This window comes from Arthrobacter hankyongi, assembly GCF_022012395.1.
Classification (GTDB): Bacteria; Actinomycetota; Actinomycetes; order Actinomycetales; family Micrococcaceae; genus Crystallibacter; species Crystallibacter hankyongi.
Map to the genome: position 1 here is coordinate 168,880 of NZ_JAKLTQ010000004.1, position 56,217 is coordinate 225,096.

The 56,217-nt window shown below is 67.2% G+C and carries 54 protein-coding genes and 1 tRNA gene (2 of these 55 cut by a window edge); 37 read left to right on the forward strand and 18 right to left on the reverse strand.

Features of this window, described 5'->3' with window-relative positions:
• The 4 genes from LVY72_RS08455 to LVY72_RS08470 all read left to right on the forward strand — a co-directional run.
• Window positions 1-630, forward strand: partial view of an amidohydrolase family protein gene (locus LVY72_RS08455; protein WP_237819893.1) — the 3' portion only. 219 nt of this gene lie to the left of the window's left edge; only the last 630 of its 849 coding nucleotides appear in the window; its start codon lies beyond the left edge, outside the window; it ends in the stop codon at window positions 628-630.
• Window positions 617-1,822, forward strand: a complete 1,206-nt coding sequence (locus tag LVY72_RS08460; protein WP_237819653.1) for an acyl-CoA dehydrogenase family protein — start codon at window positions 617-619, stop codon at window positions 1,820-1,822. Before LVY72_RS08455 ends, LVY72_RS08460 begins: the two co-directional genes overlap by 14 nt.
• 31 nt (window positions 1,823-1,853) lie before the next feature.
• Window positions 1,854-2,309: a MaoC family dehydratase gene (locus LVY72_RS08465; protein ID WP_237819655.1), complete on the forward strand. Its 456-nt coding sequence runs from the start codon at window positions 1,854-1,856 to the stop codon at window positions 2,307-2,309.
• A gap of 64 nt (window positions 2,310-2,373) precedes the next feature.
• The gene (locus tag LVY72_RS08470; RefSeq protein WP_237819657.1) at window positions 2,374-3,366 is read left to right on the forward strand and encodes an ABC transporter substrate-binding protein; all 993 of its coding nucleotides are present in this window, start codon (window positions 2,374-2,376) and stop codon (window positions 3,364-3,366) included.
• An 84-nt stretch (window positions 3,367-3,450) separates the two neighbouring features.
• On the opposite strand, the gene LVY72_RS08475 is transcribed toward LVY72_RS08470, so the two are convergent.
• The 4 genes from LVY72_RS08475 to LVY72_RS08490 all read right to left on the reverse strand — a co-directional run bounded on the left by LVY72_RS08475 (window position 3,451) and on the right by LVY72_RS08490 (window position 7,054).
• Window positions 3,451-4,284, reverse strand: coding sequence for an aldo/keto reductase (locus tag LVY72_RS08475; RefSeq protein WP_237819659.1), 834 nt, complete (start codon window positions 4,282-4,284; stop codon window positions 3,451-3,453).
• A gap of 184 nt (window positions 4,285-4,468) precedes the next feature.
• Window positions 4,469-5,029 (reverse strand): NAD(P)H-dependent oxidoreductase, encoded by a 561-nt coding sequence (locus LVY72_RS08480; RefSeq protein ID WP_237819662.1) that lies wholly within the window; start codon window positions 5,027-5,029, stop codon window positions 4,469-4,471.
• Window positions 5,030-5,129: 100 nt separating this feature from the next.
• Window positions 5,130-5,519, reverse strand: coding sequence for a helix-turn-helix domain-containing protein (locus LVY72_RS08485; protein WP_237819665.1), 390 nt, complete (start codon window positions 5,517-5,519; stop codon window positions 5,130-5,132).
• Between the two features lie 92 nt (window positions 5,520-5,611).
• On the reverse strand, window positions 5,612-7,054 hold the full coding sequence (locus tag LVY72_RS08490) for an LLM class flavin-dependent oxidoreductase (RefSeq protein WP_237819667.1): 1,443 nt from the start codon (window positions 7,052-7,054) through the stop codon (window positions 5,612-5,614).
• Window positions 7,055-7,349: 295 nt separating this feature from the next.
• On the opposite strand from LVY72_RS08490, the gene LVY72_RS08495 reads away from it, so the two are divergent.
• The 8 genes from LVY72_RS08495 (at window position 7,350) to LVY72_RS08530 (ending at window position 19,001) form a co-directional block, all read left to right on the forward strand.
• Entirely contained in the window at window positions 7,350-9,056 is a 1,707-nt protein-coding gene (locus LVY72_RS08495) for an ABC transporter substrate-binding protein (protein ID WP_237819669.1), read from the forward strand.
• Between the two features lie 6 nt (window positions 9,057-9,062).
• A complete protein-coding gene (locus tag LVY72_RS08500; protein WP_237819671.1) occupies window positions 9,063-10,154 on the forward strand; it encodes an ABC transporter permease in 1,092 nt (363 codons plus the stop codon).
• Entirely contained in the window at window positions 10,151-11,035 is an 885-nt protein-coding gene (locus LVY72_RS08505) for an ABC transporter permease (RefSeq protein WP_237819673.1), read from the forward strand. Before LVY72_RS08500 ends, LVY72_RS08505 begins: the two co-directional genes overlap by 4 nt.
• A complete protein-coding gene (locus LVY72_RS08510; protein WP_237819675.1) occupies window positions 11,032-12,768 on the forward strand; it encodes a dipeptide ABC transporter ATP-binding protein in 1,737 nt (578 codons plus the stop codon). The genes LVY72_RS08505 and LVY72_RS08510 overlap by 4 nt, the downstream gene beginning before the upstream one ends.
• Window positions 12,765-14,153 carry an LLM class flavin-dependent oxidoreductase gene (locus LVY72_RS08515; RefSeq protein ID WP_237819677.1) on the forward strand — a complete coding sequence of 463 codons (1,389 nt, stop codon included), beginning with the start codon at window positions 12,765-12,767 and terminating at the stop codon, window positions 14,151-14,153. The genes LVY72_RS08510 and LVY72_RS08515 overlap by 4 nt, the downstream gene beginning before the upstream one ends.
• A gap of 10 nt (window positions 14,154-14,163) precedes the next feature.
• Window positions 14,164-15,411, forward strand: a complete 1,248-nt coding sequence (locus tag LVY72_RS08520; protein ID WP_237819679.1) for an acyl-CoA dehydrogenase family protein — start codon at window positions 14,164-14,166, stop codon at window positions 15,409-15,411.
• A 35-nt stretch (window positions 15,412-15,446) separates the two neighbouring features.
• Window positions 15,447-18,083, forward strand: a complete 2,637-nt coding sequence (hrpB, locus tag LVY72_RS08525) for an ATP-dependent helicase HrpB (RefSeq protein WP_237819681.1) — start codon at window positions 15,447-15,449, stop codon at window positions 18,081-18,083.
• Window positions 18,084-18,155: 72 nt separating this feature from the next.
• Window positions 18,156-19,001, forward strand: coding sequence for an HpcH/HpaI aldolase/citrate lyase family protein (locus LVY72_RS08530; RefSeq protein WP_237819683.1), 846 nt, complete (start codon window positions 18,156-18,158; stop codon window positions 18,999-19,001).
• Window positions 19,002-19,038: 37 nt separating this feature from the next.
• Here the strand turns inward: LVY72_RS08530 and LVY72_RS08535 are convergent, their stop codons facing one another.
• On the reverse strand, window positions 19,039-19,902 hold the full coding sequence (locus tag LVY72_RS08535) for an SDR family oxidoreductase (RefSeq protein WP_237819685.1): 864 nt from the start codon (window positions 19,900-19,902) through the stop codon (window positions 19,039-19,041).
• A 110-nt stretch (window positions 19,903-20,012) separates the two neighbouring features.
• Here LVY72_RS08535 and LVY72_RS08540 point away from each other — a divergent pair, with 110 nt between their 5' ends.
• From LVY72_RS08540 to LVY72_RS08560, 5 genes are all read left to right on the forward strand, one after another.
• A complete protein-coding gene (locus LVY72_RS08540) occupies window positions 20,013-20,825 on the forward strand; it encodes an SGNH/GDSL hydrolase family protein (protein ID WP_237819897.1) in 813 nt (270 codons plus the stop codon).
• A 203-nt stretch (window positions 20,826-21,028) separates the two neighbouring features.
• Entirely contained in the window at window positions 21,029-22,309 is a 1,281-nt protein-coding gene (locus tag LVY72_RS08545) for an MFS transporter (protein WP_237819687.1), read from the forward strand.
• Between the two features lie 78 nt (window positions 22,310-22,387).
• Window positions 22,388-22,900: a YbhB/YbcL family Raf kinase inhibitor-like protein gene (locus LVY72_RS08550; RefSeq protein WP_237819689.1), complete on the forward strand. Its 513-nt coding sequence runs from the start codon at window positions 22,388-22,390 to the stop codon at window positions 22,898-22,900.
• A gap of 63 nt (window positions 22,901-22,963) precedes the next feature.
• Window positions 22,964-23,521, forward strand: a complete 558-nt coding sequence (locus tag LVY72_RS08555) for a DedA family protein (RefSeq protein ID WP_237819692.1) — start codon at window positions 22,964-22,966, stop codon at window positions 23,519-23,521.
• A 62-nt stretch (window positions 23,522-23,583) separates the two neighbouring features.
• Window positions 23,584-24,084, forward strand: coding sequence for a DUF456 domain-containing protein (locus tag LVY72_RS08560; RefSeq protein WP_237819694.1), 501 nt, complete (start codon window positions 23,584-23,586; stop codon window positions 24,082-24,084).
• A gap of 19 nt (window positions 24,085-24,103) precedes the next feature.
• Here LVY72_RS08560 and LVY72_RS08565 read toward each other — a convergent pair whose 3' ends face one another.
• Together LVY72_RS08565 and LVY72_RS08570 are read right to left on the reverse strand one after the other, a co-directional pair.
• Window positions 24,104-24,565 carry an Lrp/AsnC family transcriptional regulator gene (locus LVY72_RS08565; protein ID WP_237819899.1) on the reverse strand — a complete coding sequence of 154 codons (462 nt, stop codon included), beginning with the start codon at window positions 24,563-24,565 and terminating at the stop codon, window positions 24,104-24,106.
• Between the two features lie 285 nt (window positions 24,566-24,850).
• A complete protein-coding gene (locus LVY72_RS08570) occupies window positions 24,851-25,372 on the reverse strand; it encodes a hypothetical protein (protein WP_237819696.1) in 522 nt (173 codons plus the stop codon).
• 218 nt (window positions 25,373-25,590) lie between these two features.
• On the opposite strand from LVY72_RS08570, the gene LVY72_RS08575 reads away from it, so the two are divergent.
• Window positions 25,591-25,663: transfer RNA gene (locus tag LVY72_RS08575), tRNA-Ala, on the forward strand.
• A 409-nt stretch (window positions 25,664-26,072) separates the two neighbouring features.
• On the opposite strand, the gene LVY72_RS08580 is transcribed toward LVY72_RS08575, so the two are convergent.
• The 5 genes from LVY72_RS08580 to LVY72_RS08600 form a co-directional block, all read right to left on the reverse strand.
• The gene (locus LVY72_RS08580) at window positions 26,073-26,303 is read right to left on the reverse strand and encodes a hypothetical protein (protein ID WP_237819698.1); all 231 of its coding nucleotides are present in this window, start codon (window positions 26,301-26,303) and stop codon (window positions 26,073-26,075) included.
• Between the two features lie 2 nt (window positions 26,304-26,305).
• Window positions 26,306-26,548 (reverse strand): hypothetical protein, encoded by a 243-nt coding sequence (locus tag LVY72_RS08585; protein WP_237819700.1) that lies wholly within the window; start codon window positions 26,546-26,548, stop codon window positions 26,306-26,308.
• A 62-nt stretch (window positions 26,549-26,610) separates the two neighbouring features.
• On the reverse strand, window positions 26,611-27,633 hold the full coding sequence (locus LVY72_RS08590) for an ABC transporter permease (RefSeq protein WP_237819703.1): 1,023 nt from the start codon (window positions 27,631-27,633) through the stop codon (window positions 26,611-26,613).
• Entirely contained in the window at window positions 27,630-28,589 is a 960-nt protein-coding gene (locus tag LVY72_RS08595) for an ABC transporter permease (RefSeq protein WP_237819705.1), read from the reverse strand. The genes LVY72_RS08590 and LVY72_RS08595 overlap by 4 nt, the downstream gene beginning before the upstream one ends.
• Complete coding sequence (locus LVY72_RS08600; RefSeq protein ID WP_237819720.1) at window positions 28,586-30,094, reverse strand: sugar ABC transporter ATP-binding protein; 1,509 nt, start codon at window positions 30,092-30,094, stop codon at window positions 28,586-28,588. The genes LVY72_RS08595 and LVY72_RS08600 overlap by 4 nt, the downstream gene beginning before the upstream one ends.
• Window positions 30,095-30,371: 277 nt before the next feature.
• On the opposite strand from LVY72_RS08600, the gene LVY72_RS08605 reads away from it, so the two are divergent.
• Window positions 30,372-31,460, forward strand: a complete 1,089-nt coding sequence (locus tag LVY72_RS08605) for an ABC transporter substrate-binding protein (protein WP_237819723.1) — start codon at window positions 30,372-30,374, stop codon at window positions 31,458-31,460.
• Between the two features lie 176 nt (window positions 31,461-31,636).
• Window positions 31,637-32,611: a helix-turn-helix domain-containing protein gene (locus LVY72_RS08610; RefSeq protein ID WP_237819726.1), complete on the forward strand. Its 975-nt coding sequence runs from the start codon at window positions 31,637-31,639 to the stop codon at window positions 32,609-32,611.
• A 25-nt stretch (window positions 32,612-32,636) separates the two neighbouring features.
• On the opposite strand, the gene LVY72_RS08615 is transcribed toward LVY72_RS08610, so the two are convergent.
• The gene (locus LVY72_RS08615; RefSeq protein ID WP_237819729.1) at window positions 32,637-34,250 is read right to left on the reverse strand and encodes an FAD-binding oxidoreductase; all 1,614 of its coding nucleotides are present in this window, start codon (window positions 34,248-34,250) and stop codon (window positions 32,637-32,639) included.
• Window positions 34,251-34,465: 215 nt separating this feature from the next.
• Between LVY72_RS08615 and LVY72_RS08620 the strand changes: the two genes are divergently transcribed.
• Window positions 34,466-35,242 (forward strand): SDR family NAD(P)-dependent oxidoreductase, encoded by a 777-nt coding sequence (locus LVY72_RS08620; protein WP_237819732.1) that lies wholly within the window; start codon window positions 34,466-34,468, stop codon window positions 35,240-35,242.
• Between the two features lie 81 nt (window positions 35,243-35,323).
• On the opposite strand, the gene LVY72_RS08625 is transcribed toward LVY72_RS08620, so the two are convergent.
• Window positions 35,324-36,643 carry an NADH:flavin oxidoreductase gene (locus tag LVY72_RS08625; protein ID WP_237819736.1) on the reverse strand — a complete coding sequence of 440 codons (1,320 nt, stop codon included), beginning with the start codon at window positions 36,641-36,643 and terminating at the stop codon, window positions 35,324-35,326.
• Window positions 36,644-36,953: 310 nt separating this feature from the next.
• Here LVY72_RS08625 and LVY72_RS08630 point away from each other — a divergent pair, with 310 nt between their 5' ends.
• The 3 genes from LVY72_RS08630 (at window position 36,954) to LVY72_RS08640 (ending at window position 39,479) form a co-directional block, all read left to right on the forward strand.
• The gene (locus LVY72_RS08630) at window positions 36,954-37,532 is read left to right on the forward strand and encodes a TetR/AcrR family transcriptional regulator (protein WP_237819739.1); all 579 of its coding nucleotides are present in this window, start codon (window positions 36,954-36,956) and stop codon (window positions 37,530-37,532) included.
• 313 nt (window positions 37,533-37,845) lie between these two features.
• Window positions 37,846-39,066: an acetyl-CoA C-acyltransferase gene (locus LVY72_RS08635; protein WP_237819741.1), complete on the forward strand. Its 1,221-nt coding sequence runs from the start codon at window positions 37,846-37,848 to the stop codon at window positions 39,064-39,066.
• The gene (locus LVY72_RS08640) at window positions 39,063-39,479 is read left to right on the forward strand and encodes a PaaI family thioesterase (protein ID WP_237819743.1); all 417 of its coding nucleotides are present in this window, start codon (window positions 39,063-39,065) and stop codon (window positions 39,477-39,479) included. The genes LVY72_RS08635 and LVY72_RS08640 overlap by 4 nt, the downstream gene beginning before the upstream one ends.
• A 162-nt stretch (window positions 39,480-39,641) precedes the next feature.
• On the opposite strand, the gene LVY72_RS08645 is transcribed toward LVY72_RS08640, so the two are convergent.
• Both LVY72_RS08645 and LVY72_RS08650 read right to left on the reverse strand, forming a co-directional pair.
• Window positions 39,642-40,661, reverse strand: coding sequence for a dihydrodipicolinate synthase family protein (locus LVY72_RS08645; protein ID WP_237819746.1), 1,020 nt, complete (start codon window positions 40,659-40,661; stop codon window positions 39,642-39,644).
• 21 nt (window positions 40,662-40,682) lie between these two features.
• A complete protein-coding gene (locus LVY72_RS08650; RefSeq protein ID WP_237819749.1) occupies window positions 40,683-41,696 on the reverse strand; it encodes an ornithine cyclodeaminase family protein in 1,014 nt (337 codons plus the stop codon).
• 161 nt (window positions 41,697-41,857) lie between these two features.
• Here LVY72_RS08650 and LVY72_RS08655 point away from each other — a divergent pair, with 161 nt between their 5' ends.
• From LVY72_RS08655 to LVY72_RS08705, 11 genes are all read left to right on the forward strand, one after another.
• On the forward strand, window positions 41,858-43,234 hold the full coding sequence (locus LVY72_RS08655; protein ID WP_237819752.1) for an NADP-dependent succinic semialdehyde dehydrogenase: 1,377 nt from the start codon (window positions 41,858-41,860) through the stop codon (window positions 43,232-43,234).
• 100 nt (window positions 43,235-43,334) lie between these two features.
• Window positions 43,335-44,840: a bifunctional 3-(3-hydroxy-phenyl)propionate/3-hydroxycinnamic acid hydroxylase gene (locus LVY72_RS08660; protein WP_237819755.1), complete on the forward strand. Its 1,506-nt coding sequence runs from the start codon at window positions 43,335-43,337 to the stop codon at window positions 44,838-44,840.
• Between the two features lie 38 nt (window positions 44,841-44,878).
• Window positions 44,879-45,820 (forward strand): VOC family protein, encoded by a 942-nt coding sequence (locus LVY72_RS08665; RefSeq protein WP_237819758.1) that lies wholly within the window; start codon window positions 44,879-44,881, stop codon window positions 45,818-45,820.
• Window positions 45,821-45,848: 28 nt separating this feature from the next.
• A complete protein-coding gene (locus LVY72_RS08670; protein ID WP_237819760.1) occupies window positions 45,849-46,880 on the forward strand; it encodes a fumarylacetoacetate hydrolase family protein in 1,032 nt (343 codons plus the stop codon).
• 20 nt (window positions 46,881-46,900) lie between these two features.
• The gene (locus tag LVY72_RS08675; protein ID WP_237819764.1) at window positions 46,901-47,701 is read left to right on the forward strand and encodes an ABC transporter substrate-binding protein; all 801 of its coding nucleotides are present in this window, start codon (window positions 46,901-46,903) and stop codon (window positions 47,699-47,701) included.
• 122 nt (window positions 47,702-47,823) lie between these two features.
• Window positions 47,824-48,840 (forward strand): fumarylacetoacetate hydrolase family protein, encoded by a 1,017-nt coding sequence (locus LVY72_RS08680; protein ID WP_237819767.1) that lies wholly within the window; start codon window positions 47,824-47,826, stop codon window positions 48,838-48,840.
• Window positions 48,837-49,445, forward strand: coding sequence for a cupin domain-containing protein (locus LVY72_RS08685; RefSeq protein ID WP_237819769.1), 609 nt, complete (start codon window positions 48,837-48,839; stop codon window positions 49,443-49,445). Before LVY72_RS08680 ends, LVY72_RS08685 begins: the two co-directional genes overlap by 4 nt.
• Window positions 49,442-51,412 carry an acetoacetate--CoA ligase gene (locus LVY72_RS08690; protein WP_237819771.1) on the forward strand — a complete coding sequence of 657 codons (1,971 nt, stop codon included), beginning with the start codon at window positions 49,442-49,444 and terminating at the stop codon, window positions 51,410-51,412. The genes LVY72_RS08685 and LVY72_RS08690 overlap by 4 nt, the downstream gene beginning before the upstream one ends.
• A 105-nt stretch (window positions 51,413-51,517) precedes the next feature.
• Window positions 51,518-52,504 (forward strand): VOC family protein, encoded by a 987-nt coding sequence (locus LVY72_RS08695; protein ID WP_237819774.1) that lies wholly within the window; start codon window positions 51,518-51,520, stop codon window positions 52,502-52,504.
• A 127-nt stretch (window positions 52,505-52,631) separates the two neighbouring features.
• A complete protein-coding gene (locus LVY72_RS08700) occupies window positions 52,632-52,928 on the forward strand; it encodes a hypothetical protein (protein WP_237819776.1) in 297 nt (98 codons plus the stop codon).
• Window positions 52,929-53,229: 301 nt separating this feature from the next.
• On the forward strand, window positions 53,230-53,670 hold the full coding sequence (locus tag LVY72_RS08705) for a hypothetical protein (protein ID WP_237819779.1): 441 nt from the start codon (window positions 53,230-53,232) through the stop codon (window positions 53,668-53,670).
• Between the two features lie 232 nt (window positions 53,671-53,902).
• On the opposite strand, the gene LVY72_RS08710 is transcribed toward LVY72_RS08705, so the two are convergent.
• Entirely contained in the window at window positions 53,903-54,280 is a 378-nt protein-coding gene (locus LVY72_RS08710; RefSeq protein ID WP_237819781.1) for a hypothetical protein, read from the reverse strand.
• Between the two features lie 9 nt (window positions 54,281-54,289).
• A complete protein-coding gene (locus LVY72_RS08715; protein WP_237819784.1) occupies window positions 54,290-54,922 on the reverse strand; it encodes a hypothetical protein in 633 nt (210 codons plus the stop codon).
• Window positions 54,923-55,193: 271 nt separating this feature from the next.
• Here LVY72_RS08715 and LVY72_RS08720 point away from each other — a divergent pair, with 271 nt between their 5' ends.
• Together LVY72_RS08720 and LVY72_RS08725 are read left to right on the forward strand one after the other, a co-directional pair.
• Window positions 55,194-55,994: a hypothetical protein gene (locus LVY72_RS08720; protein ID WP_237819786.1), complete on the forward strand. Its 801-nt coding sequence runs from the start codon at window positions 55,194-55,196 to the stop codon at window positions 55,992-55,994.
• 219 nt (window positions 55,995-56,213) lie between these two features.
• Window positions 56,214-56,217: the beginning of an SRPBCC family protein gene (locus LVY72_RS08725; RefSeq protein ID WP_237819789.1), read on the forward strand. Its footprint extends 449 nt past the window's final position; the window shows 4 of its 453 coding nt (coding positions 1-4); it begins with the start codon at window positions 56,214-56,216; its stop codon lies beyond the right edge, outside the window.

Sequence of the window (56,217 nt, forward strand, 5' to 3'; positions counted from 1 at the left end):
GGCGCGGCACGCAACAACGACGTGCTGATCCCGTTCGGCTCGGTGGACCCGCTCACCGGCGCGGACGCGATCGACCGGGCCAGGCGCCTGGCCGGGGACTGGGGGGTGCGCGGGTTTAAGTTCCATCCGAGCCTGCAGGGCTTCAACCCCGCCGACGAACGGTTCTACCCGCTCTGGGAGGCGCTGCAGGAGCTCGGCCTGCCGGCGGTCTTCCACACCGGGCAGAACGGCATGGGCGCCGGCCTGCCCGGCGGCGCCGGGATCAAGCTGGGCTACTCCAACCCGCTGCTGCTGGACGAGGTCGCGGCGGACTTCCCGGACCTGCAGATCATCATGGCCCACCCCTCGGTGCCGTGGCAGGACGAGGCCAACTCGATCGCCACGCACAAGGCGAACGTGTTCATCGACCTCTCCGGCTGGTCCCCGAGGTACTTCCCGCAGTCCCTGGTGAAGCTCGCCGGCTCGGTGCTGCAGGACAAGGTGCTCTTCGGCACCGACTTCCCGCTGATCACCCCGGCCAAATGGCTGGACGCCTTCGCGGAACTGCCGATCAGGGACGAGGTCCGGCCCAAGATCCTCAAGCACAACGCCGTAAAGCTGCTGGGACTGGAGGACCATGGTGAGCGTTGACCTTGAAACCACCGAGCAGACCCGGCTGTACGACGATTGCGACTATTACGACGCCGAGTCCCTGCTCACCCCGGACGAGCGCCGGGTGCTGGGCCGGCTGCGCCGCTTCCTCGACGAGGAAGCCCGGCCGCTGCTGGCGGACTACTGGGAGCGCGGCGAATTTCCGCACCAGCTCGCCGAGCCGCTGGTGCGCCTGGACCTGATGGAACCTGCCGAGCTGGCCGCCAACGGTCCTGCCCGCGGCATCTACCACGGCTTCCGGAACTTCGAACTGGCCCGCACGGACGCGTCCCTGGCCACCTTCTACAACGCCCAGTCCGGGCTCTTCCGCACTGCGGTCCGGCTGGGTGCGTCCCAGGAGCAGGCGAAGGAATGGCTGCCCAAGGTCGTCGACTTCTCCCTCAAGGGTGTCTTTGCGCTCACCGAGCCGGCGTCCGGCTCGGATATCGCCGGCGGCCTGTCGACGACGGCGCGGCGCGAGGGCGCCGGATGGGTGCTCGACGGCGAAAAGCGCTGGATCGGCGGCGCCGGGTCCGCCGACGTGCTGGCCGTGTTCGCCCGCGACGTCGCCGACGGTCAGGTCAAATGCTTCCTGGTGGAGCGCGAGGCCCCGGGCGTCACACTGGAGAAAATCCACGGCAAGACCGCGCTGCGCATGATGCAGAACGCCCACATCACGCTCGAGGGCGTGCGGGTGGCCGAATCCATGCGGCTGCACAAGGTCAACTCCTTCAAGGACGTGGCAGCCATGCTGCGGGCGATGCGCTCGGACGTGGCCTGGATCGCCGCCGGCATGCAGGCCGGCGCCTTCGAGGCCGCCCTGCGTTATGTCGCCGGCCGGGAGCAGTTCGGCCGTCCGCTCGCCGCGTTCCAGCTGGTCCAGGAAAAGCTGGCCCGGATGCTCGGCAACGTGACCTCCTCCCTCTCGCTGGTGGTCCGGCTCACCGAGCAGCAGTCCAAGGGGATCTACCGGGACCAGGACTCCGCCCTGGCCAAGATGCAGGTCTGCCTGCAGCTGCGCGAGACCGTGGCGCTGGCCCGCGAAGTGGTCGGCGGCAACGGGATCACGCTGGACACCGACGTCGCGCGGTTCCACGCCGACGCCGAGGCCGTCTACTCCTACGAAGGCACCCACGAAATCAATGCGCTGGTGGTCGGCCGGGCCATCACCGGCCTGGGCGCCTTCCGCTGACCACAAATCCACCAACCCAAAGGGGAAAACCATGAGCAAGACAGTTGTGAGCTTTGAGGAACTGGCCGGCCTGGCCGGCAAGGACCTGGGTTACACCGACTACATCGAGATCACCCAGGACCAGATCAACACCTTCGCCGACGCCACGGATGACCACCAGTGGATCCACACGGACCCTCAGAAGGCCAAGGACGGACCCTTCGGCGCCCCCATCGCGCACGGCTTCCTGACCCTGTCCCTGATCATCCCGCTGTGGAGCGAACTGTTCGACGTCGACGGTGTCAAGACCAAGGTCAACTACGGCCTGGACCGGGTGCGCTTCACCAATCCGGTCAAGGTCGGCGCCAAGGTCCGGCTGCACTCGGTCATCGCCGAGGTCGCCGAGGTCAAGGGCGGCGTGCAGATCAAGACCGCGAACACCATCGAGATCGAAGGCGAGGAACGCCCCGCCGTCGTCGCCGAGTTCCTGGCCCGCTTCTACGCCTAGGACCCTGCGGGCCGCAGCGCCCGCGCAGCCTATCCACCACCTGCCATCAAGGAAGATGAACGCAATGAAAAAGCACCTTGCCAAGTTGCTCGCCGGCGGCGCGATCGCCGCGCTGGCCCTGACCGGCTGCGCCTCCGGCTCGCCGTCGGGCTCCTCTGCCGCCACCGAGGGCGCTTCCGGCAGCGCCGGCGGCGGCCTGAAGGACGTCACCGTCGGCGTGCTCTCCATCGCCCCCTCGGCCGCCATGCAGTACGGCATCGACGAAGGCATCTTCAAGGCCCACGGCCTCAATGTCACGCTTCAGCCCGGCACCGGCGGTGCGGCCATGCTGCCGGCGGTGTCCACCGGGACCCTGAACTTCGCCGTCGGCAACCCGCTCTCCGTGATGACCGCGGCGACCAAGGGTCTGGACATGAAGATCGTCACCGGCTACTCGGATTCGAAGGCCGAGAGTGATGACATCAACGGCGTGGTGGTCAAGAAGGATTCCGGCATTACCAGCTGGAAGGACCTGGAAGGCAAGACCACCTCCGTCAACGCCCTCAAGACCCAGGGCGACCTGACGATCATGCAGAGCGCGAAGCTCGACGGCGCGGACCCGGCCAAGCTCAAGTTCAACGAGATGCCCTTCCAGGACATGGAGGCCCAGCTGGAGCGCGGCAACACCGACGCCATCTGGCTGCCCGAACCGTTCCTGAGCCGGGCACTGGCCGCCGGCAACACGCTGGTCGGCTACCCGAACCAGACCGCGGTGCCCGGACTGCCGACCATGGTGACCTTCTCGTCCGGCGCCTACGTCAAGGACAATCCGGAGGTTGTCGCCGACTTCAAGGCGGCGATGGAGGAGACGCTCGCCAAGGCGGAGGCCAACGGCGACGCCGTGCGTGCGCTGCTGCCGAAGTTCATGGGCATGGACGCCGCCGTTGCCGAAAAGCTCAAGATGGAAACCTTCGACGCCGAGGTCAAGACCTCGCAGCTTCAGGAGCTGGGCAAGCTCATGGTCGAGTACAAGTTCGTCGACCAGGAGCCGGATGTGGCGGCCATGACGGTGCAGTAGCCGCCGGCACGCAGCAGTAGCAGCGCAGGGGTCGTCCGTCTCGGACGGCCCCTGCCTCGTGCCGGCGCGGCGCGGGTCGGCGGCTCAGTGGCCGAAGACGTCCGCGTCCAGCAGGCCGGTTTCCCCGCTGTTCAGCGCACTGAGCGAATCGAGCTCCTCGCCGGTGAGCACAAAGTCGAAGATCCCCAGGTTCTCCGCCAGCCGGTCCGGATGTGACGACTTGGGGATGGCCACGTTCCCCACCAAGGTGTGCCAGCGCAGCACGATCTGGGCCGGGGTCCGCCCGTACCGTTCGGCCAGGGCCGTGACGGCAGGCTCCTGTAGCAGGGCTCCGCCGCGGCCCAGCGGGCTCCAGGCCTCGGTCACGATCCCGTGCTGGCGGTGCAGCTCCACGATGTCCGGCCGGGTATGCAGCGGATCGAGCTGGACCTGGTTGACGTCCGGCACCAGCCCCGAATCGAAAAGGCGCCGCAGGTGGGCGGTCTTGAAATTGGACACGCCGAGGGCGCGGATGCGTCCGTCGGCCAGCAGCTTGGTCATCCCGGCCACGGCGTCCACGTAGCGGTCCTGCTCCGGCACCGGCCAGTGCACCATCAGCAGATCGATGTAGTCGACCCCCAGCCGCCGGGCGCTGGCCTCGAAAGCCTCCTCCACGCCGTCGTAGCTGTGCCACTGCTTGTTGAACTTGGTGGTGATGAAGATGTCCTCGCGCGGCACCGAACTGTGTTTGACCGCGACGCCGACGCCGGGCTCGTTGGCGTAGTTTTCGGCCGTGTCGATCAGCCGGTAGCCCAGCTCCAGGGCCGCCTCCACCACCTCGGCCGCCTCGGCATTTTCCATCGGCCAGGTACCCAGGCCGAGCAACGGCATTTTGGCGCCATTACGCAGGGTTACAACGGGGGCCAGCTCAACATTCACGGCGCAATCCTCCGGTCGGTGGGGGCAGCGGCGCAGCTGCCACCACCCAGCGTAGAGCGTGGGCGGCGGCAGTTGAAGCCCGGCGGTCCGCACCGGGCCCAAAGGAAAGCCGCTGCCCGTGGCCGCGTCCCGGGACGGAACAGGCGGCCACGGGCAGCGGCTTGAGGCTGGGCCTGCAGGCAGGTCAGGCGTTGACCGGCTCCAGTGCGCCAATCAGGGCGGCGAGGACGCCGGCCAGTTCTGCCGCGGTCTCCTCGTGGTCCTTCGGGTGGGTCTCGGCGAAGTCCTGGAAGCGGCCGCCCACGGTCACCGAGGCATCCTCGAGCACCTTCGCGCCGGCCACGCCGAGGACCTTGCGGGCGTCGTCGTTGGCCCACTTGGCGCCGTACGGCGAGGGGGAGGCGCTGATGACGGCAGCGGGCAGATCCTTCACGGCGCCTGCGCCGTACGGGCGGGACAGCCAGTCGACGGCGTTGCTCAGCACGGCCGGGGTGGAGCCGTTGTACTCCGGAGTCACCAGGAGCAGGGCGCCGGCGGCCTTGGCGGCATCGCGCAGCGCCTGGGCGGCTGCCGGGACGGAGCCTTCCGCATCCAGGTCTTCGTTGTAGAACGGAACCTCGGCCAGGCCTTCGTAAATGGTGACCTCGGTGCCTTCCGGGGCGAGGGCCGCAGCTGCCTCGGCCAGCTTGCGGTTGACCGACGCGCTGCGGAGGCTGCCGACGAGGGCGAGAATCTGGATGCTCATGTTTCTCCTAGGGTGGTGCATGTTGCTACATTCACCGTCTATAACGAACCGGTGACACGTCATCATTCCCGGTGGGCTGCCAGGATCGCTGTGGGCTTGGTCACTCGGCGGGTTCCGCCGGTGTGGTGGTACCGCGCTGCTCAAGCCAGGCCTGCACGTCGGCGAGCCGGATCCGCCGGTGTGTGCCGCGGTACTGGACCGGGATGCTGCCGTTGTCCGTCAGCCGGCGCATATAGGTCAGCGACACCCCTGCGGCCTCGGCCGCCTGTGAGGTGTTCAGCAGCTTCTCGGCGGAGGTGACCACCACCGCCTCGCCGCGGGCGAAGCGTTCCAGCAGGTCGACGACGGCGCCGGCGGCCTGCCCGGGCAGTCTTACCGTGGTGCCGTTGACGAAGACCGTCACATCCGCGCTGTCCTCGAGGGCACGGCGCAGCCTCAGCACCTCCTGCTCCGGCAGGGCGTCGGTGGTGCGGGGTTTGATCTGGGCCATGGCCCCAGCCTAGACGCCGAGGGCCCCGCTCCGAGCGAAGCGAGGTAAGCGAGCGGGCAGGGGTCCCCGGACGCTCGGCCGGCGGGGCGGGATCAGGCCGTGGAGGTGACCCCGGCCCGCAGCGCGTCGGCCTCGACCCAGGACTGCGGGCCGGCGGCGAAGGCACCCCGGTAGGCGGCAGCCGGATGGCGCTCATTGAGGTGGTCGGAGCCGAACAGCTTCCTGCGCAGGGTGCCCTCGGCATACTCGGTCTGGGCCAGGCCGCGCTCACGCAGTACCGGCAGGACCTTGTCCGCGAATTCCTCGAAGGAACCGGGGATGACCCAGTTGATGACATTGATGCCATCGACGCCGGCGTCCTGCCATTCCTCCAGCTTGTCGGCGATCTGCTCGGGGGTGCCGACCACCCGCGAGTTCTGCGCCTGCAGGTAGGCGAGGTCCGCCACTACCGGCTCACGGTCGGTAATGTGTTTGGACACCCACTCGGTGAAGCCCTTCATGGTGTTGGTGTCCACGGCCGCGAGCGGGGTGTCCGGCGGGTAGACGCGTCCGGTCTTGTCCACGATCGCGGCGTGGGCGAGGTAGCCGTCCACGCTGACGTACTCGTCGTAGTACTTGGCCTTGGCCCGGGCCTCCTCCTCGGTGTCACCGATGATGAAGGACAGCCCGGGGAAGAACTTGATATCTTCGGGCCGGCGTCCGGCCTCAACCGCGAGCCGGCGGGTGTCCGCGATCAGTTCACGGGCGACGGCGGGGCTTGGGGCGATGATGAAGACCGCCTCGGCGTTGCGTGCGGCAAAGGCGCGGCCGGAGGCGGAGGAGCCGGCCTGGAACAACAGTGGAGTCCGCTGCGGGCTCGGGGAAGGCAGGTGCGGGCCCTCGACGCGGTAGCGCGGGCCCTCGTGGTAGATCTTGTGGATCCTGGACGGGTCGGAGAAGCGGCCGTTCTCCTTATCCTTCAGCAGTGCGCCCTCGTCCCAGGACCCTTCCCAGAGCTTGAAAGTGACGTCCACGTACTCGTCCGCCCAGCGGTACCGTTCGGCGTGGTCCGTCAGCGCGTCCAGACCGTAATTGCGTGCCCCGTTGTCCTGCACGCCGGTGACGATGTTCCAGGCGATGCGTCCGCCGGAGATGTGGTCCAGGGTGGACAGCTGCCGGGCGAAGTTGAACGGATGGTTCTGCACCACGTTCGAGGTGGTGGCCAACCCGATGTGCTTGGTCTTCACCGCGAGGGCTCCAAGCAACACGGTTGGATCATTCGACGGGATCTGCAGGCCTTCGTTGACGTACACGTCGAAGTCGGCGTCCGCATCCCCGTACAGGCCGGAGACGTCCGCGAAGAACATGGCGTCGAACTTCGCCGCCTCGAGCTTCTGCGCCAGGTCGATCCAGGTGTTCACGTCATTGAATTCGGTCTGCCCGGCATCCGGCCGCCGCCACTGGCCGTGGTGGATGTGGCTGGAGGTGTTCATGACGAAGGCGTTGAAATGAAGAGGCTTGCGCCGGCCGGCGTCGTTGGACGGGTTCTGGGACATTGCTGCTCCTACCTTGTTCGGTGCTGGTTGCCCTGATCGTGGCACCGTGCCGGAAGCCCCGGCCAGCGGAGTTGAGCCGCGCGACTGCGTGTTGCCCTGTGTTGCCAATTACGTCTCCGGCAGCCGCCTTGGGTCCTTGGTTTACGTCCGGCGACCGGTCCGGTCCTTGTGTGACAGGTTTCTGGCATCGGCGCCGGCCGGCGGACAACACTGTGTTCGAGCCGCAATGTGCCGGCTATGGAGGCAACTGCCCCAGGACTTATCCCAGCCGCAATACTTCACCAAGGAGCACCCCGTGGAAAACCGCCAGCCGGCGTACCAGCCGCCCGCCGATTCAACGTTCCGCCGTCGAGGACGGCACCGGACCGCCGCCGTGCGGACCGCCTTGGCTGGTTCGGCCTCCGTGCTGGCCCTGCTACTGGCCGGCTGCGGCGCGGGAGCGGGTGTTGCCGGAGCCGGCGAAGGCAGCGGGGAGAAGGTGGAAGGCGGTACCCTCCGGTACGCCCACCTGCAGGAACCGCCTTGCATCTACGGCGGCTGGGTCCAGCAGGCCTTCCTGTCCCGGCAGGTGCTTGACTCGCTGGTTTCGCAGACCGACGACGGCAAGATCGTTCCGTGGCTGGCCAAGTCCTGGAGCGTCAGCGATGACCAGAAGACCTGGACCTTCAAGCTCAAGGACGGCGTGAAGTTCACCGATGGCACGCCGGTGGACGCCAAGGCCATCGCGGACAACTTCGACTACTGGGCCGCCGGCGGCAACGGCACGGTGCAGGCGCACATCGGCGAATACTACAAGTCCGCGAAGGCAGTCGATGCCGGGACGGTCGAGATCGCGCTGAAGGCGCCATTTACCCCGCTGCTTTCGGCGCTGAGCCAGGGCTACTTCGGCATCCAGTCCCCGACGGCGCTGAAGGAGCGCACGGACCAGCAGAACTGCGAGGCACCGATCGGTTCCGGCCCGTTCACCGTCGGGGCGTGGAAGCGCGGCGAATCCGTGACGTTCGAGAAGAACCCGGCTTACAACTCCGCCCCGGAAAACGCCAGGCACCAGGGCCCGGCCTACGTGGACAACATCGTCTGGTCCTTCGTCCAGGACAACACCTCCCGCTTCGGCTCGCTGGCCAGCGGGGAGTCCGACGCGATCGGCGAGGTGCCGACCGTGGACTTCGAGGCGGCCAAGTCCCAGTACCAGGTGCAGCAGTACATCACGCCCGGCCGTCCGGTGACGCTGTCCCTGAATACGGTCAAGGGCCCCTTCACCGACAAGCTGGTCCGCCAGGCGTTCGCCTACAGTGCCGACCGCAAGGCGGCAGTGGATTCGGCCTTCCTCGGTGTGGTGCCCTTCGAAGGCAACGGCACGGTCAGCCAGAGCACGCCGGGCTACAACAAGGACGTGGTGGACGACTACCCGTTCGACCAGGCCAAGGCGAACGAACTGCTGGACAAGGCCGGCTGGACCGAGCGCAATGCCGACGGCGTCCGGGTCAAGGACGGCAAGGAGCTGACGATCGACCTGGTCTTCGGGCTGAACTCGATCGTCACCACCGAAGGCGCCACCGCGCTGCAGAACCTCCAGGAACAGGTCAAGCCCGTCGGCTTCAAGGTGAATCTGGTGCCCGTCACGCAGGCGGACCTCTTCTCCGGCGCCTATTCGACCCCGGACAAGTACGATGCGACGCTGGGCTACTGGACCAGCCCGCACGCGGGCATCCTCTACATCAACTTCCGGCAGAACACCAAGGCAAAGCCCAACTACGCGAACACCACGTTCTACAACAACGCGGCGATCGAGAAGACCATCCTGAAGGCGAATTCGGCCAAGACCACCGAGGAAGCCAATAAGTACTACGCCCAGGCGCAGCAGGCGCTCAGCGACGAGGCGGTGGCTGTGGGCCTGTACACGCAGACCTCCTCGCTGGCCGTCCAGCCCAAGCTCAAGGACGTCTGGCTCGAGGCCTCGCAGGGCGAGCCGGTCTTCCACGACGCCTACTTCACGAAGTGATGACCCATGGGCACCGTGGACACCAGCCCCGGGACGGGGCAAGAAACCAAGCAAGAAACTGAGAACGACGGCGGTTCCTCCGCCAGTGCCCGCGGCACCGGCCCAGATGCCCGGCAACGCCGGGGCGCCTCGCGCCGGGCGGACAAGCTGCCGGCCTCGCCCGGATTGCGCCGGGCCGGCGGCCGCCTGCTGACCGCCCTCGGGGTGGTCTGGGCCGCGGCCACCTTCACCTTCCTGATCCAGGCCCTGCTGCCCGGGGACCGGGCGACCCTGCTGCTGAACCAGCTCACCGGCCAGGTCCAGGAACGCACCGCCGAGGAACTGGCACCGATCAATGCGCAGTACGGGTTCGACGACCCGCTGATCGTGCAGTACCTGCGCTTCCTCGGGGATCTGGCCACCGGGAACCTGGGCGAGTCCTACCAGCTGCACAAGCCGGTTGCCTCGGTGATTGCGGACCAGATCGGACCGACCATCCTGCTGACCGTCGCCTCCCTGATCGTGGCCTGGCTGATCTCGGTGGTGGTGATCGTGGGCACGGCGAAGCGGAGCCGGCCGGTTTCCGCACTGGCCTCGGGATTGGAAGCGGTGGCGGCGGGACTGCCGCAGTACTGGCTCGGGGTCATCCTGCTGGTGGTCTTCGCCCTGAACCTCGGACTCTTCCCGGTGGTCGGCGGCACGGGCTTTGCCGGTCTGGTCCTGCCGGCGCTGACCCTGGGTATTCCGCTTGCGGGCTTCCTGGGCCAGGTGACCCGCACCGAGTTCGAGAAGGCCATGGACCAGCCGTTCGCGCTCTCCGCCCGGATGCGCGGCATGGGGGATACGGGCGTACGGGTGCGCCACGTGCTGCGCCATTCCGTCCTGCCGGGAGTGACGCTCTCCGGCTGGGCCCTGGGCTCGCTCTTCTCCGGTGCGGTGATCGCCGAGAGCATCTTCAGTAGGCCGGGCCTGGGCAAGATCCTGGTCACCGCCGTCAATTCCCGCGATCTGCCGGTGGTCTGCGGCATCGTCATCCTGGTCGCGGCCATCTATGTCGTTGCGAACCTGCTGGTTGACCTCGCCTACACGCTGATCGATCCGAGGCTGAAGAACTCATGACCACTACTACGCTGACTCCGAAGACAAATCCGGCATCCGGGCCGCAGGCCCGCACCTCGCCGGCCGCCTGGCTGCGCGCGGTGCCGCTGGCACCGGCCGTCTCCGCCGCCGTCGTCCTGTTCTTTGTGATCGCGGCCATCGCGCCGCAGTTGCTGACCCATCGGGATCCTTTTGCCATCGACTTGGCGAATGCGCTGCAGCCGCCCGGCCTCGCGCACCCGTTCGGCACCGACCAGTCCGGCCGGGACCTCTACACCCGTGTCGTCTACGGCGCTCGCGAATCCCTGCTGATCGGCCTGGGCGCCACCGGCCTGGCCATTGGCATCGCCGTTATCCTCGGGGTGGCCTCCGGCCTGGGCGGACGCCTGCTGGACGGGGTGGTCAGCCGCGGCCTGGAGGTGCTCTTCGCCTTCCCGGTGCTGCTGCTGGCCATGCTGTTCGTGACCATCTACGGACCCAGCGTCACCACCCAGATTGTCGCCGTCGGCCTGGGCACCGCCCCCGGCTACGCCCGGATGATCCGCGGCCAGGTGCTGGCCGTGCGCCATTCCGGCTATGTCGAAGCGGCGCATGCGCTCGGCCATAGCCGCTGGACGGTACTGCGCCAGCATGTGTTCCCGAATGCGATGCGGCCGCTGGTCGCCGTCGTCACGCTCGGCATCGGCCAGTCCATTGTCTGGGCCTCGGGACTGGCATTCCTCGGTCTGGGCGTCGCACCGCCGTCGCCGGAATGGGGTGCCCTGCTGGACGCCGGCCGCATGTTCATTACCCGGGCCTGGTGGCTCGAGGTGATGCCCGGCCTGGCCATCGTCGCCATTGCCCTGGCGGCGACCTCGCTGGGCCATTTCATCCAGAAGAAGCTCGAAGGAGCGCAGTCATGACCGCCACCCTCGAACACCCGTCCGCCGCAGCGACAGCCACCCGGCAGTTGCTCAATGTACGGAACCTGAATGTCTCCTTCACCGCCGGCCGCGGCCGGCCTGGCGCGCCGAACACCCAGCGGTACCATGTCGTCAAGGACGTATCGCTCAGCCTGGCCGCCGGCGAGTGCCTGGCCATCGTGGGCGAATCCGGTTCGGGCAAGTCGGTGACCGCGCGCACCCTGGTGGGCCTGCCGGGCGGCACCGCCCGGGTGCAGGCGGACGCCCTGGAACTGGCCGGGCACCAGGTGGCCGAGCTGGGGGAACGGCAGTGGCGGCAGCTGCGCGGCAGGGAAATCGGCTTCGTCCTGCAGGACGCCCTGGTCTCGCTGGACCCGCTGCGGCCGGTAGGCAGGGAAATCGAGGAGGCGCTGCGGCTGCATGGCTGGGGCAACCGGCGCAGCCGCGCGGCAAAGGCCGTGGAGCTGCTGGCCAGCGTGGGGGTGCCGAACCCGGAAATCCGGGCCCGGCAGCGTCCGGATGAACTGTCCGGCGGCCTGCGCCAGCGTGCCCTGATCGCCTCGGCGATCGCGCTCGATCCGAAGCTGGTCATCGCGGACGAGCCGACGACGGCACTGGACGTGACCGTACAGGCGCAGATCCTTCAGCTGCTGGCCGGCATGAAGGACCGCGGTACCGGCATCGTCCTGATCAGCCACGACCTGTCCGTCGTGGCCACCCTGGCGGACCAGGTGGCGGTCATGCAGGGTGGGGCGATCGTCGAGCAGGGACCGGCACGCCGGGTGCTGCAGGACCCGCAGCACGAATACACCCAGGCGCTGCTGGACGCGGTCCCGTCCGCGCACACGAAGGGCACCCCGCTGTCCAAGGACGGACGGGCCCGGATCACCGCGACCAGCCGCCGCATCCGCACCGAACGTCCGGCCGAGGCCCCGCCGGTGCTGCAGGCCGAGGGGCTCACCAAGAGCTATAAGGGACCCGACGGCGTGCAACGCACCGTGGTCCGGGACGTCTCCTTCGAACTTGGCGTGGGCGAAACGCTGGGCATCGTGGGCGAATCCGGATCGGGCAAGAGCACCACCGCCAGGATGGCCCTGGCCATGCTCGAGCCGGACGCCGGACGGGTGCTGCTCGACGGCGGGGCCTGGACCGGGATTTCGACGGCGGCAAGGCGTTCCCGGCGGCGCCTGGTGACCGTGGTCTACCAGGACCCGCTGAGCTCCTTCGATCCGCGCTGGAACGCCGAGCGGATCCTGCTCGATGCCATCTCCCGCACCGACTTTCCGACCGAGGCCGAGCGGACCGCCCGCGCGGCGGAACTGGCCGGGCAGGTGGGGCTGCAGACCGAACATTTGGCCAAGCATCCGCTGCAGCTTTCCGGCGGACAGCGGCAGCGGCTCGCGATTGCCCGCGCGCTGGCTCCGGAGCCGGAGGTGATCGTGCTGGACGAGGCCGTCTCCGCCCTGGACGTGTCCGTCCAGGCCCAGGTCCTGGACCTGCTCTCGGACCTGCAGCAGGAACTGGGGCTGAGCTACCTTTTCATCTCCCACGACCTGGGCGTCATCCACCACATGAGCGACCGGGTACTGGTGATGAAGGACGGCCTGGCCGTGGAGCAGGGCAGCGCAGACCAGATCTTCAACAGCCCGCGGCAGCCCTATACCCGCGAGCTGCTCGCGTCCCTGCCGCAGCTGCCGTCCGGCGCCGCTGCCACCGAAGGAGGCCTGGCATGAGCAAGCCCCTGTTCTTCAACGCCTTCCTGATGAACACCGGATCGCACATCCAGCACGGGCAGTGGCGGCATCCCGATGCCCGGCAGGCCGAGTTCAACGATGTCCGGCTCTGGATCGACGTCGCGAAAACGCTCGAAGAGGGCCTGTTCGACGCGATGTTCTTCGCGGACGTCTCCGGGCTGTACGGGCCGGCCGGCGGACAGTACGTGGACAACGTGCATGAGGGCCTGCAGATCCCCAGCAGCGACCCGACCGTGCTGCTGGCCGCGCTCGCCGTCGTGACCAGGCACATCGGGCTGGCGACGACGTCGAACATGATGCAGAACCATCCGTTCAACTTCGCCCGGCAGCTGAGCACCCTGGACCACATCTCCAACGGCCGCATTGCCTGGAACATCGTCACTTCCACGCAGGAGAACGCGGCCCGGAACTTCGGCTACCGGGCCCTGACCGAACACGATGCCCGTTATGACTGGGCGGACGAGTACCTGGAGGTGGTCTACAAGCTCTGGGAAGGTTCCTGGGACGACGGCGCGCTGCTCAAGGACAAGGCGGGCGGCCGGTTTTCCGATCCGGCCAGGATCCACAAGATCCACCATGACGGAGCGCGCTACAAGGTCGAAGGTCCGCACCTGCCCTCGCCCAGCCCCCAGCGCACCCCGCTGCTGTTCCAGGCCGGCGGGTCCGAGCGGGGGATCCGGTTCGCCGCCCGGCATGCCGAATGCCAGTTCATCGTGACGCCGAACCCGGAGGTGGCGCAGGACCACATCTCCCGCACCCGCGCCCTGGCGGCCGCCACCGGGCGCGATCCGCAGGACGTGAAGTTCTTCCAGGGGCTCTCGCTGGTGATCGGCCGCGACGAGGCCGAGGTCCGGGCGAAGGAGGAGGACTACCTCAGGTACGCCTCGGTGACCGGCTTCCTGACCCACGCCTCGCTCGGCATCCTTCCGGACGGCTCCCGGCTGCCGGACGACACGCGCCTGATCGACATCCCGAACAACGGCGGGCAGGCCCACGTGGAATGGCTGCGCCGGGCCACCCCGGACCGCGAGCCGACGCTGGCGGACCTGGCCAACGGGCGGATCCGCCGCGGCTACATCGCCGGCACCCCGGAGCAGATCGCCGACCGGCTCGGCCAGTGGCAGGCCGCCGGCGTGGACGGGATCAACGTGATCAACTGGCGGCTGCCCGGCAGCTACGAGGAATTCAACGAACTGCTGTTGCCCACCTTGCAGCGGCGCGGCCTGGCCAAGACCGAATACGCCGAGGGCACCCTGCGGCACAAGCTCTTCGGCCGGGACCGGCTCCCGGACCGCCATCCGGGCGCCCGTTACCGCGGCGCCTTCGCCCCCGCGCTGGCCGCGACCGCCGGCCCGTCCGCCTAGGAGCCCTGCCATGACCATTGTTGAAACCTCTGCCGCCCCCGTGACCGACGCGGAACTGCTCGGGATCTTCCAGCCCGTTTTTGAGCGGATCCGGACCGGTGCCGTGGCCCGGGAACAGGACCGCCGGTTGCCGTTCGAGGAGATCGGCTGGCTGCGCGCAGCCGGCTTCGGCCGGCTCCGGGTGTCCCGGGAGCACGGTGGCTTCGGCGCCACCGTGGAGCAGCTGGTGCTGCTGCTGATCGGCCTCGGTGCGGCCGATTCCAACATTCCGCAGGCGCTTCGCGGCCATATCGGCTTCACCGAATACGTACTGGCCCACCCTGACCAGGAGTACCGCGACTTCTGGTTCGCCGAACTGGCCGGCGGGGCGCTGGTCGGCAATGCCGAGAGCGAGCGGACCGGCACATTCACCGAGCAGGCCACCCGCGTCGCCGAGGAAAACGGCCGCCTGCTGCTCAACGGCACCAAGTACTACACCACCGGTTCCATCTTCGCGGACTGGATCCTGGTCAGCGCAGCGGCCCCGGGCACCGGCTCCGGCGGACCGGGCCTGGTCACCGTCCAGGTCCGCGCCGACGCCGCCGGGGTGGACATCGTGGACGATTGGGACGGCTTCGGACAGCGGCTCACGGGTTCCGGCACCACCGGGTTCAGCAACGTGGAAGTCGACCGGCGCTTCCTGCAGGCACGGTCCCTGGACTCGTTCACCCGGACCATCCAGCACGCGGTGTACCAACTGGTCCATCTGGCCGCCTTGTCAGGCATCGCCGAGGCGGCCCTGGCGGAGATTACCGGCTTTGTCCGCGGCCGGTCCCGCAACCTGTTCAATCCCACCGTGGCCCCGGCCCAGGATCCGGTTGTCCTCCAGGTGGTCGGCGAGACCTTCGGGACGGTCGAAACGGTCAAGGCCGCGGTCCTCGCCGCGGCCCGCACGGTCCAGCAGGCGAGTACGGCGCAGCTGGCCGGCACTGCGGACGGCGGCGACTTCGCGGCGGCCGAAGCCCATGTTTACGGTGTCCAGGCCACCGTGATTGACCTGGTGCTGCGGACGGTTTCCCGCATCTTCGAAGTGGGCGGGGCCTCCGCCACTTCCACGGGCCGCCAGTTGGACCGGCTGTGGCGCAACGCCCGCACCATTTCCTCGCACAATCCGGCCATCTACCGGCAGCAGGCCGTGGGCGACTACGTGCTCAACGGCGTCGCGCCGGCAGCACGGACCCTGGAACTGCTGGGCACCGGCCCGGTGCCGCGCGGCTGACGCCCGCACCGGACCGGCGTGATGCGCCGGGCACAATGGAACACGTGACCCGTGATCGTGCCCGTACCGCTCCCTTCGACCTGGGCGCCATCGGCGCCGGCCTGACCTTCGCACGGTCGCTGGACGACCTTGCCGCGGCGCTGCGTGCGGGCGGGCCTGCCGGTACCGCCGTGGTCCAGGCGCCGCCCGGTACCGGCAAGACCACACTGGTCCCGCCGCTGGTCGCCAACCTCATCGCGGACCGCCCGGGCAGCGGCGGGCGCGTCGTCGTGACCCAGCCCCGCCGCGTCGCCGCCCGCGCGGCAGCCCGCCGGCTGGCCAGCCTCGATGCCAGCAGGCTGGGCGAGCGCAGCGGCTATACGGTCCGCGGGGAGAGCCGCACGGAGCGGGGGGCCGCGGTCGAGTTCGTCACGCCGGGCATCCTGCTGCGCCGCCTGCTCGCGGACCCGGGGCTGGACGGTGTTGCCGCCGTCGTGCTCGACGAGGTCCACGAGCGCGGGCTGGAGACTGACCTGCTGCTCGGCATGCTCGGCGAGGTCCGCCAGCTGCGCGGGGATCTGCTGCTGGTGGCGATGTCGGCCACGCTGGACGCGCCGCGTTTCGCGGCCCTGATCGGATCCGCTGACGGCGTCGGCCCGGCGCCGGTGGTCGACTGTCCGTCCGCGTTGTATCCGCTGACCGTCGAATGGGCTCCCACCGCGTGTCCGCGGCTGGACGAACGCGGTGTGACCCGCGGCTTCCTGGACCAGCTGGCGGACACGGCCGCTGCCGCGCACGCCGCCGCCGTCGCGGGTGACCCCGGGGTTGATGCGCTGGTCTTCGTTCCCGGTGCCCGCGAGGTAGCGCATGTCGCGGCCCGGCTGCGCGGCCGGACCGGCGGGACCGAGGTGCTCCAGCTGCACGGCCAGGTGGATCCGGCCGCCCAGGACCGTGCGGTCTCCGGCCGGGGCCCGGCGGATCCGCCGCGCATTATCGTCTCCACCGCGCTGGCCGAATCCTCCCTGACCGTCCCCGGCGTCCGGCTGGTGGTCGACTCCGGGCTGGCGCGCGAACCGCGGCGGGACTCGACCCGCGGCATGTCCGGCTTGGTGACCGTCTCCTGCTCGCAGGCCTCGGCGGAGCAGCGCGCCGGCCGGGCCGCCCGGCAGGGACCGGGAACCGTCATCCGCTGCTACGACCACCGGACATTCGCCGCCGCCCCGGCCCATGCCACCCCCGAGATCGCGGTGGCGGATCTGGCCGGAGCCGCCCTCGCCCTGAGCTGCTGGGGCGCACCGCGCGGCGCCGGGTTGTCGCTGCCGGACGCTCCGCCCCAGGCCGCGCTGGACGAGGCCGTCCGGGTCCTGCACGACCTCGGCGCCGTCGACCAGGCCGGCCGGGCCACCGAGCTGGGCCGGACCCTGGCCCGGATCCCCGCCGATCCGCGCCTGGCCCGGGCCCTGCTGGACGGTGCCGGCGTGGTCGGGCTGCGCCGGGCCGCCGAGGCGGTCGCGGTCGTATCGGGTGACCTGCGGGTGCCCGGCGCGGACCTCATTCGGTTGCTGTCCGCGCTGCGCTCCGGTACGGACCCGTCGGCGCGGCGCTGGACCGAGGAAGCCCGGCGGCTGGAGAACCTGGCCCGGCAGCAGGAGCCCGGGCCCGGCGCCGTCGGGGAAGTCGAGGAATTTGCGCCGGTGCCGGATGCCGAGTCCGTCGGTTTCGTCGTCGCGCTCGCCTACCCGGACCGGGTGGCGCGCCGCATGACGGGCGCGGCGGGGGAGAACTACCTGCTGGCATCGGGGACCCGGGCCGGGCTGCCGGCCGGCAGCCCGCTTACCGGCCACGAGTGGCTGGCCGTGGCCGAGGTGTCCCGGGCGCAGGGCCGCGATGCGGCCGGCACCGGCGCGGTCATCCGCGCCGCGGCGCCGCTGGAGGAGCAGACGGCGCTGTCCGCGGCCCGGCACCTGTCCTCCGATTCGGTCGAGGCGAGGTTCGACGGCGGAGCGGTCACCGCCCGCCGCGAACGCAGGCTCGGCGCCATCACCCTTGGCTCCACCCCGGTCCGACCGTCCGCCGGCGACGCGCGGGACGCGGTGGCCCGTGCCCTGGCGGCCGGTGGTCTCGGCGTCATCGGCTGGTCTGAAGCAGCGGACCGGCTGCGGCGCAGGCTGGCCCTGCTGCACCGCGAGCTGGGCGACCCCTGGCCGGATGTCTCCGAGCCGGCGCTGCTGGCCCGGCTCGACGAGTGGCTGGGCCCGGAACTGGAGGCCCTGGCCGGCGGGGCCTCCCGGACGGACCTGGCCGACCCGCTGCGGCGCCTGCTGCCGTGGCCGGAGGCGGCCGGGCTGGACAGGCTGGTCCCGGAACGGCTCGAGGTGCCCAGCGGTTCGCGGGTGCGCATCGACTACCCGGACCCGGCGGACGGCACCGGCCGCCCGGTCGTCGCCGTCAAGCTGCAGGAGTGCTTCGGCTGGGCCGGGACGCCGCGGCTGGTGGACGGGCGGGTGCCGGTGCTGTTCCACCTGCTCTCCCCGGCAGGCCGTCCGCTGGCCGTGACGGACGATCTGGCGTCCTTCTGGTCCGGGGCCTACGCCCAGGTCCGCGCCGAGATGCGCGGCCGCTACCCGAAACATCCCTGGCCGGAAGACCCGTGGACGGCCCCGGCCACGGGCCGGACCAAACGCCGGATGTGACGGCGGTGATCTTGGCCGCACGGACCGGCCCGGGGTTGGAAGCCCGTGCGGGGGAAACACTAGTGTAGAGGTATGCCCGCCTTCAGAAACGTCCGCGCTGCGGCCCTTCCCGCAAAGCTTTCCCGCTCCTGGCTTCTGGCCTCCGCCGCCGATGAAGCCAACTTCGCACCGGCCCTCGCCTCCGAGGCGGATTCGGTGGTCTTCGACATGGAGGATGCTGTTCCCGCCGCGGGCAAAATCGAGGCGCGCAAGCGCGTGGTGGAGGCGCTGTCCACCGGTATGACCGCCTGGGTGCGCGTCAACGGCATGGAGACCGAGTACTGGGCCGAGGACCTGGCCGCACTGTCCAAGGCCCCCGGCCTGCGCGGCGTGATGCTCGCCATGACCGAGCGTCCCGAACAGGTCACCCATACCGCCATGCGCCTGCACGCCGGCACCCCCGTGGTGGCGCTGATCGAGTCGGCGGTCGGCATCGAAAATGCGACGGCGATCGCCAGCGCCCCGGGCACCTTCCGGCTGGCCTTCGGCGTCGGGGATTTCCGCCGCGACACCGGTGCCAGCGACGACCCGATGGCGCTGGCCTACGCCCGCTCCAAGCTGGTGGTGGCTTCGCGCGTGGGCCAGCTGCCCGGACCGATCGACGGGCCCACCGTGGGTGCCCTCGGCGACGAGCTGCTGGCAGCCTGCAAGGTGACCGCGTCCATGGGCATGACCGGCAAGCTTTGCCTGCTCCCGGAAGCCGCGGACACCATCAACAAGGGCCTGTCGCCGAGCGAGTCCGAGATCAAGTGGGCCCACGAACTGCTGGACGCCCACGCTGCCGGTGCCGTGGTGGGGGACGGGTCCTATCTGCCGCGTCTGGCCCGCGCCGAAAAGATCTCCGCGCTCGCGGACTCCTACGGCCTCTGGAACGCCTGAGCCCTCGACACCGGTGGTGGGCCGGCCGTGTGCCGGCCTACCCCTCCGCCGGCTGGGCCAGCAGCTCGCGCAGGTCCAGCGGCCGCCGTCCGGTGAGCAGCTCGACGTCGTTGGTTACCTTGTCCAGTTCACCGGCGGCGATGGCCGTGTAGGTGCTGACCCACGCCTCCAGCTGCCAGTCCGGGGCCTGGTAGCGGGCCCGTGAGGCGTAGGCCTCTTCCACGGTCTCGTCCAGGTAGGACGTCGGTTTGCCGGTCACCTCGGTGATGATCGCCGCTGCCTCGGCCAGCGTGATCGATTCCGGTCCGGTCAGGTCATAGGTGAAGCCGGCATGGGGGATCGGCTCGGCCAGGATCTTCGCCGCCACGCGTGCCACATCGTCCCGGGCCACGAAGCCGGCCCGTCCGTCCCCGGCCGGGCCGCGGATGACGCCCTCCGGGCCGGCGAAGTCGGTGAGCACGTCCAGATAGAAGTTGTCCCGCAGCAGGGTGTACTTCAGCCCGGTGGCGCACAGCTTCTCTTCGGTCGCGTAATGGTCCCGTGCCAGCGTGAAGGTCGCATCCGGCGCCGCGCCGAAAAAGGACGTGTACACGATATGTTCCACGCCGGCCTCAACCGCCGTGTCGATGAACGCAACGTGCTGCTCCAGCCGGTCCGGCGTCTCGGCCGCGGAGACCATAAAAAGCGTCTGGATGCCTTGCAGCGCCGCGCGCGAGGCTTGCCGGTCGCCGAAATCGGCCCGCGCCGTCGTCGTCCCCGGCAGCCGTGGTGCGCGGGCCGGATCCCGTACGATCAGCCGCGCCGGAATCCCCTCCCCGGACAACAGCCGGGCCACACGCCGGCCCAGGTGTCCGGTTGCTCCGGTGACGGCGATGGCGGGTGTGGTCTGTGCGGTGGTCATGGGCACCAGCTTAGGCCGTCGCCGGGGCCGGACGGCCAAGAGTTCGTTCGGAGTTTGCCCGCCCGTATCCGCCGCGTGTCCTGCGGGCTTAATATGACGCTGTGGCCGGCCTGTATGTTGCATTGGGGGACAGTTTCACCGAGGGGGTGGGGGACCGGAACTCGCGGCTGCCCAACGGGGTGCGCGGCTGGGCGGATCGGGTGGCCAAGCAGCTGGCCAAGCAGGACCCGGGGCTGCGCTATGCGAACCTGGCCATCCGCAGCAAGCGGCTGCAGCAGATTGTGGAGGACCAGATCGGGCCGGCCCTCGCCATGCGGCCCACGCTGATCTCCTTCTATGCCGGCGGCAACGACATTCTCGAGCTGCGCCAGGACATGTCCTCGCTGGTCCGGCGCTACGAGGAGGCGGTGCAGCGCCTGGCCGGCTCCGGGGCACGCCTGGTGCTGTTCACCGGTTTCGACGTGATGCTGCCGTCGGTGCTGGGACCGATGAAACGCCGGAACTGGCTGTACAACGAGGCGGTGCGCGACATCGCGGGCCGCTACGGGGCGCTGCTGGTGGACCATTGGGCGTTCGAGGTCTACCAGGATCCGCGGCTGTGGGACACGGACCGGCTGCACATGTCCCCGGTGGGACACCGGCTGATGGCCGCCAAGGTGCTGGACGTCCTGGGTGTGCGGCATACGCTCAAGCCGGTGGCGCTGGATCCGTTCCAGCGCAGCGGCTGGGCCGAACGGATCCAGCGCGACTGGCAGTGGCTGGACGAGTGGGTCCTGCCCCTGTTCGCCCGCAAGATCCGGCGCGTCACGCTGGGGGACAGCCTCTCGCCCCGCTGGCCCGAGCCGGTGCTGGTCTCGCACGGGCTGCGGAAGCTGGCGCGGGAACGCGTGCGGCAGACCGCCCCGGAAACCACAGCACGCTGAGCCGCTCGGCGGCCGCGCCCTCCGGCCTGCCGTCCGGCGTGCGCCTCCCGTCCCGTCGTGTCCGGGTCTGGACGGGCACGACGGCGTGTTCCCGCCGTTGCGGGACGGGCCGGCGGCGCTACGCTGGGGGAAGCCCATCCAGCAATGCCGCAGCCCAGCAATGCCACAACCCAGCAATGCCACAGCGAGGAGTCCCGACGCAGATGACCTTCCCGGAAGCCGGCGGACACGACAGCCGCACTCCGTCCGCGTCGTTGCCGGCAGCCCTGCGCGAGCCCGTGGGGCGGGTGCGCCCCGGCTGGGTCGCCGCGGTGGCGCTGACCAACCTGGGCATCAACGCCGCGTTCTTTGGACCGCTGCAGGTGCTGCTGGCGCAGCAGTCCCAGGCCTTTGATCCGGCCCACAAGGAAGCGGTGCTGGCACTGGCCACGGGATTCGGGGCGGCGGTGTCGCTGGTGGCCAATCCGGTGGCCGGGGCGCTGAGCGACCGGACCACCTCCCGGTTCGGCCGGCGCGTGCCGTGGGTCCTGGGCGGCACCGTGCTGGCCTTCGCCGCCCTGATGCTGCTGGCCGGGGCGCCCGGAGTGGCTGTCATGGTGCTGGGCTGGTGCCTGGTCCAGGCCGGCTGCAACGCTGCCTACGCAGCGGTCACGGCCGCGGTGCCGGACCAGGTTCCTGCGGCACAGCGCGGGCAGATCGGCGGGATCGCCGCCATGGGCCAGACAGTAGGCATCGTGCTCGGCGCCGTCCTGGCCACATTGGCCGGCGGCTTTGTTCTCGGCTACCTCTACTGCGCCGTCTTCCTGCTCGCCTGTGCGCTGCCGTTCGTGTTCCGGGGGCGCAGCGCTCCGCTGGACCGGGCGGACCGGCCGCCGTTCCGCTGGGCCGCGTTCCTGAGGGGCTTCTACGTCTCGCCGCGGCACTACCCGGACTTCGGCTGGGCCTGGCTGACCCGCTTCCTGGTGAACCTGGGCAACAGCCTCTTCACGCTGTACCTGTTCTACTTCCTGCAGGACGAGGTCCGGTACCCGCAGCCGGCCATGGGCGTGCTGGTCCTGACCGGTATTTACGCTGCCATGGTGGTGGTCACAGCGGTGCTGGGCGGACCGTGGAGCGACAGGGTCGGCCGGCGCAAGCCGTTCGTGGTCGCCTCCGCAGCCACCATCGCCACTGCCTCGGTGATTGTGGCCGCGGTGCCGACCTGGCCCGCGGCCCTGGTCGCGGCGGCGGTGCTCGGCGCCGGCTTCGGCATCTTCCTGGCGGTTGACTTCGCGTTGCTGACCCAGGTGCTGCCCAACGCGCTGGACCGAGGCAAGGATCTGGGCGTGATCAATGTGGCCAATTCGCTGCCGCAGGTGCTGGCGCCGCTGCTGGCCGCGCCGATTGTGCTGTACCTGGGCGGCTACCGCGCACTGTTCGCCGCGGCCGCCGTCGTCGGCCTGTCGGGCGCCGTGTTCGTGCGCCGGATCAAGGGCGTACGGTGAGGCCCGGTGCGGCCGGCGCCCGAACAGCGGTAGCCTGTCCGTGGCCATCAAATCCATACGCCCAAGGAGGAATCCCTCATGTTTGAAGGTGCGCTTGAGATCCGGGATCCGCTGGCGGAGAAGCCACGGAGCATCACCCTGACCAGCCGGGCAATCCCGGACGGCTCGGTCATCGATTCGGCCTACGCCGCCAGAAGCGCCGGCGGCCGCAACCACATACCGGACCTGCACTGGGAAGGTGCCCCGGGCGGCACCAGGAGCTTCGCCGTCACCTGCTTCGATCCTGACGCCCCCACCGGCAGCGGCTTTTGGCACTGGATCGAATTCGACATTCCCGCTGGCACCACTGATTTCGGTGCGGATACTTCCGCCCACGGCACCGTGGCGGTATCCAACGACTACGGCCACCCCGGCTACGGCGGCCCGAACCCGCCGGCCGGAGAAACCCACCGTTATGTGTTCACGGTGTATGCCTTGGACGTGGAGAAGCTTGGGCTGCCTGCCAGCACCAGCCACACCGTGGCACGGTTCAACATCATGGCGCACACCCTCGCGTCGGGCTCGTTCACGGCCACCTTCGCCGCCCGCTGACCACCCGGCCTTTCTACGGAAAGTAGAATAGATGGGTCCGGACAGTTGCGGAGGGGGTTGGGCATGGAAATCTTCCTGAACCTCCCGCTGGGCTGGGCCATTTTTGCACTTTTCTGCGGGGCGATGATGCGCTCCAACGGCACCTACTGGCTGGCCCGCGGACTCGTCGCCGGTGCCCGCAGGACGCGGCTGGAAAGGCATCTGAACGGCGACGTGATACAGCGGGCCCGCCGCTTGATCAACAGGTTCGGCCCGTTCGCGGTGACACTCTGCTTCCTCACCGTGGGCCTGCAGAGCGCTGTCATCGGCAGCGCCGGCCTGGCCCGGATGCCGCAGCGCCACTTCCTGCCCGCCGTCGTATTGGGCAGCCTGATCTGGGCGGTTGTCTATGCGACGGTGGGCCTGGCTGCGGCGGCCGCCTGGATCGCCCTGCTGCTGGAGTCCCCGGCGGCCGCAGCAGTGCTGGCCGGCGCCGCCGTCCTGGCCGCTGCTTATGTCGTTTGGCGCAGGCGCCGGGCAGCCGGCCGCTCGGGCGACGACGGCGGCAGCCCGGACGCGGGCGGCGTGTCTGGCGACAGCAGCGCCGCGGCAGCGGAGCGGTCCAGCCACGGAGGCAGGTAGATCCGGGCGCAGCCGACCGGCCCTGGCCCTAGTGGGAGCGCCCCAGTCTCTAAGCTGGGACCATGGACTCCCAGCTCATTGCCACCATTGTGTCCGGTCTGCTCATCGCGGTCGGCCTGGCCGGCGTCGTCGTACCCGTCCTGCCCGGTTCGGTCAGCATTGCGATTGCGCTGCTCGTCTGGGCCCTGGCGCTGCAGAACACCGTGGGCTGGGTGGTCTTCGCCGTCGGAATGGTATTCGTGGCCGCGGGCATGCTGGCCAGTGCGGTCCTGACCGGCAGGAAGCTGAAGGAACGCCAGGTCCCCAACCATTCGATCCTGGTCGGGGTCGTCGTCGGGATTGCCGGCATGTTCGTGATTCCCGTGGTGGGTCTGTTCGTCGGTTTCGCGGTGGGACTGCTGCTCAGCGAATTCGTTCGGCGGCGGGATTTCCGGGACGCGGCGGGCGCCAGTGTCGCGGCGCTGAAGGCCATGGGGCTGGGCGTGCTGGCCGAACTCGGCTGTGCGTTCGCGGCTGGAACCGTCTGGAGCATCGGCGTGGTTACGTACTACTTCGTCCTCTGAAGGCCGCTTCCTTGGCCGCTCAGTCCCCGGCCAGCAGCCCGGTGGTGCGGTACGGGATGACCTCGCGCAGGAACATCTGGGTGGAGGTGCGTGTGATGCCGGGACAAAGCCGGATTTCCTCGCTCACCCGGTACAGATCATCGGGGCTGCGCGCCACCACGCGCAGCAGCAGGTCGGTATCTCCGGCCGGTGCATGACACTCAAGGACTTCCGGAATCCCGCGCAGGGCGTCGACGGCGTCGTTGAGTTTGCTCTGGTCCAATTCGGCGCTGACCATGGCCATGACACCCCGGCCCAGGGACGCGGGCAGGAGCCGGGCGGAATTCGGCCGCAGCGCATCGGATGCTGCCATCCGCTCGAGCCGTGCATGCACCGTTCCGCGCGCCAGGCCCAGCTTCTGCGCCAACAGCATGACCGGGATCCGGGGATCCTCGTCCAGTGCCAGCAGGATGCGGCGGTCCGTCTGGTCCAGTTCCTGCAAAATGACCACTTCCTGTCACGTCTCGCTGGTAATGCTGATCAGATTGACCAATCCTATTATCTGCGCTTGCACGGATTGCGGGAAAACTGTTCTGATGGCTACCAATGCGGGTCCGGCCACAAGCCGTGAGGCCCGCGGCTGGCAGGCACACGGCATACCCCGTCGCGGACCTGTAACGGACCTGGCCAAGGTCCTGCCATGTTGTTCACACCCTGCCAGACCCCTGACTCCTCCGCAGCCGGAGGGCCAGGGGCCTTGCTGGTTAAGGGCGGCTCGAAGCCCGGTTCAGGTTGTGCCCGTGCCGGATGCCGGAGGATTCACCGCGGATGCCGCCGTCGGCTTTTCGAAGAACCTGCGGTAGCCCAGGAACAGCGCCACGGCCAGGCCGACGGTCACGGCAATGAACGTCATCAGGGTGTCCTGCGAGGCGAAGCCCCGGCCAATGCTGTAGAGCAGGGTGAAGAGCCCGCCCAGCAGGACCCCGTTGGCCAGCACACGGTTCCGCTTCTCCAGCAGCAGGCTCAGGCCGAGCAGCACCACCGAGGCCACCAGCGAGATAGTGCTGACGTTGCGGTTGTAGATGCTGTTCTGCTCGTCGTAGGCCCGGTAGGCCCGGTCGTATTCCTCCTGCTGCTTCTGCTGCTCGGCCAGTTCCTGGTCCGTCGGGTTCGCCTTGGTGACCTGCGTGACCGGGAACTGCGGCGCTTCGGGCGGGGCGTAGAAGGTGCGGATGCCCAGGCCCACGAAGAGGGCAATGATGATACCGAGGAAGAAGGTGTAGACGATCTTCAGGACTTGGTTTTCCATGGTGCCTCAGGCCTCCGGGGGCATGGATAGTTGGTTGGACAACGGCAGCGGTGCGGCCATGGAGGGCCAATGGCCGTCCATGACTCGATCCTAGGTCCGGCCGGCGCAGAGAACGCCGCGGCCGCGCAGGAGGTGCAGATTCGTTACACGCCGAATGGCGAAATTCCGGTTCGGGACATATGATCGAACGCAGTGGATCGGCCCTGGGGCCGGACTACGGGGCTTTAGCTCAGTTGGTAGAGCGTTTCGTTCGCAATGAAAAGGTCAGGGGTTCGATTCCCCTAAGCTCCACTTCAAAAGCTCTCTGACCAGCGCAAATGCTGGGTCGGGGAGCTTTTTCCTTGCCCGGCACAGGCCTGGCGACACGTTTTCGACACGCTTTGGGGAAATTCTCAGAGGCCGGCACCCGGCCGGCGGAATTCTTGGACCCGTACGCCCTGCCGAGGAAGATATCCACGGCATCCAGCAGGTCCGATGCCCAGGGCCGCCAACTTCAGTTGGGTGAGCTCGGCAAACACGGCAACGGGCACCTGATGATGCTGGAACGGGACTATGATCAGATGCCCGACGCCGTCGCCGCCTGGCTGGACCGCCTGCTTGGGAACAGCTGACAGCGCGATGCCGCCGCCTGCATAAGACCGTCACACATCTAGGCAGGCCTGCGCTTGTTTTCGGGGGTCGCGGCTGGACCGCCTCTCCATTAATTTGCAGAGGCGGTGCAGCCGTGGGCGGGTTCAGCGAGTGCTTCGATGGTGAGTCCGTAGGGCACAGTTTGGCTTAGTTCCACCGTGAACTGTCCTGGTCCGGTCTTGGTGACCAGGATGCCAGGGCCGTTTTGCTGGCGGGCCAGATGCTGGAGCTCTTCGACGGCGGCATTGAGGAGCCGGTCGGCCTCTTCGACGCTGAAAGCGATGACGTCTTGCCGGGCCATGGCTAGTGCCGGACGATGCAGTGCTCGTCGGTGGCAAGCATTTTGCGTTCCCCGGTGCGCAGATCCCGGATCCACACGATCCGGAGTTGCGGCATCAGGTCCTCCACGTACCCGCTGCAGCGAAAGTTTCCGTTGCTGTGGATGTCAACATGGTCGCCCTGTCGAAGCGCATCGGATTTGGAAGCGCTGTCGGTGTGGTTTGTCATTGCGGTATTGCCTTTTCTGGATTGCCGCTCGATCTGCATTCATCGAACGTCTCGGGCGTTGGGAGACTGTCAGGGCGCCGGGCAGGCGCCGGGCCGTGCAGTCAGAAGCGGTCTCGGACGTGCCGTTCCCGACCGTAGAGCGCCACAACGATGAGGATGATGACCCCGTAAATGATCCGGCTCTGTGCCTCGGCCAAGCCGTTGCTGACGATGATTGTCGATAGTCCCGTGAGGATGAGGGCGCCCAGCAGCGTTCTTGTGAAGCTGCCGCGGATGGATCCGAAGGTGGTCCCGCCCACGAGTACGGCGGCCAGCCCGGAGAACAGGTATGGTTCGCCGATCGACTGTGCCCAGCCGGAACTGAAACTCGCGATGAACATCCCTGCGATCCCGGCGAGTGCACCTGAGGCGGCGAACACAAGTGTCCACACCGCGGTGGTGTTGATGCGGGTCAGCCTCGCGGCGCGGGCGTTGATGCCGGTTGCGTACAGGCTGCGGCCGGCGGGTGTACGGGTCAGCCCCAGCCACAACAGCACTGCAGCGGCTGCCACGATCAGGATGATGGGCGGAATCGGTATGCCGAACGTCGTGCTGGTGACTCCGGCAAGACCGCGCAGGAACCCGGCCGGGGCGGAGGCGTAGTTTCCATTGGCCAGGAACAAGGTACCTCCGGTGAGGACGGCTCCCATGCCGAGCGTCATCATCAACGGCTCCACCTTCAGCCGATGGCAGAGAAAGCCGATGGTCGCGCCGAGCCCGCCGCATACGGCGATCGTCAGGAGAAAAGCCGCGGGGACGGGCCAGCCTTGTCCGCCGGCCAGGTTTGCTGCGGCGAAGGCGCCGAAAATCACGTAACCGGGAATCGCAAGATCGAGCCCGCCCAGGATCACCACCAAAGTCTGGCCCATCGCGGCGAGCGAGAGCAGTGAGGCAATGATGAGGAGCGCTGTGGCCGAGCGAAGGTTTGCGATGCCGGGAACCGTCACCAGGAGCCAGACAACGACGACGCCGAGCACGAGCACTTGGAGGATCGGCTGCTGCAGCACCAGCCTGCGCGTGCGGGGCCAGATTCCGTATCGGGGTTCGGCAGGTGTGGGGGTGGCGACTGAAAGCTGTGTGGTCATGCGGTTCTCCGTGAAATTCGAGGGCTTAGCAGCGTTGCTCCGAGTACGACGCCGGCGATCAGCAGCAGGCCGTAGGTGAATTCGATGAGGTTTGGTTGGACCCCGGCGGAAGTGAGCAGCTGCTGGAGGAGATAGATGGCGAGCGCTCCGAAAAACGTCCCCAGCAGGCTGCCCCGTCCACCGCCGAGGCTCGTTCCCCCGAGGACCGCAGCGGCCAGGCCGAGAAGCGCATACGTCGTGGCGAGGGTGGAGCCGGATGCCTGCAGCAGGGCAGTCAGGGCGATCCCGGCGATGCCGGCGAAGAGTCCGCCCAGCGTGTAGGCGAGCACTCGGATCGCGGTCACGTTCACGCCGGATCCGTAAGCTGACGAGTCACTTTCGCCAGTCGCAAGGAGGTTGCTGACGAAGACGGTCCGCTTCAGGACGAACCAGACGAGCGCCGCGGCACCCAGCGTGATGATCGCACCGGGTACGACGCCGATGGAACCGGCCAGCGGCCGGGTCCAGTTGTCCGGCGCGATAACGGGGTTCTTGGCGATCGTCAACGAGGCGCCGATGAGCAGGAAGAGCACGCCGGTCGTTGCCACGACCGGATGCAGGCGCACAATTGCCACGAGCACGCCGTTGATGGCGCCGACCGCCATCGCGATGCCCAGCAGGAGAGGGACCGCTAAGGGCCAGTCACCCAGCCCGGCGGGGATCAGGATGGCGACGAAAACGCAGTTGATCAGCGTTGCCAGGGGGCCCACGGAGATGTCTATCCCACCGGAGAGGATGGCCGGTGTGGACGCGAAGCCGACGAGCACGAACGGTGCCAGTGTTGCGAGTGTCATGCCGAGGCGCGACGGGGAGACAAAGCTCGGAGAAACGACGAGGTTCACCACCAGCAGGACCGCGCAGAGCAGCATCGCGAACGCGAAGGGCCATCGCTGAAACAAGCCCAGCACCCGGTTCATACGACACCTGCGACTTTCTGCCCGAAGTAGGCTGCGACGATAGCTTGATTGCCGATTTCGGCCCGCCCGATCTCGGCGGACACGCTCTGGTTTCGGAAAACGAGCACCCGGTCGACGAGCTCGACGTGCTCTTCGACTTCGCTGGAGAGCACGACCACGCTCATTCCCTCTGCGCAGAGCTGTTGGAGGGCCGCGTAGATCTCACGTTTGGTCATGATGTCTACGCCCCGCGTGGGATCGTTCAGCAAGAGCACTCCGGGGTCGGTGGCGAGCCAACGGGCCAACAGTACCTTCTGCTGGTTCCCGCCCGACAGCGTCGAGATGGCGTCGTCGGCATTGCCAAGTTTGATGCTGAGGCCCTTCGCGGCGCCGGCAAACCGTTCGGCCATGCGCTGTCCGCTCAACAGTGGACCCCGGCGGTCTTTGGACATGGTTGGCAACGCAAAGTTCTCCCGAATCGACATCGGTTCAAACAGGGATTCGCCCCGGCGTTCCCGCGGCAAATAGGCGTTGCTGTTCCGGACGGCGGCGGAGTTGTGGCTGTTGCCGCCGCCGGCTGCGATCTGGGTGACAACTCCTTCACCGGTGGCGAGCCCGGCCAACCGGCGAAGGAACTGGTCCTGGCCGTGTCCCTCCAGTCCGGCGAGCCCGACAAGCTCACCACGGCGCAGCTCGAAGTTGATGGGCTCGGCCCCGGGGGAGAGCCGGACGTCTTGTGCCCGGAGGACTATGGGTCCAAGTTCGCGTTCCCGGATTTGATGTTCGACGACGCTCGATGCCCCGGTCATGTCGGAAATCAGCTGGCCAATGGAGAGGGTGCTGCGGTCCACGGTGGAGATGGTCCGGCCGGAGCGGAGGACCGTAACACGGTCCGAGATCTCCTCGACCTCGTCCATGCGATGGGAGATGAACAGGATGGCGCAGCCCGCAGACTTGAGCCGTCGCATTTCCGCGAACAGCCGGTCACGGGTTTGCACATCGAGTGCTGCTGTCGATTCATCGAGGACGAGGACGCGAGGGTCGCGGACCAGTGCGCGGGCAATGCAAACGGCCTGCCGGCCTGAGAGGGACAGCTCGCCGGCAGGGGAATCCAGCCGGATGCCGTCGACCAGGCGGCCCAGCACTTCGGCGGCGTTCGCGCGCTGTACGACGCTGCTGTGACGGCGCCGGAACACGCCGTCCGTGCCGAGCCAGATGTTCTCGAGAACCGATTGACTGCCGGCGGTGAGCACCTCCTGGAAAACCGTCGCGATCCCCGCGGCATTGGCTTTCTGGGGTGAGCGGAAGGTGAGCGCTTCGCCGTCGAGCCTCAGGGTGCCGCTGTCCGGCCGGTGCACGCCGCCAATGATCTTGACGAGGGTGCTCTTACCCGAACCGTTCTCCCCGAGGAGGGTGTGTACCTCGCCGGGTTTGACGTGCAAGTGGCCGTCAGTGAGAGCGCTGGTTGCTCCAAAACGTTTGCTCAGCGCTGACAGGTGAAGACCTGCCGACTCATCTTCCATCATCACTCCTCCCTGGAGCTCGTCTGTGACATATGCCACGAATGATACTAGACGAAACGTATCGCATCGGTCTAGTGTTCTCTGACGTGCGCACAAACGCGCTGACTCAAGGAGGAGCGAACAAAGAATGAAGAAGCTTACGAATCTGGGGCACCCTGGCCTCATCGGTGCAGCAGTCGTCACCATGACTGCACTTGGGCTGGCAGGGTGCTCTGCGAGTCCAGGCGCCGGGTCGGCGGCTCAGCCGGTTGGCTCAGCCGCCGCGGGTCAGTGCGGCTCTGTGCCTGACATCGGTGCGAACGACCCTGACGGGCTGCTCGCCCAGTTCAGTCCGGCGACGGCGGCTGCCTACAACGCCTACCCGCTGCCGGTCAGGAAGTCCGCCTGGGCTGACTGGAAGTCCAAGAAGGACGGGGGATACACGGCCGCCATCGTTGGCATGCCGCCGGCCAGCGCATTCGTGAAGGTCATGCTCGACACGGTCCGCAAGGAGCTTGCTGCCGCCAACGTCGAGATCGTCGCAGACCTTGCTCCGGACGACCCGACCAATGTGCCCCTCCAGCTGCAGCAGTTCAGCCAGGCTGTCGCGCTCAAACCGGATGTCATCTTCTTCATTCCCCTGGCCGGCGAGCCGTCGGTCGACGCGGTGAAATCCGCTGGCGAGGCGGGCATCCCCGTCATCTCCCTGCAGTCGATCGTCGACTCGGAATATGCGGTATCGGTGACCGGCAATAGCGTGTTGCAGGCGATGAATGTCGGCGCGGGCACCTTGAAGGCGATCGGCGGTAAGGGCAACGTCCTGCGTGTTACGGGTATCCCGGGCATCTCGAACGAACTCTATGCGGAGGAGGGGTTCCGGAATGTGCTCGAGCTGTGCCCCGAGGTGTCGGTAGCCGGCGAGGTGACAGGCTTCTTCGAAGCGACCACCGCGCAGACGGCGACACTGCAGTATCTTGCAACGAATCCGGCCGGAGTGGATGGCGTGCTGCAATCCGGCACTATGGGCCTCGGCGTGCTCAACGCCTTCCAAGAGTCGGGACTCGAAGCGCCACCCATTGCGGACATCGGGGCAACAGAGGGCTTCGCGAGCTGGGCTGCGCAGAACGGTGACTACCCGTACGTTGGTTCCACGACTCCCACGGTGAGACAGTCGCAGGTGTCTGTCGACATCGCCCTTCGCATCCTCAAGGGCGAGGGGCCGAAGATCAACCAATTCGTCAACAACCCCTTCGTTGTGGACCGGACGAATCTTGAGGAGCTGGTGGATCCGGCGTGGAAGACCACGGATTCCACGGATCTCGCCGGCAACCCGGAGATGTTCTTCCCTGACAATGTTCTCAAGGAGTTCTTCAACAACCCGAGTAGCTAACAGCTCCGGGTCGGGCCTAGCTAATATGGCACCGGCGGAGAGGGCCGCTCATCGTGATCGGCGTGCACCATCGTGTGCACGCCGATCAACAGTCAAAGGAGACGGATGGAAAAGTGTCGAGCCTGCTTGCATAGCGATGCGTGCGCTCAACCGGGAGTTCCAGTCAGGCTGGACCGATGACTCCCGTGCTCGACACCCGGTCGGTGCCCCCGGCCGATCGCCGGGACTACTGGTCGGCGGGAATCGCCCAGCACTTCTTCCCGATGCGCGTTGAGGCAGTCGGAGCGTCTTCGTTCCAGGCTCGATTGGCCGGCGGCGAGATGGGGCCGGTCGCGGTCCGGTCCATCCAGGGCCTTCCGCACCGGGTTGCACGCACGCCGCAGATGATTGCCGCCGCCGATCCGGAGTGCATCCTGCTTTACCTGCTGACCAGGGGAGTTATTGGCATCGAGCAGGATGACCGCAGTTGCGTGCTTCAACCCGGTGACATCGCATGCCAGGACACGTCGCGGCCGTCGACGTTCGAAGGCCGCGACGGTTTCGAGGTGTTCGTGTTCAGCGTTCCCAAATGGTTCATCGGGTCGCGGGCCGACAACATCACCCGGCGTACCGCCACACGGATGGACGCAGGGGAGAGGCGGCTTACGCCACTTGCTACGCCGTTTCTCGCGAGTCTCGCTCGGACGGTCGCCGGCGGAGAAGGGTTGTCGAGCAGCGACGCGGAGGGTGCGGCAGAGATGATTCTGCCCATATTCCGCAGCCTTTACGGCGAGGAAGCGATGCCCGATGCACGGTCCCGCCCGGAATTGCTCCTCACCAGGATGCAACGGTATGCGATGGAGCATTTGCAGGACCCGGAGCTTGGTCCGGAGCAGATCGCGCAGGCCCACTACGTCTCCACGCGCTACGTGCACAAGCTCTTCGCGTCCTCCGGTACCGGTGTGTCGGCCTGGATCCGGGAACGCCGGCTCGAGGGTGCTGCCGGTGAGCTGCGTAAGTCACCGGGAACGACGATTGCGACGGTCGCGGCGAGGTGGGGATACCGCAACCCGGCGAGCTTCAGCAGGGCGTTCCGCGAGGTGCACGGTTGCGCCCCGAGGGACGCCAGGGGCTTCCCCGATCCTGCGGGGAAGCCCTCGCCCGTCTGGTAGGGCGAGGGCTTCCCGATGCGCGCGATCAGGCCTGCGGGAAGCCCGCCTGCCGCAGGCGGGTGCCCCAGATCCCGGACTTGCCGGGAGCGATGATCCCGTTCGGGTCGAGCGTGTCCTTGAGCGTCTCGTTGAAGCGCCGCTGTGCGTGGTCGTTGAAGCCGAACTGATCAGCCGCCAGATCCATGAACGACAGGTGCGCGCGGTATTCGCCGTACCCGCGCTTGCCCGCCTCGGCCACCATCCGCTTCGCCACCGCGTACGCCTTGTCGACCTGCTCCGGGTTCTTCGTGTCGAACGGAATCACGTTGATGAACGTGGTGGCCCGCGCGTTGATCGGGAGCATGCCGCCCAGGAAGTCCAACCCCGCCTCGGCGCACATTTCGGACATCAGCTTCTGGGCGGCCTGCGCGTGCTGGGAGGTCAGCGGGATCACCGGCGAGAAGTCGACATGGCCGCCTTCCTCGCCGCCGGACCAGCCGGCCATCTTGTACAGATCCTGGCTCGGCACGCCAATCTGCACCCGCTCGTGCGGATTGGGCAGCGTCTCCCACGCATCGGCGCCGTGCTTCTCGCCCGAGATGTCGACGCCCGGGATCTGCAGGAAGCGCGCCTTGAGCTTCGCGAAGTTGTGGTCGACGATGGCCTCGTCGCCGTATAGCGCGAACCGCATCATCCAGCGGCCGACGCCGAGCTCCTTGGCGATCCTCTCAATGACTTCCTCAGGCATCGGACCGTTCCCGTCGTACCACTCGGCGCGGGTCGTGAGCATCGAGGCAATGCACAGCGTGTTGGACAGCTGCGGGCGCATGTCGATGGTGCCGGCAAGCATGAGCTCACGCAGCGCGTCGACGACGGCGGGAAGCTGCGAGTCATCCCAGAGACGCAGCCAGAGCGGCATGTACACCTCGGGCTTCGGCATGAGCCAGTAGCCCATCTTCGTAACGATGCCGTAGTTCGACTGCATGAACAGCTCGGTAGAGGTCGGGCCAAGGCCGCGCTTGTACAGCGGCCACGTCGGGTTGTTGTCCATCGCGCCCGACCCGGTGCGCAGCAGGTCGCCGTCCGGGAGGACGACCTCGAAACCGCAGTGCGAAGCCTGGTCGATCGAGTAGGGCATGTAGGTGAGGCCGTGCTCGAGCGTGTTCGAGACGACGCCTCCCCAGCCGATGTCGACGATGGAGGCGACGAGGTTGTGCCCGCCGGCCTTGATCGCGTCATGCAGGTCGTACCAGCTCACGCCGGGCTCGACCATGGCGTAGCCGAGCTCCTCGTTGATCTCCACGCGGTTCATATCCCGGAAAGACACCATCACCGAGCCACGCACCTGGGGCGCGGCGCCGCCATAGCCGTTGTTCTTGCCACGGCCGATGGGCCACAACGGAACTTTGTACTCGTTGGCGATCCGCACGACTGCCTGGACATCCTCGACGCTCGTCGGGCTGACGACGGCGGACGGGACGTTCGTAGCGGTGCCCGGAACCTGGAAGGGATCCTGGAAATCCGCCAGGGATTCGGCATCGGTTGCCACTTTGTCTGCGCCGATCGCCGCCGTGAACGCAGCCAGCGCGCTGTCGAGGTCGGCCTCGGTGACGCCGGGTGGGAGCGGGCGGGTCGACGTCGTGGAAGTGGTGCTGGTCATCTTCTTCATCTCCTTTGATGCGGTGAATGTGAGGTGTGGCCTGTGCTGTTCATGGTGCGGCACCGTGCATCGGCGTGGGTGGCTCCGCGACTTCACGGTGCAGTTCGTGCACAGAAGTGTGCGCGAACTGCACCATGCATCCGATCCGGCACCTGCCCCTGCGCGCGTGTGGTTGCGTGGAATGCATTACTACGACGAGGCAAGGAGAAGGATCCATGGCTGGTGGCCGTCTGGAAGGAAAAGTCGTCCTGCTGACAGGGATCGGCGGCGGAATGGGCCGCGTGACCGCGCAACTGTTCGCACGTGAGGGAGCCACGGTCGTTGGCTGCGACCTCAACCCCGGCAGCGCTGCGGAGACCGTCCGCCTGGTCCAGGCCGACGGCGGATCGATCGAGTCAAGCGCGCCGGTGGACCTGAGCGACCGGGGCGACATCGACCGCTGGATCACCGACACCGTCGCACGTCACGACCGGATCGACGTGCTCTACAACAACGCCAGCCTGCCGCGATTCGCGCCGTTTGCCCAGACGAGCGATGACGACTATCAATTCACCATCCAGAACGAACTGCATCTGGTGTGGCACGCCTGCCAGGCAGCTTGGCCGCACCTGGCAGCAGCCGGCGGCGCCATCGTGAACATCGGCTCGGGAGCCGGAGTCCAAGGGGCGCGGGCTCTGCCGCAGGCCGCCCATGCCGCCGCCAAGGGCGCGGTCATCGCTCTCACCCGACAGTTGGCGGCAGAGGGAATCGCTGCCGGCATTCGCGTCAATTGCCTAAGCCCGGGTGTTATGGCGACGCCGCCGGTGCTCGCGATGTTCGACGAGTTCGGCGAGGATGCACCCGTCGCACCGATCTTTGAGCGCACCATCGACGGCAAGCCGGGAGACCCGCTCGCGGTCGCCTATGCCGGCCTCTACCTCGCCTCCGACGAGGCAAAGTGGGTCACCGGCGCCCACCTCGTCGTCGACGGCGGAGCCAGCGCCATCATGTAGGCCGGCGCAGACGCCCACAGATGCTGCGACGACGGCGCCCGCTCAGGTGGGCGCCGTCGTCGCAGCGGTTTTGCGGATTCGTCAGTTCCTGGATGCCTTCGATTTGGAGCTCGCCAACCGGTCCGCAATGCCCATGAGGGTCGGTGATCCGGTGGCGGCAATCAGCAGGGCTTCCGCCGGGCGCTTGAGTTTGACCGAGACGGGTTCCCTGGCACCTTCCAGAGCAGCCTCACGTCCCATGGCAGGATTCTTGTGGCAGCGGACGGGCACGTTGAATATCAACCGGCGCAGGCACGAGTTGTCGTGGTCGCACCAGACGATCTCATCGAGCCTGCCCTGGAGCACCTTGTTGGGGAACTCCGGATCGGCCAACAACTGCCGGGCAAGCATGATGCCGTCCCCGTGGCCGTTGGCGATCGCGTCGGCACTCTGCTGCGGATCGTAGGTGCTGCTCAGCAGCAACGGGACGTTCGGCAGCGCGGCACGGAACGCCTGAGGCTCAGCGTGCGCCAGCATCGACCCCGACGACGAGGGAAGATTGTCGTCCATCGACTCGTAGTTCCCGTCGGTCAGCGCGATATACCCCACGCCCTCTTTCGCAATGATCGCCGCGGTCTCCGCAAACCCCTCGGGACCCTGCCCGTCCGGCAGATGGTCATTCACGCTCATCCGAAGACCCACCGGGTAGTCGGCGCCGACCTCGGCCCGGATCGCGCGGACGGTGTCCGTCAGGATGCGGGCACGGTTCTCGGCGCTGCCGCCGTATTCGTCGGTTCGCCAGTTGGTCCGCGGCGACAGGAAGGAGGAGTAGAGGTACCGCATGTGGGCGCCGAGTTCGATGCCGTCGAAGCCGGCGGCCTTCGCACGCAGGGTAGCGGCGACGGTTTGGTCCTGAACCTCCAGGATTTCTTCCTTGGTGATCTCCACCGGGGTCGGGTTCGTGAGTCCGCCCGGAATGTAGAAGCCGTGCGGCAGCCGCGGCGCCGCCATACGGACGGGCTTCGGGCTGGCTGCCCGCGTGGGCCGCCTTTCACCGGGCACGCCCATAGCCCCGAAGCTTGGGAAGATCTGGGCGAAGATCGGCACGCCGTGCTCGTGGACGGCATCGACCATGCGCTTGAGGCCGGGGATGAACTCGTCCCGGTCGAAGCGCATCAGCGGTTGGAACGGCGCCTCCTGGTTCCCTCGCTCGGTGGCGACACCGCCGCCGATAATCAGCAGCCCCGCGCCGCCGCGGGCACGTGCAGTGAGGAATGCGATCGTCTGGTCACTCGGGTGGCCGTCCTTCGTCGGCTGGAGCACGGCCATCGGGCTGAGCACAAAGCGGTTCTTGATCGTGAGACCGTAGATTTTCCAGGGGCTCGAGAGAACCTCGGCGACGGTGGTAGCTTCTTGGGGCATTCATTTCTCCTTAGTCATGCTTGATCGAGGCCTGCGTGAGGGCCTCTCAAGTAGCAATTGCGGCGCCTCGATATCCACTCACGACTCCGAATGCCGCACGGGTTCTGTGGCGATTGGATGATCTAACTGTTCAAAACGTATCGTATTGAATACGATACTGGGACGGCCCTTTGTGAACAAGGGCGCGCACCGGATGGTCGCTTATTGGATGGGGCGCCTGATGGATCCTGCCAGCAAGATTCGCTGCCCCGGCATGCGGACCTAATGGTGTACGTTCCGTATTGGAACTCTCAACTCATAAGGTGGACGCATGGCGGTACGAAGCGAACAAAGTCACAAGGCGATTCTCGAGGCGACTATGGCGTTGCTCGATGAGTCGGGACCTGCGCTCACCGTCCAGAAGCTCTCGATCGAGCGCATCGCCCGCGAGGCAGGCGTCAGCAAGACGACAATCTATCGTTGGTGGCCGAGCAAGGCTGCTGTTGTTATCGATACCTTCCTGGAAAATCACGTCGCGCGCACCCCGGTCCGCGAAGACGTGCCGGCTATTGATGCTCTGCGTGAGCATCTCGCTTCGCTCGCTGCGATTTATGCAGGACCGGAAGGGCGGCTTATTTCCCAGCTTGTCGCCGAAGCGCAGTATGACGAGGCGACGATGACGGAATTTAAGGAGCGGTTCTGGATTCCCCGCTCACGCGCCGTGACAGTGCTGATTCGGAGAGCCATGGAAGAAGGCACGATACGCTCCGACCTGGATCCCATGCTTGCGACCGAGCTGCTCTACTCCCCGGTGTACTTCCGGCTTCTCTTTCAGTCCGGCCCCCTCGATGCGGACGCTGCGAATGCCATCATGCAATTGGCCCTGGAGGGGCTCGCCGGCCAGCGATAAGCGGGTCCGAACCAGTTTCCAGTGGGTATGCCGGGTCCGTATGGCAGCCGGTAGGGGCCCCCTGGGCAACACGCTTTGGGCTGGCCCGATCGCCCGCGATGCGCGCTCCTTCAGTCGTTGTCTATACGGTACGGTTCGTATAGTATTAAAAGGGTACCTAAGGTGCTCATCGGCCCCGTCGTTGCATTAGGACACCGGTCGACGACGACACGGTTGCCTCCCTTGATCCTGCGGCGCTCCTGTCTGGCCGGATTCCCCCTCACACTTGGGCGGATCGCCGTAGCATACGAATCTGCCGAAAGGACCCATTGACGTGAATACCGCCATTGCACCGAACGACGCGGTCGTCGTCGCCTACCGCAGAACGCCGATCGGCCGCGCCCGTAAGGGAGCGTTCGCGGGCGAGCGGCCCGAAGACCTTGCCCTCGCGGCCATCAGGGGAGCCCTCGCAGGAACACCGCAGCTGGACCCAACCGAGTTGGCCGATGCCTACGTGGGTTGTGCAGTTCCCCAAGGTGCGCAGGGAGACAACATCGGCCGCCGGGTGATGGTCCTGGCAGGAATGGACCATCTGCCGGCGGTGACGGTCAACCGCTTCTGCGCCTCGTCCCTCCAAGCGACCGCGATGGCAGCACAAGCTGTGCGGGCCGGGGACGGCGAGGCTTTCCTCGTCGCCGGAGTTGAGTCGACGTCCTCGACGCCGCCGGTGACTACCTCGCCCTACCCGGGATTCGCGGCTGCGGGCCGGCGCGCTGGCGACCTCTTCGAATCCGGCGCGCCATGGTCCGACCCGCGGAACCGCGGCGAGCAACCGGACATCTACATCGACATGGGAAAGACCGCAGAGTTTGTCGCCCGCGCCACCGGCACGACGCGGCGGGACCAGGACGAATGGGCGCTGGAGTCCCAGCTCAGGGCGGCGCGCGCCATCGGCGCCGGATACTTTGCCCGGGAAATCGTGCCGGTGGCCACCGCGGAGGGAAGGGTGGTGAATGCCGACGACGGCCCTCGCCCATCGACAACAATGGAGGGATTGTCCGGGCTCCAGCCGGCTTTCCTCGCCTCGGGCACAGTCACTGCAGGCAATGCCAGCCCGCTCAATGACGGGGCGTCCGCCCTTATCGTCATGAGCGCACGGCGGGCCAAGGAACTGGGGATTACGCCGCTCGCCCGCATTCTGGGGACCGCTGCAAGTGGACTTTCACCGGAGATTATGGGCCTGGGCCCGGTGGATGCTTCGCTGCGCCTGCTGGCACGATTCCGTTTGTCGATCGACGACATCGACCTTGTCGAACTGAACGAGGCGTTTGCCGCCCAGGTCGTCCCCGTTGTCCGCCGGCTCAAGGCAGACCCGGAGAACGTGAACCCGTTCGGTGGAGCGATCGCGCTGGGCCACCCGTTCGGCGCCACCGGGGCCCGGCTTGTCGGCACGCTCATCAACGGGCTGCAGACCACAGACGCCACGCTCGGCCTGGCAACCCTCTGCGTGGGCGGGGGACAGGGCATGGCCATGATCGTTGAGCGCCTCTCGTGAACGTGACGACCACCATCGACGAGCCGGCACGCTCCATGCTGGCAGCGGATCAAAGCCTCGAGCGCTTGGGAGTGACCGTGGAAGGAGCCAGCGGCGGGCGGGCTGTCGCTGTGCTCGACGTTGCGCCGGAGATGGCCAATGGGCACGGCATCGCCCATGGCGGCTTCGTTTTCAGCGTTGCCGATACTGCATTCGCCATGGCGGCGAACACGCTGGGTGCCAGCATCGCGACGGCAGATGCGTCCATCAGCTACTTGTCTCCCGCGCACGTCGGCGAGCGGCTGATCGCCGAGGCCAAAGTTGCCTTCAACGAAGCACGGCGCGTCATCGTGGATGTCATCGTGCGTGCAGGTGACCGCACGGTCGCAGTCTACCGCGGAACCGGCCGCGCACTCCGGACGCCTGCCGGTTAGGACTCGGACGACTCCGCAGGCGGAACCCATCGCTCACCGCATCGAGCGATGGGTTCCGCGTCTCTGCCATCAACACCACGCAAAACCGCTCCCTTGGAAGGACCAATTTCTTAGTCCCATCCAGGGGAGCGGTTCACCATCAAGTTCCTCGCCCGGCGAGCGTCAGGCCGAGACGCGGCCCCGCACGAACTCTTCGTCCGGCGAGTCCGTGACCGGGAGGCCCGAGGCCACCAGTGAGGCCCGGAGCTGCTTCATGAAGCGGTCGGGCAGCTTCGGGGCGGGCGCGCGGAGGGCCCCTCCGTTGAAGCCGGCGAGCCACTCCTGGTATTTCCACTGCGTGCGGTTGATCATGTTCGTCCCGGGCGTGGAGGTTGACGACACGGCACCATTGGCCTGACGGGCCGGATGAACCTGCCAGTACAGTTTCATCGCTTCCTCCCACTGACCGGTCCGTGCCAGTTCGAAGGCACGGGGGTAGTAGTCGCTCATCCAGTTCGTGTTGCTCGTGCCTGAGAATTGGAAGTCGAGCACGGACATCAGCGGGATGGTCTCGGCCTCGATCGGGCAAGAGATCAGCACCTCGTCGCGGAAATGGTGGTACATTTCCATGACGCCCGGGATGCCGGGGTAGGCCTGCTCCGCCTTGATTGCGACAATATTCGGGATGGCATCCAGCACGCGCCGAACGAAAGAGACATCCATGCCTGCAGGGTGGATCCGCTCGAATCCCCAAGCCGGAAGCGGGAACAGCATGGTGGCCAACCCGGTCTCGTCGCAGAAGGCCTTGGTGTAGTCGAACACCTGGTCGTGGGACGTCGGCCAGAAGGACGCGGGGTAGGCCAGCAGCGCGCGGTCGACGCCGGCGGCTTCGGCGAGCTTGGCGGCCCGGATGTTCTCTTCCAACGTGTTGAAGATGGCGTGGAAGAACAGGCCAAAGTCAGGCCCGGCGGCTTCGCGCGCCACAGCGGCAATCCGGGCGTACTCCTCCACCGTGACATTCACTTCGGCAACCAGAAGCGTGCCGGCAAAGCCGAGTTCCTTCAGCTTGAGCACGTCGTGGCGGATCGCGTTCTCGTTGATCCCCGAAAAGTCGGGTGTGTACGACGGATGGGTGACGGCGATCGTGCCGCCGAACTTCTCTTTCGCCCAAGCGCGGGCCTCGGACCGTGTGTAGTCCACCATCGGGTTCTCCTTAATCCTTGTTCATTTTCTAGTGGTGACAATGCCGACGGGCAGTACGGTGCCGATGCCCTCGGCTCGAGCGCGGTTGAGGAGCATCTCGGCGACGACGATGTCCTGCAGGCCGGAGCCGGTCGATTTGTAGATCCGAATGCCCTGCTCCGGATCGATCGGGGATTTGCCACCGAGCACGTCGTTCAGTGTGACGACGATCGAATCGACATCGACACTGTCTGCGCGTGCGGCGATCATGTCGCCGCTGCCATTGACTACCTCGTCATAAGTATCGACAACGACGACGGCGGCCCGGCCAATGAGATCAGCGGGCAGCTCGCGCTGTGCCGGCGTCGTCGAACCGATGGAGACGACGGCTGCATGGGGCCCTACCCATTCGCTCAGCAGGGTCGGCGATTCGTCCCTCGACCGTGCCGCGCAGAGGAGGAGGTCTGCGCCCTCCGCTGCCTCTTGGGCGGAGGCGACGGCGAGGGCCGCCGCACCAGAAACTCCGTCGAACTCGCGGGCGAACGACTCACGATTGGACGGTGTGGGACTGAACACGCGGATGCCGGCGAACTCGACCAGATGCGACAGCGCAGTGAGGTGTGACCGCGCTTCGAAGCCCGAACCGATCACTCCGACCTGCAAGGGCCGTTGCGGTACAAGCGTCGAGGCCCCGACGGCGGAAGTCGCCGCCGTGCGGAGCCCGGTGACCCGGTTACCGTCCACCAGCGCGACCAAGTCCGCGGTGTCCTTGTCGAAGAGGGAGATGAGGTAACTGACCCGGAGGCCATCGGCAAATGAGCCGGCGATCGACTTGGCGCCGAACAAGCGGCCGCTGCCCGGTACCGACGGCATGATTCGCAGCCATTCGCGTTCGGACTGGGCGAAGATCCGGCCCGGCGTCCGGGCCTCGTCATCGGTGGCGCTGTACGCCGCGCGGACGGCCTCGATCGCCTGGGGCCAGTCGGAAAGCTTGGCTACATCGGAATCGGTGAGGAACAGCGGAAGGCTTGGTGGCAGGTCACCATCGGTGCTCACGGGCTTTCGCTCCTTATGCGTTGTGCGACGGCCGCGCACTTGCGGGCCGGGGCCGGGAAATCAAGCGGAACAGATAAATTGTGTCCGATACGAATCGTATCCCATATACTCATCAGCACAACCCCGCCTCAAAGGAAATTCAAGGAAAGAGGGCCCAGCCCATGGCAATCGCCACTGTGAACCCGACCACCGGCTTGACCGAAAAGGAATTTGAGCCTGATACGTCCGAAGCGGTCCAGATCCGGGTCGCCGAGGCCGCCGAGGCCGCCGGACAGCTCCGGGGAACAAGGTACGAACAGCGCGCAGCATGGATGATCGCCGCTGCCGGGATCCTCACCGAGGAGGCAGGCAGTCTTGCGGAGCTCATCACCATCGAGATGGGAAAGCCGATCGCGCAGTCGGTGGCCGAGGTGCTCAAGTCCGCGAAGGCGATGCGCTATTACGCCGAGCACGCGGAGGCATTCCTTGCCGACGCTCCCTTGGAGGACCCTGCGGCGGTCGGTGCTTCGCGGGCGTGGACCCGGTACGAGCCGCTCGGGACGGTCCTGGCGGTCATGCCGTGGAACTACCCGCTCTGGCAGGTCATCCGGTTTGCGGCTCCCGCGCTCATGGCGGGCAACTCCGGACTGCTCAAGCATGCGTCCAACGTTCCCCAGTCTGCCATGTTCCTCGACACGCTCTTCGAACGGGGAGGATTCCCGAAGGGTTCCTTCCGCACGCTGCTGATCGGCGGGGCTGAGGTCGCCGGTGTGCTGGCAGACCCAAGGGTCAAGGCCGTCACCCTAACGGGATCCGAACCTGCGGGGCGCTCCGTCGCATCAATCGCCGGCGACCACGTGAAGAAGGCCGTCCTGGAACTCGGCGGGTCGGATCCGTTCATCGTCATGCCGTCCGCCGATATCCACGAGGCGGCGGCAACCGCAGTGCGGGCGCGGATCAACAACAACGGCCAGTCCTGCATCGCCGGCAAGCGGTTCATTGTCCACGCCGACGTCTATGAGGCCTTCGCCACCGAATTCGCCAAGCGGATGGCGGACCTGGTGGTCGGCGATCCGCTCGATCCTGCCACCGAGGTCGGCCCACTGGCCACGCGCTCGGGCCGGGACGAACTCGCCGAGCTTGTGGACGATGCGCGGGACCGGGGGGCGCAGATCCTGGCCGGTGGCACAATCCCTGACAGGCCGGGTTTTTTCTATGCGCCGACCGTGGTTGCGGGCCTGACCGACGACATGCGGCTCGTCCAGGAGGAGGCTTTCGGACCGGTCGCCTCGCTGTACCGGGCGAACAGTCGCGAAGAGGCGCTGCGGATTGCAAACCAGACCTCCTTCGGGCTCTCCAGCGCCGTGTGGACCCGCGACGCGGAAGAGGAGGCGTGGTTCCTGGCGAATCTCGAAGCGGGAGCGGTATTTATCAACGGCATGACTGTTTCCTACCAGGAGCTGCCGTTCGGCGGGATTAAGCGCTCGGGGTTCGGGCGCGAACTCGCGGCGGTCGGCATCCGCGAGTTCTGCAACCTCAAGACCGTTTGGAAGGCCTGACCCGCCGGCATACGCAGGCGGCCGTCAGGCCCTTGCGGGAGCGGAGTGACCGGTGTTACATTCTATTCGAAACGAAACGTACTGAACACTAAGGAGTGGGATGAGCAACATCGCCGAGGTTGACGTGGTCGTGATCGGGGGAGGCCCGGTCGGGGTCACCGCGCTGGCGCTGCTCGGCCGGGCGGGCCTGACCGCGGTCGGCCTCGAACGCGATACCGAGATGTGGCCGACGGCCCGCGCGGTGCACTTCGACGGCGAGACCTTCCGTACGCTCCAGTCGCTGGGGGTGGCGGAACGGTTCGCGGAGGCCACCTTGCCGATGGCCTCGATGCACATCGAGAATGAAGCCCGCGAGGTGCTCATCTCGGTGCCCACGGGCAGGTTCGGCAGCCAGGGGTGGCATGACGATCTCACCTTCCACCAGCCCGACATCGAACGCCTGGTCCGGGAGGTCGTCGAGGAACTCCCCGGCGTCGAGCTCCGGTGCGGAAGCACCGCTGCCGCGGTTCGAAATGTTGACGAGGGCGTCGAAGTCACTGTGTGCGATGCTGATGGCAGCGAATCGATCATCCGTGCACGGTGGGCCATTGCCGCCGACGGCGCCCGCTCCCAGATTCGGCAATCGCTCGGCATCGACACCGAAAAACTGGGTGAGGATGCGCAGTGGCTTGTCGTCGACGGGATCCTTGAAGACAGTCCCGGCTTGTCGTCCGACATGATCTTCCTGGGCCATCACACCCGGCCTGCCCTGTGGATCCGTCTGCCAGGCACCCGGGTGCGGATGGAGTTCATGCTGATGCCCGACGACGACCCCGAGGAAATCGTGACCGCGGCGGCGGTCGAACGGATCAGCCACGGTGTGCTGCCGGCGGATAAGTTTACGGCTGACCGGCAGGCGCTCTACACCTTCCGGGGGCGGATCGCCCGGCAGTGGCGCGCCGGCAACATCTTCCTCGCCGGAGACGCCGCACATCAGGCTCCGCCGCTGTTCGGGCAGGGCCTGTGTGCCGGAGTGCGCGACGTGGCGAACCTCGTCTGGAAGCTTGACCTGGTCAAGCGCGGCGCGGCCGATGACAGCATTCTCGATACCTACGAGAGCGAGCGGAAGCCGCATGCGCGGTTCTGGGTCGAGCAGGCGACCAATGCCGCTGGCTTCCTCCAGACCACCGACGCCGAGGTCGCGAAACAGCGCGACGAATTCATCCGTGCCAACCCTGCCGCATCGGCCCCGGTGTCCCCGGCCCTGGGCCCGGGCCTGCACGAGGGCGGAACCGACAAGCGGGCCGGCCACCTGAGTATGCAGCCGATCCTTGCCGACGGCGTCCGCCTGGACGACATGGTGGGCACCCGTTTCCTGGTGGCAACGACCCCGGAGCTCTACGCCGCCGTCCCCGCCGGGCTGCGGGAGCAGCTCGAGGAGGACGACGACGTCGTGGTCCTGTTCGATCCGGCGAAGGTCGGCCAGATCCTGGAAGCCACGGGCGCCCAGGCCGTCGTCGTGCGGCCGGACCGCTACATCCTGGGCGCCGGCGACACCGCCGAGGCCTTGGGGCACCTCATCCGTAGCATCCCGACAGTCGGCCGCACGGTGCCGTCACACACCTAATCCCACATCCGCACGAACCGGACAAAACGCAGGAGACCATGATGGCATTCAGCCCGATCACCCACCTGAGGCACTTCGACATCGCGGTGCCCGACTATCAAAAGCAGGTCGAGTTCTACAAGAACCACTGGGGACTCACCGTCATGGAGGACGACGGCGACGTGACCTACTTTGCCGCCGAAGGCTCCCCCGAGCAGTATTCGGTCCGCGTGCGCAAATCCGACGAGAAGCGCCTCGATCTCGTCGCGTTCGGGGTCGCGGACCGGACCGCGGTCGATGAGCTCGCGTCCGACCTCATCGCCAAAGGCGTGCAGCTGATCGGCGAACCTGATGACGTGAAGACGCTCGGCGGGGGGTACGGCTTCCGGTTTTTCGATCTGGAAGGGCGCACGATTGAGGTCTCGACCGACGTCGAAGTGCGAAAGCACCGCAAGATCGAGGAACGCGAGGCGATCCCGGTGCGCCTGTCCCACGTGGTGCTGAACTCCCCGGCGCCGGAAAAGATGCGTGCCTGGTACGAACAGCACCTGGGATTCCGGCTTTCCGACACCCTGAACCACCCTCATATGGGAGACCTGTTCTACTTCATGCGCTGCAACGCCCAGCACCACAGCATGGCCATCGCCCGCGGTCCGCACGCCTCCTTGCAGCACGCCTCCTTCGAGCTGCGCGGGATCGACGAGTACATGCGGGGCAGCGGCCGCCTAATCCGTTCCGGGTTCCGAAAGATCTGGGGTCCGGGCCGGCACCGCGCCGGTGACAACACCTTCACTTACTTCATCGATCCCAACGGCAACACGATGGAATACACCACCGAACTCGACATGGTCGACGAGGACACCTGGCATCCCAGCATCTTCGACACCAGCGAGCCGGAAACCTCCGACCAGTGGGGCACCGGCGGCGAGATGGACGAGTTCATCGCACGGGAGATGTTCAACGACCCGGACAAGGGCCTGTACGTCGCCCCGCCGGTATAACGGCGCTGCAATGACTGATGGAGACTTCATGGAAAAAGCACTCGTGAACGGATTCGTGCTGGGCACCTTCGAGCACGAGGGGGAAGAATTCCCCGGACTTGCCCTCGATGACGCCGTCGTCGACCTGCGCGCGGTGTTGCCAGACGTCCGCCGGATCGGGGACCTGTTCGCCGACTGGGAGGCGCACCTCGACGCGCTTGAGGCTATCGAGCCGGCTGCCGTGGGTGCGCGCCCGCTCGGTGAACTGCGGGTGCTGCCGCCGGTGCAGCCCGTCGGCACGATCATCGCGGCAGGGGCGAACTACCGCGAGCACATCCTGCAGATCAGCGTCGCGCATCGGCTCGGCACGGAGGGTGCCGATGAGGCGCAACCGCGCGCCGACGCGGCCGCAGAGACGGATGAGCGCGGCCGATCGGGCGACCCGTACGTGTGGACCGGGATACCGTCGGCGGTCTGCGGCGCCTACGACGATGTGCAGCTGCCCGACGTCGGCGCAGACGTCGACTGGGAACTTGAGCTGGGCGTGGTGATTGGGAGGACAGCGCACCGGGTCGGTGTATACGACGCTATGGACTATGTGGCCGGGTACACGATCGTCAACGACATCACGGCGCGGACGCTCGTCCCCCGCGGCGACATCGCCATGATGGGCACGGACTGGTTCCGGGCGAAGAACCAGCCGACCTTTTTCCCCACCGGCCCCTACCTGGTGCCGGCGCGGTTCGTCCCCGACCCGGCGAAGCTTCGGATCCAGTTGCGCCTGAACGGCGCGCTCATGCAGGATGCCGACACCGATGACCTGCTGTTCGATATCCCGAGCCTGATCGCCTACGCATCGTCGGTCGCCGTGCTGCGGCCCGGTGACATTCTCATCACCGGTTCACCGGCGGGCAACGGCTCGCACTGGGGCCGTTTCCTCCGGCACGGCGACGTGATGGAGGCGACGATCTCGGGGCTCGGCGTCCAGCGGACGGTGGTCCGCGGCCCGAGCGGCCAGTTGCCGCCTTGGTATGCCGACCGGCCGGCCGCGGTCGCGGCGGCCGGCGGCCCGGGCCGGTGAGGCTGCGGCAGAGCCACTTTGTGCCGCCTGTCCCATACCTTTTGGCGGCCGAATTCGGGTTGTTGGACGGGGTTGAGGCCACCCGGACAACCTCGAGCGGAGCCCAGCTCGAGGCGCTGATCACTGGCCAGCAGGACATCGCGGTCACGGCCATCGACAACCTGTTCGAGTGGACCAAGGCGGGCGCCGATCTTCGTCTCGTCGCTCAGATCGAACAGACCACCCCGGTCGGGGTCTACGCACGAGGCGACGTGGAGTCGGTTGCGGATCTGGCCGGGTGCCGGTTCGCCGTGGACGCCTTGGCGAACGGTTTCGCGCTAATCGCCCGGCGTATGCTCCGCGACGCAGGCGTCGAGGTGGACTACGTGGAGGCGGGCGGGGTGCGCGAACGGTTCGAAGCGCTCCTGGCCGGCGAGGCGGACGCGAGCCTGCTCGGGCCGCCGTTCGGCGAACTCGCCGCACAGGCCGGCATGCGGTGTGTCGCGTCCGTGAACGAACTGCTTCCGGAGCTGCCGGGCCAAGGGCTGGTGGTTCGCACTCAAATGGTCGATTCGGACGCGCTCCACGCCTACCTGCGCGCACTCGTGCGGGGAGCCGAAATCGGGGTGTCACTGCCCGACGATGACGGCATCGCGCTGCTGGAGCGCTGCGGATTCAAGGCGGCCGCCGCGGCAGCCTGGGCTGCGCGGCCGCGCACGCTCGCGGTTCAGCGCTCCGGCCTGGCTCTCCTCACCGACATCCGCCGGAGTCTCGAGGTGCTCCCGCGGGACATAGGGCTGGCGGACCTCTGGGATGCCGAGCCGCTGCGGCGCGCGGTCTGAGCCACCCGGAAGCCGGCCCCCACCAGGGCATTGAGTTCCGGCGGACAGAATGCGATACTGTACGTATCGAACAAGTTTCGCCTTGAAGCAACACATTAAAGAAGTAACCCAAGGGAGGGTCCATGAAACTGGGACGGATCGCCGTACCAACACCCGACGGAAAGCAGATTCGACTTGTTGCGGCGCAGCCGGAGCAGGGGCGGGTCGTCGACCTCGCCCGCGCCTACGCGTTGACGCTGCAGCGGAAAGCGGCCGAGCCGGAGCGCGCCCGGGCGATCGCCCTGACGGTGCTGCCCGGAAGCCTGTCGGCGGGAATCGGGGGCGGCACCGCCTTCCTCGACGCCGCACACGCGGCGCTGGCGGCGGCCGATGATGCATCGCTGCCGATCGATGAGGTCTCCTGGCGCGCTGCCGTGGACTCGCCGGTCATTCGTGACGGGCTGACCTTCGAGCAGCACATCCAGAACTTCCACCGCATCGTCGCCAAGGCACAGCCGGCGCGCTCGATCTACCAGCGCCCCGGGTATTTCAAGGGCACCACCGCGAAGTCGTACGGCCTTGACGAGATCCTGCCGTACCCGGACTTCACCGAGGCCCTCGACTGGGAACTCGAGGTCGGCTACGTCATCGGTAAGTCCGGCAGTGACCTCACCCCGGATCAGGCGCTCGACCACCTCTTCGGGATCACCATCTTCAACGACTTCAGCGCCCGCGACGTGCAGGGCATCGAAATGCCGATCGGCATGGGCCCGCAGAAGAGCAAGGATTTCGCCTACGGCATCGGTCCCTGGGTGGTCACAATGGATGAGATCGACTCGATCGAGGGACTCAAGGGTCAGGTCCGCGTCAATGGGGAGGTGCTCTCTGACACGAAGGTCGAGGACTTCGTCTACACCCCCGCCGAACTGCTGGCGTACGTATCCATCGCCGACCGCCTGCAGCCGGGCGACATCATCGGCTCCGGCACGATGGGCTTCGGCGCCGGCGTCGAGATTGGCCGGTTCCTGCAGCCCGGTGACGTCCTTGAGCTCGAGCTCGAGGGCGTCGGCACCCTGCGAACGCCCGTATCCACGGAACGCGAAAAGGCCCCGTGGTGGCCCGAGCCCCGTCCCTACCCGCACGAAGGGTGGCAGGCATGACGACGAGACACCCTGTCCGCCGTGTTGTGACGGGACACGACGACCAAGGGCGCGCCATTATCCTTTCGGACGGACCCGCGCCGAACCACTGGTCCTCCGACCAGATTCCAGGCTTCGGCGCCACCGTCCCCTGGCTGACCACCGGTTCCATCGACCACGTCACCGACGAGGATCCGGCTGCCGCGGATACGGACATCCCGAGCTTTCCCGGCGCGGGCGAGACCATCCTGCGCATCGCCGACTTTCCGCCGGACTCTGTCTACCCGGACGAAGCCGGCTCGGTAATCTTCAGCGAAATCGACGGTCACGATGAGGCCGAGGCAGGTTCGGAGCACAGCAGCGGAAAGCACTTCTGGTTCCACCGCACTGACTCGCTGGACTATGCGGTCGTCCTCGACGGGGAGATCACCCTCCTGGTCGACGAGGGCGAGGCAACGCTGCGCGCGGGGGACGTGGCCGTGCAGCGCGCCACGAGCCACGCCTGGTCGAACCGCACGAACAAGACCGCCCGGGTCCTGTTCGTGCTCATCGGAACGGAGCCTTTGTCGGCGTCCGAAATCGCCGTCCGGCGTCGAGCGCTGTCCGAAACCTTGGAGCGCACGTGATCGTCGACGCACACGCCGCAGACGGCGAAGTGATCTGGCAGCCCGACCTCGCCGGGAATGCGGAGACCGGAATCGAGCGATTCACCCAGTTCCTGCGTACGCAGGGTGTTGAGGCAGGCCCGCGGTACGACGACGTCTGGCAGTGGTCGGTCGATGACCCGGAGCGGTTCTGGGAACTCTTCGCACAGTTCGCAGGAGTTGAGCTCGGGGGTCCCGACGGGCCGGTCTGCACCGCGGACTCCATGCCGCACACGCGCTGGTTTCCGGGGCGCACGGTCAACTTCGCCCGGCACCTGCTCGAGGGCCATGACGGGACCGCCCTGATCGCGGTCGCCGAGGACGGGGCACGCGAGGAGGTCACCTGGGACTCGCTGCGCCGGGAGGTGGCCTCGCTCGCGCAGCATCTGCGCGCGCAGGGTATCGGCCCCGGCGACCGGATCGTCGCAGTGCTTCCCAACGTTCCCGAAGCCGTCGTCGGACTGCTCGCTGCCGCGTCGATCGGAGCGCTCTGGTCCGTTTGCGCGCCGGAGTTCGGTGCAGGCGCGATCGTCTCGCGGTTTGCCCAACTGAATCCGAAAGTCGTGATCGCCGCGCCGGGCTACCGGCTCGGCGGGAGGGACCGCGACCGCCGTCAAGAGCTCGGCGCGATCTTCGCCCAACTCCCGACCGTGGAACACATCATCTGGGTGACGCGGCACGCGTCCACCCCGGTGATCGAAACTCCGATGCCTGCGGCCAGCTGGGCGCAGGCCGTGGCCGCACCGGCAGATCCCGCGTACGCGGATGTCGAGTTCAGCCACCCCCTGTGGGTCCTCTTTTCCTCGGGGACGACGGGCATTCCGAAGGGTATCGTGCACGGGCACGGCGGTGCACTGCTCGAGGAGATGAAGATGCTCCTCATCCACTCCGACCTGCGGCCGGGGGACCGGTACCTCAACGTGGCGTCGACGAGCTGGGTGCTGTGGAACTCGCTCATTTCCGCCCTCGGCGTGGGCGCGACGGCGGTCCTCGTCGACGGCAACCCCACGTTCCCCTCGGTCGACCGGGTATGGCAGACTGTTGCCGCCGAGAAGGTCGCGGTCCTCGGGGTGGGCGCCGGCTTCATCCACGCGTGTGCGAAGAGCGAACTGATGCCGATGCGCGAACACGATCTGTCTGCGCTGCGGTGCCTTCAGGTCACTGGCTCTCCTCTCTCGACCGATGGCTACCGCTGGGTTTACGGCCAGGTCGGCGACATCTGGCTGAGTTCAATGAGCGGCGGCACCGACATCGCCTCGATCTTCGTCGGCGGATCACCGACGCTGCCTGTCCGCGTCGGCTACATCCAGGCCCCGGCCCTGGCCGTCCGGGTCGAATCATGGGACGAAGCGGGCAATCCCACCACCGGAAAGGGCGAACTCGTCGTCACCAAGCCGATGCCGTCAATGCCGCTTCGGTTCTGGGGCGACGACGGCACCCGGTACCACGACAGCTACTTCTCCACGTATCCGGGAGTGTGGCGGCACGGCGACTACATCGAGTTCACGCGGCACGGCATCCTTATCCACGGCCGTTCAGACTCGACCCTCAATCGCAACGGACTGAGGCTCGGCTCGGCCGACATCTACACGGCCGTCGAGTCGCTTCCGGAAGTCGCAGAGGCACTCGTGGTCGGCGCGGAACTGGGCACGAACTACTACATGCCCCTGTTCGTCAAGCTCACCGAGGGCACCGAACCTGCCGCGGCGGAGGAAGCGATCACTAGGTCCATCCGTGACAACCTGTCCGTCCGCTACCTTCCCGACGAGATTGTCATCATGCGGGCGATTCCCCACACCCGCACCGGGAAAAAGCTGGAGGTGCCGGTGAAGCGGCTCCTGCAGGGTGTTGCGCTCAGCGAGGTCGCGGATCTGGGAGCGGTCGACGACCCTGAACTGCTGGAAGAGTATGCGCGGTTCGCCATCGCCCGGGAGGCCGTGCCCCAGTAACCCACTTTGCCAGGCCAGCCACACAGCACGGTATTGGGCCCTCATCCTCACGGCACTGTCGACGCTCTTCCCATGTTTGTTGCCCTCCCCACAATGGGCAGATCCGTGGAATACCCCGCCGTGTCGGCAGGTTTCGCCACTGTGCCCTCTTCTGTCCCAGCCCAGTCCAAGTCCCGTTTCCGCGCCGCCATCATCATCGGGGCACTGCTCGTCCTTGCCGCCGGCGGCACCTGGTGGGCGGTGTCCGCCAACGGTACGGACGACGCACCGGTGGCCTCGGTCCTGCCGGCCGGCACCCGGATGGGGCCGGTCCACCTGGACCCGATGCGCGCCTATTATGTGGACGCCCTGGGGCTCGGCGTGCTCGACGAAACGGATTCCGCGGTGACCCTGGGCGCGGGTGGGCGGGAGGTTCTGTCCATCACCGAGGACGTCGACGGAACGCCCGACGCACCAACGCAGGCCGGCCTCTACCACTCGGCGTTCCTTTACGAGGATGAGGCGTCCCTTGCCGCGGTGCTCGCCAAGGTGGCCCGCACCGCACCGCAGAGCTTCCAGGGCAGCGCGGACCACGCCGTCAGCCTGGCGTTCTATCTGGGAGACCCCGACGGGAACGGCGTCGAACTCTATGTCGACCGTCCCGCGGACGAATGGGACTGGAAGGACGGCAAGGTCGTCATGGGATCGGCTCCACTGGACCCGAATGCGTTTATCGCCGAACACCTCGCGGGCCAGGACGCCGGCACCCCGGATATCGGCCACGTCCATTTGCGGGTGGGTGACCTGGACCAGGCCCGGGCGTTCTACGCCGACACGCTGGGCTTCGCGGTGACTTCCGAAACGAACGGGGCGCTCTTCTTCGCCGCGGGCGGGTACCACCACCATGTCGCCACGAACACGTGGATGAGCAATGGGGCCGGTGCACGCACCAGCGACCTGGGCCTGGGGTCTTTCACGGTGGAGTTCGACGACGGCGGGATCGCGAAGCTGAAGGAGCGGCTCGACGCCCAGGGCGTAAACCACCGGAACGTGGATGGCGTGCTGGTGACCGAGGACCCGTGGGGAAACACCGTCCGCTTCACCGCGCCGTAGTACCGGCGCGGGTTCGACGCGCACGGTCAAGGGTGAGTCCCGGCAAACTTTTCCGAAGCTTTCCTCCGTTGTCTTCTGCCCGGCACGGGGCCACCATAAGAAGACCCCCACCACCGAAGGAGCAGCCATGGACAGCTCAGCCTATGGAATCGTGCATTTCTTCCCGGGCGGCACCCGCGAGCAGTACGAGGCCTCGCTTGCCGCCGTTCATCCGGGCGAGGGCCAACTGCCTGCCGGCCAGATTTTCCATGCCGCCGGAGAGTCCGAGGGCGGATGGAGAATCATGGCGGTTCATGAATCGAAAGAGAGCTGGGAGCAATTCCGGGACAACATTCTGTTGCCGCGGTTCAAGGAAGGTATCGAGGGCGGATTCACCTCCATGCCCGAGGAGACGGTGATCGACGTCTACAAGCTCTTGCCCTAGCAGCATCCCGGCGGCCGGCCGGTCTGGTACCTGTACGCCAAGCCGAATGCCGAACGGCTATATCGGCTGATCCGGTCCACCTGCAGGCCGCCAAAAATTCACCTCCAGTATGCCCGCTGCAGCCTGTGGCAGCCCGGTCCGCGGTTGACCCGGCAGTTGGACATGCCTAACGTCTAAACCGTGCGCACAACAAGGCAGTGGTCATTCCCACGAGTTTCTCGCTGAAACGTTTGACCAGCGCAGCTGCCGCATCCCAAATCGAGTCAGGGCACCTCGGTGCCCAGGATAGAAGAGGTGAGACATGCGTAAGATGATGACTTTCGTGGCCGGTTCGGTGCTGGCGCTGGGCGGAGTGGCCGTCGCGGCTCCGGCCCAGGCCCACGAGTCCCGTCAGGACACCGGCCGGTCCGCATCCGTGCAGTACGACAACAAGTACGAGAAGCACCACTACAAGCACAAGCACGGCAAGTCGTACAAGGGCTACAACAAGTGGCACGACCACCGCAACGGCTGGTGGTACGGCTCCTGGTGGCAGAACGAGGAGTTCCAGGACTGGCTGACCGACTGGCACCAGAAGTGGCACCAGGACAATGACGGCACCCCAGGCATTCCCGGCGGTGACGGAACCACAACCCCCGGCGACGGGACGGTGGAAACTCCCGGTGACGGCGGGGCAGTAGTACCCGGCGGCGACGGATCCGCGGAGGCTCCCGGCGAAGACACCCCGGTAGAGTCCTCCTAGCGATGAGGTGCCGGTGCCGGGACAGGAACGTGTCCCGGCACCGGGCCTGCCGGCCCGGAAGACAGCATTGCCCCGGCCGGGGCAGGACCGGGGCAATACCTTGATCCCTCCCGAGGGAGGGGCAGCGGCTCGGCCGGTCATCTTGCGGCTGGGCCGCCCGCTGTCACCATAAGCCCGCCGGCTTGGGAAAAGACGGGAACTGCCGGGCCTTCCCCGACTTGGGCACCCCGGATCACCCGCTTGCCACGATCAGGCACGTCCCCGCCAGGAGCAGCGCCACGGGTGTCATCGTGTACCGCTCCGGCTTGCTGCGTGACACTGCGTTCATAACGACGCCGATGACAAAGTAGGCGGTCAGCACCCAGGCGCCAACCAGCGACACGCCGTCCGGCAGCACGTCGATGAGCTCCGCACGGTCCAGGAGGACCAGGCCGAAAAGCCCGTAGAGCACAATGGACACCACGCTGCCGATCCGCAGCCTGGCGGGCAGCACCTTGTGGGACCCGCCCCAGGCCAGCCGGCCCAGCGGCAGGCCGGCGATCAGGAGCAACTGGAAGACAACCAGGGCGCCGAGGATGATGCAGGCCACGACGGCGGGAAATGTAGTCATGCGCGGATCCTACCGAACCGAAGTTCCGGCAAAGTCATGCCCGGCGGTAGCCGCACGGCGGTAGCGCCGCAGCGCAACTGGGACCGTCCCTGCCCAAAGCAACAGCAGAGGCAGCGAAGCATACGCGGCCGTCATCAGTGGCCCGCTCAGCATGAGGTAGCCGAAGCCGGACACGGCCAGTGCCGCGATGGCCAAGATTGACACGGTGGACAACGTCCGGCCGCGCTGCTTGAGCCGCCTGGCCCGGACGAGCACGAGCAGTATGAGGACTCCGATCACGATCATCTTCGCGCCGTCGAGCATGCTCAGCGCAATCCACCAGTCCCGGGCCGTCACCGGACCCACCGCGGAGCCAAGGAAAAGCGCCAGTTCGCAACCCAGCTGCGCCCACGAAAGCACCGCCGCCGACAGGCCGAGAGCGGCCACGCCGGCGGCGGGCCGAAGGATGCGGGCTAGGGAAACCCCCAGGGCCGCCAGCGCCAGCCCGGCGATCCCGTGCACCAGGATTCCCTGGACGGCGCCGGCGGTGTTTGCCTGGAAGGCAAGCTGGATCCGGGCGCCCGAATCGGAGGAAGCAACAGACGGGCCCCCAAGCGCGAGCCCTGCGATCCACACGGCAATGAATACCAGCGACGATACCAACAGCGCAGGCCACGATGATCTGGGGGCAGTGATTTGCTGAGTCAAGGACACCCTTCAGTGTCGGCAATGAAGCTGGCCGGTATATGAATGGTTGCCAGCATTTCGATGTCCTTAAGAAAACAGCCGGTCCACGCCCGGCGGCTGCTCTTGACCGGCGTTTTCCCAAGCTCCTAGCATTGACACACATTCCGGTGGTATCGAGCCGAGCGGAGCTGCAATGCCGTCCACGGGTGCCGGCCGGGGCCACCGGTCCAAAGCCTGGGTCGCCTCAATGCTTGTCTTGGCTGCCTCATTGGCCGGCTGCGGCGCGAAACCGGCGCCACAGGCAACCGGCACCGCCACCGCCAGCCCCGCGACGTCTGGGCCGGAACCGGTCATCGCGGTCTTTTCGGCTCCCGAGCCCACCTGGGGCGATGTGTCGCTGCCGCCGGAAGTTAAACTAACCGCCGACGAGCTGGCTCGGCTCGGGCAGATGAACGTGCCGGACCAAGCCGCCTGGCTGCAGGAACGCGGAGGCGTCATTGCCGGGAACAGACGCGTCCAGCTGACACTGAAGGCCAACGGCCCGGACCAGGTGCAGGTCACAGGGATCCGGGATGTTTCCGTCTGCAGCGTTCCCCGGCGTGGCACGTTGCTGCGGCTGATCCCCGAAGCCAGCGGCGCGGTGCCCTCGGTCGGGCTGGGGATCAGCGTGGGGGAGAGCGGCAGCGGCGCCTGGACCTCGGACTCATCCGGCGCGCAACGCCCTTACTTTCCGGGAAAGGCAATCACCCTGGCTCCGGACGGGGAAAAACGCCTGCTGGTCGACCTGGTACCTGGCCGGCAGGGTGTGGTCTGCCAGCCCGAGCTCGAGTTGACCGTCGTGGTGGATGGGCGTGAACAACTGCAGCGGATTTCCGGCGAAGGCAAGCTGGTTCCGGTGATGAAGTCGGAGGACGACGGCGCCGAGCGCCAGTACTCGGCGGTATACCTGGGCGGCAGGCTCTGCCCGCAGTACGTCCCGGCGGTGCCAGGGTGGCGGGACAACCCGGACTTCCGGCACGTGTGCGGGTTGGACCGGGTTCCGGCCTGAGCAGCGCCGGATCCGACGGCTGCCGGCGGCCCCGGCGCGGTACTGTCCCGGGCGGGGGCTCCCGGGACAGTACGTTTCCCTCCCGCAGGAGGGGTACGGCGCCGTCGGTTTGCACCGGTAGGCCTTGCCGTACTCGCGAACCTAGGGCAGGCAGGTTGGGAAAACCCGACGGTGGCCAGGTACTTGTTGGTCCAGCGCGCGGACGATACGATCCCTGCCATGC

Excerpts from the sequence above, each read along its gene's own strand:
- LVY72_RS08460 (WP_237819653.1), top strand. The coding sequence starts at position 617 with ATGGTGAGCGTTGACCTTGAAACCACCGAGCAGACCCGGCTGTACGAC.
- LVY72_RS08465 (WP_237819655.1), top strand. The coding sequence starts at position 1,854 with ATGAGCAAGACAGTTGTGAGCTTTGAGGAACTGGCCGGCCTGGCCGGC.
- LVY72_RS08470 (WP_237819657.1), top strand. The coding sequence starts at position 2,374 with ATGAAAAAGCACCTTGCCAAGTTGCTCGCCGGCGGCGCGATCGCCGCG.
- LVY72_RS08480 (WP_237819662.1), bottom strand. The coding sequence starts at position 5,029 with ATGAGCATCCAGATTCTCGCCCTCGTCGGCAGCCTCCGCAGCGCGTCG.
- LVY72_RS08485 (WP_237819665.1), bottom strand. The coding sequence starts at position 5,519 with ATGGCCCAGATCAAACCCCGCACCACCGACGCCCTGCCGGAGCAGGAG.
- LVY72_RS08490 (WP_237819667.1), bottom strand. The coding sequence starts at position 7,054 with ATGTCCCAGAACCCGTCCAACGACGCCGGCCGGCGCAAGCCTCTTCAT.
- LVY72_RS08500 (WP_237819671.1), top strand. The coding sequence starts at position 9,063 with ATGGGCACCGTGGACACCAGCCCCGGGACGGGGCAAGAAACCAAGCAA.
- LVY72_RS08505 (WP_237819673.1), top strand. The coding sequence starts at position 10,151 with ATGACCACTACTACGCTGACTCCGAAGACAAATCCGGCATCCGGGCCG.
- LVY72_RS08510 (WP_237819675.1), top strand. The coding sequence starts at position 11,032 with ATGACCGCCACCCTCGAACACCCGTCCGCCGCAGCGACAGCCACCCGG.
- LVY72_RS08515 (WP_237819677.1), top strand. The coding sequence starts at position 12,765 with ATGAGCAAGCCCCTGTTCTTCAACGCCTTCCTGATGAACACCGGATCG.
- LVY72_RS08520 (WP_237819679.1), top strand. The coding sequence starts at position 14,164 with ATGACCATTGTTGAAACCTCTGCCGCCCCCGTGACCGACGCGGAACTG.
- hrpB (WP_237819681.1), top strand. The coding sequence starts at position 15,447 with ATGGAACACGTGACCCGTGATCGTGCCCGTACCGCTCCCTTCGACCTG.
- LVY72_RS08530 (WP_237819683.1), top strand. The coding sequence starts at position 18,156 with ATGCCCGCCTTCAGAAACGTCCGCGCTGCGGCCCTTCCCGCAAAGCTT.
- LVY72_RS08535 (WP_237819685.1), bottom strand. The coding sequence starts at position 19,902 with ATGACCACCGCACAGACCACACCCGCCATCGCCGTCACCGGAGCAACC.
- LVY72_RS08545 (WP_237819687.1), top strand. The coding sequence starts at position 21,029 with ATGACCTTCCCGGAAGCCGGCGGACACGACAGCCGCACTCCGTCCGCG.
- LVY72_RS08550 (WP_237819689.1), top strand. The coding sequence starts at position 22,388 with ATGTTTGAAGGTGCGCTTGAGATCCGGGATCCGCTGGCGGAGAAGCCA.
- LVY72_RS08555 (WP_237819692.1), top strand. The coding sequence starts at position 22,964 with ATGGAAATCTTCCTGAACCTCCCGCTGGGCTGGGCCATTTTTGCACTT.
- LVY72_RS08560 (WP_237819694.1), top strand. The coding sequence starts at position 23,584 with ATGGACTCCCAGCTCATTGCCACCATTGTGTCCGGTCTGCTCATCGCG.
- LVY72_RS08570 (WP_237819696.1), bottom strand. The coding sequence starts at position 25,372 with ATGGAAAACCAAGTCCTGAAGATCGTCTACACCTTCTTCCTCGGTATC.
- LVY72_RS08580 (WP_237819698.1), bottom strand. The coding sequence starts at position 26,303 with ATGGCCCGGCAAGACGTCATCGCTTTCAGCGTCGAAGAGGCCGACCGG.
- LVY72_RS08585 (WP_237819700.1), bottom strand. The coding sequence starts at position 26,548 with ATGCAGATCGAGCGGCAATCCAGAAAAGGCAATACCGCAATGACAAAC.
- LVY72_RS08590 (WP_237819703.1), bottom strand. The coding sequence starts at position 27,633 with ATGACCACACAGCTTTCAGTCGCCACCCCCACACCTGCCGAACCCCGA.
- LVY72_RS08595 (WP_237819705.1), bottom strand. The coding sequence starts at position 28,589 with ATGAACCGGGTGCTGGGCTTGTTTCAGCGATGGCCCTTCGCGTTCGCG.
- LVY72_RS08600 (WP_237819720.1), bottom strand. The coding sequence starts at position 30,094 with ATGATGGAAGATGAGTCGGCAGGTCTTCACCTGTCAGCGCTGAGCAAA.
- LVY72_RS08610 (WP_237819726.1), top strand. The coding sequence starts at position 31,637 with ATGACTCCCGTGCTCGACACCCGGTCGGTGCCCCCGGCCGATCGCCGG.
- LVY72_RS08615 (WP_237819729.1), bottom strand. The coding sequence starts at position 34,250 with ATGACCAGCACCACTTCCACGACGTCGACCCGCCCGCTCCCACCCGGC.
- LVY72_RS08620 (WP_237819732.1), top strand. The coding sequence starts at position 34,466 with ATGGCTGGTGGCCGTCTGGAAGGAAAAGTCGTCCTGCTGACAGGGATC.
- LVY72_RS08625 (WP_237819736.1), bottom strand. The coding sequence starts at position 36,643 with ATGCCCCAAGAAGCTACCACCGTCGCCGAGGTTCTCTCGAGCCCCTGG.
- LVY72_RS08630 (WP_237819739.1), top strand. The coding sequence starts at position 36,954 with ATGGCGGTACGAAGCGAACAAAGTCACAAGGCGATTCTCGAGGCGACT.
- LVY72_RS08645 (WP_237819746.1), bottom strand. The coding sequence starts at position 40,661 with ATGGTGGACTACACACGGTCCGAGGCCCGCGCTTGGGCGAAAGAGAAG.
- LVY72_RS08655 (WP_237819752.1), top strand. The coding sequence starts at position 41,858 with ATGGCAATCGCCACTGTGAACCCGACCACCGGCTTGACCGAAAAGGAA.
- LVY72_RS08660 (WP_237819755.1), top strand. The coding sequence starts at position 43,335 with ATGAGCAACATCGCCGAGGTTGACGTGGTCGTGATCGGGGGAGGCCCG.
- LVY72_RS08665 (WP_237819758.1), top strand. The coding sequence starts at position 44,879 with ATGATGGCATTCAGCCCGATCACCCACCTGAGGCACTTCGACATCGCG.
- LVY72_RS08670 (WP_237819760.1), top strand. The coding sequence starts at position 45,849 with ATGGAAAAAGCACTCGTGAACGGATTCGTGCTGGGCACCTTCGAGCAC.
- LVY72_RS08680 (WP_237819767.1), top strand. The coding sequence starts at position 47,824 with ATGAAACTGGGACGGATCGCCGTACCAACACCCGACGGAAAGCAGATT.
- LVY72_RS08685 (WP_237819769.1), top strand. The coding sequence starts at position 48,837 with ATGACGACGAGACACCCTGTCCGCCGTGTTGTGACGGGACACGACGAC.
- LVY72_RS08700 (WP_237819776.1), top strand. The coding sequence starts at position 52,632 with ATGGACAGCTCAGCCTATGGAATCGTGCATTTCTTCCCGGGCGGCACC.
- LVY72_RS08705 (WP_237819779.1), top strand. The coding sequence starts at position 53,230 with ATGCGTAAGATGATGACTTTCGTGGCCGGTTCGGTGCTGGCGCTGGGC.
- LVY72_RS08710 (WP_237819781.1), bottom strand. The coding sequence starts at position 54,280 with ATGACTACATTTCCCGCCGTCGTGGCCTGCATCATCCTCGGCGCCCTG.
- LVY72_RS08720 (WP_237819786.1), top strand. The coding sequence starts at position 55,194 with ATGCTTGTCTTGGCTGCCTCATTGGCCGGCTGCGGCGCGAAACCGGCG.